This window comes from Candidatus Seribacter sulfatis (genome assembly GCF_964187635.1).
Lineage (GTDB): Bacteria > Verrucomicrobiota > Verrucomicrobiia > Opitutales > Seribacteraceae > Seribacter > Seribacter sulfatis.
Window position 1 is genome coordinate 1 of the sequence record NZ_CAXLMO010000001.1, and the last position, 57,671, is coordinate 57,671.

Consider the following 57,671-nt stretch of genomic DNA (forward strand, 5'->3'; position numbering starts at 1 on the left):
ATTCTGTTTTATTATCTCAGCCGTTTGAGAGGTGGTTCGTGTAGTAAAGCATTGAATAGTGGGAAGCGGTTGGGATTGTTCCACGTGGAACCATCTTCCTTTTTGTTCCACATGGAACATTTCTTCTTGGTTGCGAGTATCATAAAAGGCAAACTTAGTAGGCTCTTTGTCACCATACTGTGTTTCTGTTTTTTCAAAATTAATGGAGCGGCCAAGCAGGCGTGGAGGAGTGCCGGTCTTAAATCGATTGAGTTCTATTCCGTATTCTGTGAAGTCTGCAGATAATCCCTTTGCTACATGATCGCCGAGTCTTCCGCCCTCCGCTTTTTCTTTACCAACATGCATTAGTGCACGCAAGAATGTGCCGGTTGTAACAACGATTGATTTTCCGTAGAAGTTTATGCCCAGGGTTGTTTTGACGCCAACACATTTATCTTTCTTAATAATTAAGCCATCTACTATACTTTGAAATGTTGTAATGTTCTCATTTAATTCGAGAACATGTTTCATTCTAAGCTGGTACGCTTTTTTATCACACTGTGCTCGAGGTGCTTGAACAGCCGGTCCCTTTGAGGAGTTAAGTAATTTGAATTGAATTGCTGATAGATCAGTGTTCAGAGCCATTTCTCCGCCTAAGGCGTCAATTTCTCTAACAATTTGTCCTTTAGCTTGGCCCCCAATTGCTGGATTACAACTCATTTGAGCAACAGTATCGAGGTTGCCCGTCAAAATAAGAACTTCAGCCCCACACCTAGATGCTGCCAAAGCTGCCTCGCAACCAGCATGCCCTGCACCGCAAACAATTACATCATAGGGATTTAGCTCATCTGTTTTTAATCCCGTATTCATTTTCCAATACAGAAATTTTGAAACAACTGGTCTAGCATATCTTCATTATCTGTGCGTCCGATAATACTGTTAATACACTCGATTGATAATTTTAATTCCTGTAATATGATTTCTTCATTAATGGAAGATGAAATGAGAGATACTACTTCATCTAAATGGGCTAGTGCATCTACAAGATGATTAGACTGTCTTTTATTAACCAAAATATCACTTGATGGGTTTATTTTAAACTGATCCGATAACACTTTCTCTATTTCGGATATAATATTTTCTGAACAACCATCTTCTATCATTGAAGTCGTGATTACTTTTGAGTTTCGAGGATAATCGCTGGAGGATATCTCGCGTTTTAGGTCATTTTTATTTTCTACAACTATTATCGCTTTCGATTTAATTTCTTTCCGGATGCTATTATAAAATTCGGTAGGGTAGGGGAGTGAAGAATCAAATACTAACAGAACAATAGCCGAATCATCTATAAGACGAATAGAATTTTGTATCCCCAGTTGTTCAACCTCAGAGGTTGTTTTACGGATCCCTGCAGTGTCAAATAATTCAACTTTATAGCCTCCTATATTTAATTCCTTTGATAGATAATCTCTTGTTGTCCCTGAGTCTTTACTTACCAGTGCACGATTTTCGTGAACAAGATTATTAAACAATGTACTTTTACCTACATTGGGAGGACCAATCAGTGAAATTTTAATACCCTGGGACAATGTTGACTTTATATTCGTCGAGTTAATTAGTTGAGTAATTGCAGATTTAAGTGGCTTTACAATTGTCAATATTTCACCAACATTTTTTTCTTTAATTTCATCTTCAGGAAAATCTATACTTGCTTCGAATTGTGCCTGTAAATTAATTATCCCAGACTGAATAACATGAAGACGTTTACTTAAGCTTCCTCTCAATTGATGATTGGCAATTTCAATCTCAATTTCACTAGAGGCTGAAATTAACTCCGCAACTGCTTCAGCTTGGGAAAGGTCTATTTTCCCATTTAAGAATGCCCTTTTTGTGTATTCTCCAGGTTCAGCAAGTCTGCATTTTCTTTTAATCAGGTCATCTAAAATCTGATTAGCAATCAATGGGTTTCCATGAAAAGTAAGTTCTAGTGTTTGTTCTCCAGTGTATGATTTACCATTTTCAAAGAATGTGAGTAAAACTTGATCAACGGGTTTTCCTTTTATTGACAAATAGTTTCTTACAGTTGCTGTCCTTGGGGTAGGAGTTGTAATGTTAAATATATCCTCGCAAAGAGTTTTACATAACTTACCGCTTACTCTAATCACCCCCAATGCAGACTCTCCTGCGATGGTAGCAAGAGATACAATCGTATCACCTTCTCTCACAGTTATTTATGGAATTAGTCAGAGTCCTCGTCGTTGTTCTGTGCTAGGACAGAACCGACGGTGACTTCAACTTTTTCTAAGATCGCGGCTGTGATTTCAGCCATCAATTTTTCATCTTCTGCAAGAGTTTGTTTTGCAGCTTCACGACCTTGCCCTATCAAGTCACCTTTGTAGGAAATCCAGGCTCCTTTTTTCGTCAAAATTTCATGTTCAATCCCAAGATCTAATACGGAACCTGTTCGGGAAATACCCTCGCTGTACATGATATCAAATTCACATGCTGTAAAGGGTGGAGCAATTTTGTTTTTAACAATTTTTACCCGCGTCCTGTTGCCTACTACTGTTCCATTAGATTCCTTAATCTGCCCAATTCTTCGAATGTCCATTCTGATAGAACAGAAGAATTTTAATGCTCTTCCACCTGGTGTAGTTTCCGGACTGCCAAACATTACGCCTATTTTTTCCCGAATTTGATTCGTAAAAATACAAACACAGTTGGTTTTAGAAATTGCTGCGGTGAGCCGTCTCATTGCTTGACTCATCATACGAGCCTGTAGACCGACTGTAGCATCCCCCATTTGCCCATCTAGTTCCTGTCTTGACACTAATGCTGCTACTGAGTCTAAGACAACAACATCAATTGCCCCTGACCGAATGAGTGTTTCAGTAATATTGAGTGCGTCTTCACCACTTTCTGGTTGTGAAACCATAAGGTTATCGAGGTCCACACCGACTATTTTAGCGTATCTAGGGTCTAATGCATGTTCTACATCAACAAATACAGCATTTCCTCCATTTCTTTGCGCTTCTGCGATCACACTTAAACAAAAGGTTGTTTTACCGGATGATTCAGGACCATATATTTCCACAATCCTACCTCTGGGTAAGCCGCCAGCACCTAACGATAGATCAACAGCCAATGATCCAGTTGAGATAACCGACACATTCATTTTAGTTGCGTCCCCAAGTCTCATTAGGGCACCTTCTCCAAATTTTTTATTAATTCCCTGAAATGCTAAATCAAGGTCTGGGTTTTTGTCTTTTCGTTTATCGGTAGTGTTTTTAGCCATTTTAAATATATGTATATAATCACAATGATTTTTCAAGAGATAGAATCAAGCAGTTTAAGTAAATTTGTTTATATTTCTTATAGTTTAGTTACTATGCACGCATTTCTTATCAATAATTATGATCGAGTCTGTTCCTATATTTTACTTTTTCTTTAAGAATGGAAAAGAGGGTAGGGCACGGTTATTCCAGAATATGGTCCCACACTACAAAAACCAAAGCATGTAAATGAAATATTCCCACATAATTTGGGATTGGAATGGAACAATAATCGACGATGCCCGTCTTTGCGTAGATTTAGTTAATGAACTTTTAGATGAATTTAATTTAGAGCGAGTTACAATTGCGTATTACTTAAATAACTTCAGTTTTCCTGTTAAATCTTACTACGCAAGCCTCGGTTTACCTATTGACTCAAAGAACTATAAGGCTCTGTCGGAAAAGTTTATAATTAATTATCGGAAAAGTTTTGCGAATTGCAAGTTACAGAAGGGTGCAAGGAATTGCTTTCAATACTTCCAAAGAAATTCAATAAAACAAAGTGTTCTTTCAGCTGGAAATCAAAAAGATCTGAATGACTTTATATCTTTTCATAATGTTTCTCTATTCTTTGATTTCGCAAGCGGTGTGGATGATGTGTTTGCTCAAGGGAAAGCGGAACTTGCGAAACATCATTTTAATAAAATTGGTTTACCGGCATCTGAAGTTTTACTCGTTGGGGATACTTTACATGATGCCGAGGTAGCAGGTGAATTAGGTCTAAATTGTATATTATTTAGCGGAGGACATAATTCAAAAGAATTACTTTTGAAACCTTCATATCCTGTAATAGAATCTTTGGAGGAATTAAGTAATTGGGTTCAAGATTGACCCCAATTTTACTTAGTATATCAATTCTACATTCATGAATCGTGTATTTATCAAGACATACGGCTGCCAAATGAATGAAAGGGATTCTGAAGCTGTGGCGTTCAAGTTGAAAGCTAGAGGATATGAAATCGTTTCAGACGAGGCAATTGCTGACGTTGTTTTGCTTAATACATGCAGTGTTAGGGATCAGGCAGAACAAAAAGCAATCGGAAAAGCAGGCCACCTTGCTCATCGTAAGAAAAAAAATCAAAAATTTATTTTTGGAGTTATGGGATGTATGGCACAAAATAGGGGAGAGGAGTTGTTTGATATACTTCCTGACCTCGATTTGGTTGTGGGTACGCAAAAATTTCATCGTATCCCGGAATATTTAGACAAAATTACTGGAAGCACTGAACCAAAGACTACAAATATTATTGATTTAGAAGACGAGGAGTTTTCGCAGGAAGAAATTCGAGATCATTTAAATACTTCTCAAAATAAAGTGACCGCGTTTGTATCAATCATGCAAGGTTGCAATATGAACTGTACTTTCTGCATTGTTCCAAAAACAAGAGGTAAAGAGAGATATAGGAGCATCGCAAGTATTACGAAAGAGGTACAGGAACTAGTTGACCGAGGTGTTCGGGAAGTTACATTACTTGGTCAAATTGTGAATGCATATGGTCGAGGTTCTTTACCTCGTATCGATAATAAATCTCCTTTTGTTCAATTACTTGAAAAATTAAATGAAATTGAAGGCTTGTATCGTATTCGTTTCACTTCACCACATCCAACCAGTTTTGGGGATGATTTAATCGAATGTTTTGCTCGTTTATCAAAATTATGTGAGCATGCTCATTTACCTATGCAAAGTGGTTCAGATAGAATTTTAAAACTGATGAATCGTCCCTATACTAGGAAAAAATTTTTAGCCATTACAAAAAAATTACGAAATGCACATTCTAAAATGAGAATTAGTACAGATGTGATTTTGGGTTTTCCGGGTGAAAGTGACGAAGATTATGCTTTAACCAAGTCGGCTTTTATAGAAGCAACTTTTGAAATGGCTTATATTTTTAAGTACAGCGAAAGATCAGGAACTCCTGCAGTAGAATTATCCGATTCTGTCCCAAAGGATGTAAAAGAAATGCGCAACCAAGATTTACTTACACAGCTTGAAAAACAATCGTATGTTTCCAACTCTAGTAGTGTAGGAAAACGATATGAAGTTCTTGTAGAGGGAAAAGCCAAAAGAGGAAAAGATATGCTAATCGGTAGAACAAGGTGTAACCGAAGAGTTGTATTTGAGGGGAATCAGGTATTGGCAGGTGAGTTATTAGATATTGAAATTAAGGATGTGAGTGCGACTACTCTAATCGGGGAAAATAACCAATGAATTTATATTATTATACTTTAACAACAGCATCCTTACTAGGTGTTATGGGTTTATTTATTTTCAGTAAACCAAAAATTGCATTGGGGAATATTAGTGGTTTAATCAGGTCTAAAAAAGCAGCGATCCTTTTTCTCGTTATTGGACTAGTCTGGTTTTTGTATGAACATGTCCAAAATTTGGGGGATGCAGATTTTGGTGAATACAAATATATTATAGGGTTTATAGCCGCAGGTGTTGCGATTTCCTCGTATTTCTTTATCAGTGACTTTCTGTCTGTGCGAGCATTCTGTATTCTTGCCTTATTGTATTCTAGAGAAGTACTTGACTCTGCGTTTTTACAAGAACCCCAATCGAGGCTCTTTTTAGTTTCTGCAATCTACTGTATTATAATTCTTTCACTCTATTTTGGTGCATGGCCCTACCGAGCAAGAGATCTAATTAAATGGTTCGATTTCAGTTTAAAAAGAACAACAATATTAGGTGCGATTTTAGTGATTTATGCCGTACTATTATTTGTAGTTTCGTTTAGTTATTGATCTATTTCATTAATGAATAGTATTGCCTTAGTAATTTCAGGACCTGCGGGTGTAGGAAAGACAACTTTGTGCGATAGATTACTATCAGACTTTGAGACTCAATTAACCCGGGTTATTACTGTAACAACAAGACATCCAAGAGAAGGAGAAGCAGACGGTAAAGATTATCTTTTTATTACAAAATTGGAATTCGAAGATCTAATTGAAGTGGATGCTTTTATTGAATATGCTCAAATCCATGATAATTACTATGGTAGTTTAAAGAAAACATTTCTTGAACTTTTTCAAAAAGATCAGGATGTTTTATTGAATATCGATGTACAAGGAACCACATCTCTAAAAAACCTAGAAAGTAGTTATCCATTTCTCAAAAATCGGGTAATTAGTGTTTTTGTGATGCCTAAATCGTTAAACGAATTAAGAGATAGATTAAAAACGAGAAATTTGGATACGACTGAGGAAATTGAAAAACGATTAACGACTGCAGCTAACGAGATTAAGTCTAACGGAATTTTTGATTACACTATAGAATCAAGTACTAAGGACGAAGACTATAAAAGGTTGGTCGAGATTTATAAATTACACTCACAAAATCCGTAAGTTCTTCTGGTATTAAACCTGAACCTCAGGACGATTTGGGTGGAGCCAATCGAGGTGAAAGAATTTACCCCGTTCTTCATCTGTTCTTTCATAAGTATGTGCACCAAAATAATCCCGTTGTGCTTGAAGTAGGTTTTGAGGAAGTCGTTCTGACCTGTAACTATCGTAATAGGAAAGAGCGGATGAAAAAGTAGGCACAGGGATTCCAGATTCAACAGCAAGGCTAATCACTTTCCTCCAGTTGGGTTGATAAATACTTAAGCATTCCTTGAAGTAATTATCTAAAAGGAGGTTAGCTAAAGTCGGTTCTTTTTCATATGCCTCAGTAATCTTCTGTAAAAATGCGGCTCTAATTATACATCCCCCTCTCCATATTTTAGCTATCTCACCAAAGTTGAGATCCCAGTTGTATTCTTTCTGAGCTTCTCGCATAAGTTGAAAACCTTGGGCGTAGGAGCAAATTTTCGAGCAGTAAAGAGCGTCTCTAATCGCGGATACGATAACTTGTTTATTATCAGATTTAATTTTAACGATTGGTCCAGTTAAGATCTTAGATGCAGCGGTCCTTTCATCCTTAATTGCACTAAGGCATCGTGCGAAAACTGCTTCTGAAACAGTTGGTGCAGGTACTCCCATATCTAGAGCATTAACTGATGTCCATTTCCCTGTTCCTTTTTGTCCTGCTGTATCCATGACAATATCAACGAATGGATTATCCGTGCGGGGATCTTTTTGTTTGAGAATATCGCCAGTTATTTCAATGAGGAATGAATCGAGTTCTCCCTTGTTCCATTCGTTAAAAATATCACCAATTTCACAGGGAGTTAAATCCACAATCGAAGACATTAAATGGTACGCTTCGCAAATCATTTGCATATCACCATACTCGATACCGTTATGAACCATTTTAACATAGTGACCCGCTCCATCATTCCCAATGTAGGCGGAGCAAGGTACACCACCTTGGATTGGCTTTCCAGGAAGTGCGCCTTCTAAAGGTTTTCCGTTATCAGGATTTACTTTTGCGGATATTGAGTCCCAAATTGGCTTTATTAAATTCCATGCCTCTTGGGATCCTCCAGGCATCAAGGATGGTCCAAACCGTGCTCCCTCTTCGCCCCCGCTCACTCCCGATCCAACAAAGAAAATATTCTTTTCCTTAAGCATTTTTTCTCGTTCGATAGTGTCTGTCCATTTCGCATTTCCACCATCAATAATAACATCACCCTTTTGAAGGAGTGGGACAAGAGATTCAATAACAGAATCAGTCGGACGACCTGCTTGAACCATGATGATAATCTTCTTGGGACTTTGGAGAGAATTTACAAAAGACTCAATATTTTCGTAACCGGATAAATTGGGAAGATTCTTTCCATTTTTATCTAAAAAACTTTCTGTTTTAGAAAAAGTCCTGTTATACACAGAAATTTTATAGTCATGGTCCGCGATGTTAAGAGCCAAATTTTGCCCCATCACTGCGAGTCCAATAAGTCCAATATTTGAAGTTGAATCTGTCATTTATATTTCAATAAACTTCTATCCCGTAGATCGCGAGAAAAAACAAAAATTAACGGACCGAAAAATCTATCTTTTTGGGTCTAATTTTATATTGGCGATGCGACCGGGAATTTATCTTTAAATGGAAGTGATTCTTCTTCTACAGCATCTGGATTTGAAAAAATTCGCGTGGGATTTGTGTAAAGTGGATTTATGTTAAATTTTCTCATTAAAAAGAGCATATCTTGTGAGCTCGTTTGAATGGTTTTAACTGCCATTGAGCTATTAGCTTTTACAGCAGCTTCGTCGTTTGTTTTCTTGATAGCAGATTTGATCGCCATTGATGATTTGATTTCAACTATATCAGCAATCGCACTGTCATAACCTAATGCAAGCGAGGCACCCACCGTTGCGCCTTCCGTAGTTCCTTGGTAAATCGCCTGTTTAATAATGAGCCCATCTTCTCCTGATTCTATTCCACCTGTAATTGCGCCATAAGTGGAACCGTAGCTTACGGCTTCTGCGGCAGCAATTGTTTCGAAGTCATATGTCCTTTTATCTGGCATGGAATCGTTCTTAAGACCAACAACTTGAAATAATGCACCATGAGCGGCACCATGTGCTAATGCTCTTGCAATTTCGATCTCAAATTCCTCTGTAACCCCCTTTGGCTTATCAATTAAGGATAAGTTCTTGGCTGTTATTCCACCCGTTGTTGCTCCTTGTGCTGATTGGCTAATAATGGGTTGTAATAATGTGGGATAATAAACTGCTAAACCAGTATTTCCAATTAATGAACCTAGGGCAGATCCACTAGCAATATCAAGAATTTCTCTTCGTGAAGTTTTATCATTAGTATCTTCAACAGTGGGGTCGTTTTCAATATACTGGCTTGCGGCATTAATTGCACCATATGCACTTCCTTTGGAGGTAGCCTTCGCTAAATTGTTTCGATTGTAAAGTTCCCAACCATCTTCAAATTCCCACGATTTATCTAATACGCTTGCCATCTGTGCTCCCATTGCAGATCCAAATGATGCTGATTCTGCTAGCCGATGTAACAAGTGACCATTTTGTTGAGCAATAGATGAAATTATTATTTGAGACGAAATTGCTTGAGAAATTGATTCCGCCGCAATTTCTGCAAGCATCAGTTCCCTGTACTCTTCAGTGGAAGCACTGTTGTAAACTGCACTAAGTGTAAGACCAGTGGAAAGAGCTTTCGTTACCTCGTATGTAAATAAGCTATTATCGCCTTCCAATGAAGAAAGGTATTCAACCGCTCCAGATATCGTAGACTCTCCCAGGACTTGTGAATAAACTTGGATGTTTTCTGCAGACAGTGGGGTGGAATCATTGGCAAAAAAACCATCCGCAAGTCCTTTGGCTGTAAATTCCAGCAATCGAGTTTTTTCAGTATCAAACTTCATGAATGATGCGGTTCCATCGAATGACATTTCCTGACTTGCTACTTCCCTGGAGGGATCTACGGGAGTAATGCTAGGTAGTAAGCCATTTGACTTAATTGTGGAATCATTAATTATCTGTAACACGGTTGAAGTAGTTGCTCTTGATGCCAGTTTTTTTAATTCGTTCTTATCTGCCGTTATGCTAGCTTCGGAAATCGACTCCATGAGGGTAATCGATAATTCTTTTGCCCAAGTTGGAATGTTTCCTCCCCAGGAATCAACTTTAACTGGAATTAAATTTTTGAAGACAATTCCAGGTAAATTGGGGATTACTTCCAATAAGTCGCTGCCTGTTGATTCGCTTGAATTAAGAAACGCAATTACACTAGATTTAATTCCTGCTAGTAAATCTTGGTCAGATAAATTGAAATTTTCTTTATTATTTGAAAGATAGTTTATTGAGTATTCTACCGCTTCCAACAGATTCTCGTTAGGAAAACTAGAAAAAGTACTGGTTAATGAACTAGTCAGTGGATCGATTTCGGGAAGTGATGATCTGTTTAAATCAATGATTCCCTGAATAGAAGTACCGGCATTCACACTCAAACGTCTTTGATTTGTATTTCGAATGTTGTCGGTAGAACTGGGGAATTCCTGCAGATTAATTAAGATTGCAGATTCCACTAGTGCTTTGTCGATAGTTGCCCCTGTGCAAATGTTTCCACAGTAAAACAATGAAAAGAATAACAGATTTATGGAGCAGTAGGATCTTCTATACATAAATGAGAGGGAGAATTTAAAATACTGCTAAATATTGTGAAGTTCAACCCTAATGCAATTTAAATTTCTTTTGGGATAAGTAAGAATATTTTGCCGCTAATCCGATTACAGTAGAAAAGATCAATAAGCAAGCAGGTGTTTGAGAAGGAAAATCAACTATTGAATAAGTTAAAAAAACAACAGCACTAATTATCAAAGTTTTTGAAATTATCGATGGAGATTTTGAAAAAATAAAAAATAATTTTAATAAATAAGGTAAAGATATTAAAAACCCTACTAATCCAAACTCCGATATTTTTTCTAACCAATCATTGTGACCATATTTTATTAAAGGGGTGAACCGATGATGGGCATTGGAAAGAACGATCGATCGCATAGCACGAACTTCACTAGATTGGTAAATTGGATTAACAGCACTGTAAGAGTTGAATCCAAAGCCAAAAATTGGTTTTTGTGAAATTTGATTACATAGATCTTTCCATAGTAAAATTCTTAATGGTGATTCTCCGTGCTTTAAGCCATTCACTTGTGTTTTTAAATTAGTAATCATCTCAGTTTGTGAAGCCCGATGTAACTTATTTACAAATAGAAAAAGTAGACAAATGATCACTGTACTACTGGTGGTGTATAAAAACCAAGTCTTGAGCCTTTTAATTTTCCGAGATCTGAGAACAAATAAAATTACAATAAAAATGGAAAGCACTAATAATAATGAACCCGATCGCGACCCAGAAAGTGGAATTGAAACAATGGTAAAGCATAAGCTTAAAAATAACAGTATAGTTTGAATGTTTCGCAGACATTCACTTCCGTATTTTCTCCAATTATGGATCAATAAAGCAAATGTTATATAAACACTAACAAGAGCAAATGCACACCAATGATTTTTGTAGGTAAAGGTAGAAAAATAATATCTTGGCTCTGGGGCATCCCAAATACCGAGAATTTCTAAAATAGTATCGGAAGGAATATAGTTAATCTTTTGCCAAATTCCAACCATGGCAAGTAATCCAGTATTGAGAGAAAACATTAGTAATATTCTTCTAATAATTATTCTTTTATTACATAAGTAAAAAAATAGTAAGCCCATGGAAAGTTGGCAAACCTTATGTATAAAATGAAGATAGGTGCTTTTGTCACTAATTGCTAAAGTAGGTAGAAATAAGTGGGGAGATAGTGTAATTAAATTCTCGTACTTAATAATTAACTTTGCCGAGGAAGTAATGCTATTCGGAAACTTATCAAAGTAGCGATTTTTAAAATCAAAAAACACAGTATGTGATAGGGAAGGATTCGTTTTTGAAAGAACCATTATATTTTTGAAAGATTCCGACACCATGACAATTTTTTCGATATCGGTCTCTTGTGCTAGTGAGTTTTCGATTTCTAATTTTGCCCAGTCTTTATTTTCAAGAACTTGATAGGTCGGATTATGGTAAGAAATTAAAAATTGGATTATTATTAATGCTATTGGGACAAAACTTACTAGTGAATGACTCAGTGATTTATTTCGTACTAATAAAAAAATAAAAGAAAGTGTTACCGTGGCATCTACAGCAAACAATATCCAATCACCTGCAAGCCCCGCTTTTGCCCAGGAGGCTAAAAGTAAAATACAAGTAAGGAGATGTAATAGGGATTTATTCAAACCGAAATATAATTTTTATGGAGTCGGAATTTAAGCACGAATATATTGACAAAGGTTTAATAATTTATTGTCATGAAATTGTACTCGTACTCCGTTTTGCGCAATTCAAAATACTTCAAGATCACTATCCAGTTAGTAATATTATTTACTACGACATGTGATAATTTATTTGCCTTGATTGAAGGTGACTTTGGGAAAATTGACGGTACCGCCACGCTGAGCGGAGAGTATGATTCTAGGGTCTTTGGGATTTCATCTGATTCCTTTCAAGGTGCAAAGACTTCAAGCAGTCCTTTAATTTCATCGAATGAACTCAAAAGTGAAGATGATTTTATAATTCGCTTTTCTCCTGCTTTGCATTTCACAAAAAAGCTTAAATGGTTTTCATTTACAGGAACTGCTGGAATTGAGTTTGCACAATTTATTAAAAATGATGATAAAAGTTATACTCAGCCTATTACCACTTTCTCCATTGATTTCGATGACACACTTTCCAAGAAAAAACGTGTTTCCAACAATGCCAAAATTCGCTTCGATGCGACGTTCGATATTGGTCAAAGTGTAGGAGCTAGCATACTCGAGCAAGATTTGGTTTCTTACACCTACTTTGTTGCTGGTCTTAACCTTAGGTACAATTACAGTCCTAAATTTGGAGTCGGAGCCAGTACCTCTTACAATCTCAAGCATTACCAAACAGGATCCACTCAAACCCGTGTTTACCAAGACATAGCCACGTTACCATTATCACTCAGGGCTTTTTATATCTATTCCGAGAAATTGGATTTTTACACAGATTATACATTTTCAAGAACAAAAGATGACCAAGCGAATTCTCTTACTTTGACAGATAGCCAATCTCATGCAATTTCATTTGGTGCTCAGGGTGATTACTCCTCGAAGTTATCTGGTAACGCCAATGTAGGATATTCGGTACAAAATTACGATAACAGCAGTGTTTCCAAACAAGACAACTTAGTTACCGGGGTTGGACTAGATTGGAAGTACAATTCCAAAACTTCATTTAATTTTAACTTAAATCGGGCCTTTTCGCCATCTGCTCAAGGTTTTTCTACATTTAGTACAATGGTTCGATTGAGTGCCACTCACCGATTGACCGAAGATGTTAGTTCGACAGCTTATTTTTCAGTTGGTAAGGTAGAGTATACTTATCCACCCTCTGGTCAGACTGCTCGAGATTCTTCTTCTCTTAATAATTACGGTGTCGGTATCAATTTGAATAAACAAATCTCAGATAGAATCTCAGCAGGAACTGGTTACGACTATACCTTTGTGGACAGGGCATCCGAAAGTTATGGCAGACATTTATTGCGGGCAGACATAACTGGAAGATTCTAATAGCATGAAGCCGCTTTTTCTTCAAACAATTTGGTTTGTGTCGTTATTAAATATTATCTTCCTGGATCCGATTTCTGCACAACTTAAATTTAATAATGACCCCTCGATTTTAAAAGATCCTACTGGGTACAAAATTAGAGCTGGTGATAAAATTCGAATTTCAGTTCGAGGAGAATCCGAAACAAATGTTGAGGCATTGATTGATCGTGATGGAAAAGTAAGAGCTGCCTACTTAAGCGAAGTTAAAGTTTCTGGTTCAAGTACAAAACAAGTTGAGGTGTTAATTACAAATGAGTACAAAAGAAATTTAATTTACAAAAATCCTATTGTTAGCGTCTATGTGCTTAAATATTCTGACCGGGTAGTTTTTTTATCTGGGTCAGTTAATAGAAAGGGTCCCTATGTCTTACCCCCTGAGGTTGAAGCGATGAATGTGGTGGAAGTTATTGCACGGGCAGGTGGATTTACAGATATTGCTCGAAAAGATAAAATTTTTATTACTAGAACCTTTTATAACGAACGGGGTGAAGTGAAAGATACCAAAACTTATGAGGTTAATGTGGAAGCATTAAGCACTGGGTCATTAGACCGAGATTCTTCGAAAAGATTTTGGATCTATCCAGGCGACCGTATTGAAGTACCTGAAAGGTTGTTTTAATGGACGACGAATTTGATAATTTAGATTCCAACACTCCCAGTCGCAAGGTTAGTAAAACAAAAGGTATCGGCGAATTTCTATTAGTTATTCGTGATAGATGGTTGCTCGCAGTGGCACTAGCTTTGCCATTCTCACTTGGATATGTTTATGTTAAGTTCCAAGACACTGAATTTTTCCAATCTTCTGCCTCTTTTAGGTTAATTCCTCCCCCTGCTGTTCTTAATTTACAAAAAGTGGATCGAGATACTCAAGTGCAGGGACTCGTCGCGAAGCATACTGAGGGACTCAATAGTCAAGAACTTCGTGCGAGTGTCATACAGAAAATCTCCGATGATCCTGAATCCAAATCAATCATGCTTGCTCCCTATTTACGGGACGGTATGCCAGTGGGAATATCAGCGACTGTTTCTTATTCGATTTCAGTTACTCCACCATCAGACGGTCGCCCTCGTTTTATAATATCCTCAACCTCTAGAAGCCCGAAGGGCGCAATGTTAATTGCTGACATCGTACAGTCTGAATATGAAAAAATCCATAAGAGCCGGAAGAGCCAGCAGGTTGAATCAGTACGAAACTTGTTAGAGAATCTACTCAAACAAAGTATGTTAAAAGAGCAAAGTCTTGGTGATGAAATGGCTACCTATAAGAAAGAAAAGAACCTGCCTTTTATTGAGGATGAGAAAAAAAACAGTTCTGTAAGGAAAGGCCAATATTCTTCTGAGATAACCAATTCGAAGCTTGGGCAAATAAAAATTGATTCATTACTTAGGCAAGTTCTTCAAATTCAGGCTAGGATTGGAACTCGTGCAAATTCAAGCAAATCTTCGGATATTGATAACGATATCGCGGTAATTAAAGATTTCTTTGAAATTGATGCAATTGAGAGCTTTGGTAATGTACCAGCACTCCGAAAAACTTTGTATGATTTAGAAAAAACTCGCCAAAGATATGAAGAGGGCAACCCTGGTTACTTAGAGAGGCACCCTAAAATGTTGGAAAATGCGAGAAGTGTACAAGAAGTCAAAAACTCTCTCATTGCTGAGGTAACTGCATCCATTGAAGATCTTAAGGACAAGAGAATACAATTAATTGCCCAAGAAAGGGAATTTCAGCAGGCAATGGGAAAAGTGCAACAACAATCAATGCAACTTAGTGAAATCGAGGAATGGCTTGTAAATAAAGGGAGAGAGTTAGCTGTAGTTCGAACAAGTACAGATCAAATTCAGAGAAGACTCAATGAAGTGCGAATTGAACAGGCACTTCCGTCAGAACAGGAAGAACCCCTCCACAAAGAACAATTTGCATACCTACCAGGCGCTCCATTTACTCCTAATAAAGCAAATATAAGAAACACCGGACTTTATATCTTTTTTGGACTATTTGTACTGATCCCTGTATGCCTAGAATTCGTTGATAATCGGGTCAAGTCCCCATTTGATGTTGAGGTTTTTATCGGGAAAGACCTTATTGCAGGAATTCCAAAAATATCCGATGTAGAGGAGATTCAGCGACCGTTGATTGTAGGAAATGACTTAGATGATGGATTAACGGAATCATTTCGCAGTATGTATAGTAAAATACAGATGAATTCAGTTACTGATTATCCCAAAAGTATTCTAATCACTTCTGCAATTCCTAGTGAGGGAAAGAGCCTGATTTCTGCAAATCTTGCATACAGTTGTGCAAATCACGGTAGAAAAACGATTTTAATAGATTTTGATTTAAGGCGACCCGGTTTGCATAAGTTTTGTGATCTAGAAAATAAACAAGGTTTAGTTACCCTCATAAACGAAGCATCATCAAGTCCAGACACAATAGATTCCTCTATTAAGAGTACAGCACACGAGATTCATCCTAATTTATATATATTGCCCTCGGGAGGAAAAACTCGAGCTGCAACAGAAATGTTAGAGCAGAAGGAATTTGATATTGTACTTGCCGCGTTAAGGAGAGAATTTGATGTGATTATTGTTGATAGCCCTCCTATTGGATTATTTCCTGATTCCTTGGCAATTGCCCGCAAAGTAGATGAGGTTCTTTTTGTAACTCGGTATGGAAAGGTTTCAAGAAAAGTAGCAAAGAATCTAGTGGAAAACCTAGAGGAGACTGGAGTGAATGTACTGGGAGTAGTTTTAAATGATTTACCCCAGAAGAAGACTCCGGGTTATTATTATTCTGGTTATTATGGGTACGGATATTTCCGTTACAAGTACTACAATAAATACTATGGTAAAGACTCAGGCGAAGAAGTTTCATTTAAGAACCAAGGTTAACATCACTTCTTCTTAGTTTTATATACATTACAACCTAGATTATTTATTAAAATTGTTAATGAAATAATGGTAAACCAAAAACAATTCGAGTATAAAACGGTTTCAATATCTCCGGTTGGGATTAGAATCAAGGGAGACGATATAAGTGAAAAGCTAGCTGATTTACTGAATAATAGGAGTAATGAATTAGCGAAAGAGAGATGGCGCCTGTTATCAATTTTACCTTCTTTAAAAAGTGAAGGTGCTGTGGCTAAACTTCTCGTTACTTTTGAAAGAACGGTAGAGTAAGAATTTTCGAATTATAAATACTCAATATTCACCACATTAATATCGTTTGTTGTTACCACAAAGAAGTCTCTATTTTTTTTACAAAATTTAAATTCGAGAGAACTTGCACCCCATTTCGATTCTACGATATCTTCCCATTTGTATAGTCTTCTTTCCCAATTTTGCCCTAATTCTTTATTTTGTGCTAGAACTAGGTATTTAAAACCAACCAAGTTATTGAACTGACTATTGGGTAATCCAGTTTTTACTTGTAATAAAAGATTACTTTCAAGCGAATTAAGCCTGTCTTTGGCGCTCGATTCAAGTTCTTCCTGATAATGTACCTGCTTAAGCTTTATATGCTCAGCTTGGCGACTGAATTGTTGATCAGGGTCCCATTGTTCTTTGCATGAACTGACTGACAGGGTTATAGATAGTAAAATAATATAGTTTGGATTCATCGATAAGTTTATTAAATGGCACTGAAGTTGCTTATTGTATTTGTTGAAACTACCCCATTTATCATTCGCGCATCTGATTGAGCGTCAAGCCTCGACTCTTTCTGCGTCCTTAGTTTTACCGGAACCTAATTCAGATAATTTCTGCATGCGACTATCTAGGTTCCCCAATGAAGGCACAGAAACTATTTTAGATATTCACACAGTAGGCACACGAGTTTTTGTTACAGTTACGAGATTTTTAAATTCACTTCGAGAGCGAATCACAACTTTTACAGATGAAAATTGTCAAGATTCTCACTTACTTGCTGTTGATATTTCTATTTCTGAAATCAGCGAGACAGACCCAATCATCAGAGAAATTCTATCCAATCAAATATTCGATTTAAAAAGTGATTTAAATCAGGAAATCAAAGACAATCATTTCTTCTTATTCTTTACTGATTCACAAAATTGTGTATCTGCAGCAATTTCGAATCCGTTTCAAAAATTAAATGAACAATGGGTTCGACTGATTAACCGTTCATACGGCACTGAATTAAAAGCTCCGCGTCGAGATATGCAAAAGCTTCATTTCTCATTATGAGTCCGATAGGTTCAAGTAATCAAAACAAGAAAATTTCTCTGCCTAAGTTGCTACCTAACATTTTCACCACTATTGGACTATGTTCCGGTTTGACGGGAATTCGTTTTGCACTGGATGGTAATTGGCAGAATGCAGTCTTTTGTATACTCGTTGCTGCATGCTTTGATATGATTGATGGCTTATCTGCAAGACTACTGAAAGCATTTTCCCCTTTTGGTGCAGAACTTGATAGTCTTGCGGATACAATTAGCTTTGGTGTATCTCCGGCAATTATAACTTTTCTTTGGATTCGCGAACCTATTATATCAACAGATCAAGAATTTTTATTGGAATGGTATTGGATTCCATTTTTGTTTTATTCTGCATGCAATGCCTTCAGACTTGCTCGATTCAATGTCATGCATATGGGACAAACGGCCGAAAAAGAAAGTAAAAGCTACTTTTTAGGCGTACCTGCACCTGCCGCAGCGGGACTCGTTTTAATGCCACTTGGCCTCGATTTTATTTTTGCTCGCTTTGATGTTAGTTTTACAACCTCTTCTTATCCAGTACTGATAATTTGTTGGGTCTTTTTAATTTCTTCTTTAATGATATCAAGGCTTCCTACTTTTTCATTTAGGAATGTGAGATTCAATGTTGCTTCCAATAAAGCACTCTTAGTACTTCTTGCGGTGTGCTTAGGAGTTTCTATCTTTATGAAAGAGACATGGATTTTCTTATTCTCTGTCGGAGTGCTTTATTTTCTAAGTATTCCCATCGCTAGTATTGCTTCGAGAAAAGATAATATTTGAATTCAAGCGATCTTTTCAATCATTCTAATTGCTTCCGAATGATTGTTTTCCAAATCAAGCACGATTTTAAAGTGCATTTTTGCTTTTGAAGTATTTTTTAAGTTACATTCAATTTTACCCAATTCGAAGTGAGATTCGCAGTGTTCCCAGTTATTATGACATGCTTTGGTAAACATCCTTTGAGCATCCTCGATTCGATTTTCTTTGATGAAATGTAAGCCTAGCTCAAAATAAGATTCGAAATAATCAGGGTTTAATTTTATCGCAGCCGTAAGTATTTCTTCTTCCTTTTGGTGTATTTTTAATAATTTATTAATTTGGTAATTTCTAATAATAAGTTTTGATCGTAATTTTTTTTTCTTAAACGCATTTTTCAAATGTTTTCTAGCAAGAAAGAAGTTAGAGGCTTCGCAGTAAAGATTAGATATAGTGTATTCATGTTGTTCTTCTAGAACGACAATTTCAGACGCAGTTTTAAGGTGTTTTACTGCTCTTTTGTATTCTTTTCTCTGGGAGCAAATTTCTGCAATGTGCAGCAGGCAATTACTTTTTTTGACATCTAGGCTTAAAGCTTCAAGAAAGTATTTTTCTGCTTCGGCTGGTTTTTTGTAATGCAGATTTATTATCGCAAGTTGATAGGCAGATTTACCTTTCGTTTCCTTATATCTATGAGCTTTTCTAAAGTTCGTAGAAGCTATTTTGATTTGTTTTCTAGAATGGTTCAATTTTCCAAGGTAATACCAAGGCACTCCGGAACTAGATTTGATTTTTGTTGCAGAATCAAAAAGCTTTTCAGCTTTTTGCAGATTTGTTTTAGAAATCGAATCTCCCTCGTGGTCATTTCCCGTAGTTTGCTCCATATAAATCCTTGCTAGGTCGATTATAGGTTTTATGTCATTGGGTAATAACTCAATGGATATTTCGAGCAAAAGTATTTTTCTTCTTATTTCAGTTTCATCATTCAATAATTGTGAAAGTGAATAGTGAGATTCTCCATCCAAAGGGCAAAGATCAACAAGCTTTTCAAGGTAGGGAATCGCTTGATTTTCTTTTCTAGATTGAACTAATGTTTTATGTGCTAATTTATAAAATCTGACCTCATTAGAATCGCATTGGATTGCTTTATCAATAAAGACAATCGCTTCCTCGTAATTTTGGGTTTCAAAATATAGCTTCGCCTGTAAAAAATAAAAAGATGAAACATTGCTAGTATTAGAAAGTGCATTAGTAATGATCATCTGTGCCTCACTAAAGCTTTTCTTTTTTACTAGAATTTCACAAAGTTTTACAATGGATGGTAAATGTTGCGGATCATTTTTAATTGCAACTTTTAAATGATAAATTGCTTTTTTTTCAATACTGTCCAAGTCAAGTTTTTCTTTTATTTGCTTTGTTGGTTTTCTCGTTCCCTCGGATACTTTTTTTACTCTTTGGTTGAGGATCTTTTTCTAATGCGTTTCTTGCATCCTTATTCATTAATAATATTGCTAAACTATAATGTGCTTTGGGGAACTTAGGGTCTAGTTTAATTGCCTGTTCAAAATTATATAATGCAGTGGTATATTCCTTTTTTTCATAGAGGAGGATACCTAAACGGTAAAAAGCTTTCGCAAATTTAGGATCAATTCTAATCGCATGCTTAAAGTGTTTTTCGGCCTCATCTAATTTTGGTTCTTTCAGTAGTGTACCATCATTTGATAGTCGCTCTCCAGTTGTCAGTAGTTTTGCAAACCAATAATGTGAGTCTGCCATATCAGACTTTATTTCAATTGCTGTTTCGTAATTCCTGACAGCTTGGTCATGCTCAGATGGACTCTTCAGAATTCTTGCCAAATTGAAATAAGCATCCACATAATTCTGATCTACATCTGTGGCTTTTTGAAAGTGTATTTTTGCTTCATTGATATCACCGTTTTTTTCTGAGTGGTGTGCTAATTCATAAAAGGCAACTGCATACTCGGGATTGATTTCTAGAGCCTTAAAGAAGTGTTTCTTTGCGAGGGTAGGGTCATCATCTTCTCTCAATAGCATTGCTAGATGGAAATGTGCCTCTGAATGAAGAGGATCAAATAAGACCGCTTTTTTGAGATTTTCTTCCGCTTTTTTCAATTCACCAGACTCGCTCAGTATAACTCCGAGTCGAAAATGTGACAGTGCATTTTCTTGGTGAAATTTGAGCGATAAATTATAATGAGATTTCGCTTTTTCAATATCTTTGGCTTCCTCATAAACATAGGCAATTAGATAATGTGCTTTTGAATATTCGGGATTGATGTTGAGAGTTTTTGTTAAATGCTCTTTTGCTTTTATGAAGTCTTTTTCAGTACAAAGAATTTTTGCCAAATTGTAATGCGCTTTCGCATGATCCTTATTAAGTTTAATAACAGCATTAAAGTGTATTTTTGCTTCTGAAAGATTTGTTCTGTCTATGATTGTCCCTTCTTTATTAGTTGCAACGCCTCCGGATAGTAATTTCCCCATGGAGTAGTGTGCTTCTACATATTTTTCATCAATATCCAATGCTGTTTCGTAGTTTTTTCTAGCATCTTCATAATCGTCTGCATTGGTCAATAAAGTGGCTTTGTGGTAATAAGCCGGTGCATAGTTTTGATTAATTTCGGTAACCTTATCAAAGTTGTTTTTAGCTTCTTCAATGTCTTTAATCTGAATTAATAATAATGCATAATTAAAATATGCATAAGCATAGTTCGGGTTAATTTCCAGTGAGTTTAGAAAGTGATTACGGGCATTTTCATGATCTCCATCCGCAGTCAGGGCAATTGCTAATTCGCATTGGGCTTCTGCAAAATCGTTATTAATGCTAACTGACTTCTTTAAGTTCTTTACAGATTCTTTAATCTCACCTTGTTCCTTGAGGAGCATACCCAGTTCGTAGTATGCTTCGGCGAACTCTGGATTTAGTGCAATTGCTTTTTCTAAGTGGATTTTGGCATTCATAGCTGTGGGTTCCAATACTATTTACTGGTCATTACCCATACTCCGTCCCAATCCCCCTTAGGTGGATTTTTTTTCATATGATCGCATCGGTCCAAATATAATTGGGCTGCCTTATCTTGCGGATTAATTTTTTGAACATTCTTAAATAATTTAATTGCTTGATCCCATTTCCCTTCGTTCCATGATCGGTATCCGTCATTAAAAATACCGAGTGCGTCGACCAAGTTTGGGTAGGAGTTTTCATTATGAAAATCAAGCACCTCATAGATTCCAACTGGTTCTGTTTTACCTTTTACAATAACATAGTCTACCGGGCGGGTCCGATATGTTGCCTTCACTGCTTTATGGGTATATTCGCTAATTAAGATATGTGCACCATATTGCTTACAGGCACTTTCAATTCTGGCAGCGAGGTTCACCCCATCTCCAATAACAGTGTAGTCCATTCTTTTAGGCGACCCAATATTACCCGAAACTATGGAGTCGGTGTTTATCCCCATCCCATGATCTATGGGCATTTTGCCCTCTGATGCCCGCTTATCATTAAAGACATTTAAATCTGTCATCATTCGAATAGCAGCTCGAACTGCTCGATCTGGGTCATCATCGTGGGCAACAGGCGTCCCAAAGATACACATCATCGCATCTCCAATGAATTTATCCAACATCCCTCCCTCGTCTGTGATGCAGTCCACCATGATTGTGAAGTAATCATTGAGTAGCTTTACCGTACCCTGTGCTCCGAGTTCCTCTGTAATTGTAGTAAAACTTCTCACATCAGAAAATAGTACTGTTCCAACGCTTTGTTTACCCCCCATTATATCATCTCCATCCCCAGCTGCCATAAGCTGATCAGCTAATTCTGGATCCATATACCTCGACATAGTAGACTTCATTCTTTTTTCGGAACTAATGTCTTCGATCATTAACATTGTGCCTAAGTTCTCATTTTTTTGTCCGAGTAGTGGCATTAAGGAAATATTTACCGATAGTTTTTCTCCTTCGATAGATAATTCTGCATCCAAAAACTCTTCCTGTTCTTCCACTAATTCTAATTTTTTAAGCAACCAATCATTAGGACCCTCAAAAAATTCCTTTACTGGTTTTTCTAATATTTCTGATAAAATGGGGACTTTCAGAATTCGTAAACCGGCACTGTTACAAGTTTTGATTACTCCATGTTCATCTAAAGTTAACACCGCATCGTGCATACTTGAAAGGATACTCTCCGAGTAATTTTTTTGATTTTGGACATCATCGAAAAGCTTTGCATTCTCAATTCCCATCGATATCTGCGAAGTAAAAGCACCTAGTCGTTTTTCATCTTCAGAATTAAATGCCCCTCCTCTTTTATTGAGAACCTGGCTGACTCCAATCGTTTTACCCTCTTTATTGAGGACGGGCATGCAGAGGATAGACCGTGTGAAAAAGCCTGTCTGTTTGTCAAAACTTGGATTAAAGCGTAAGTCCGCGTATGCGTGGGGAATATTAACTGGCTTTGCGGATGTAAAAACAGTACCAGCAATACCTAAATGATTGGGGAATTTAATAACAGACTTTTCATCAAGACCTTCTCCCACTTCAGTATATAATTCATTTGTTTTCTCATCGTTAATAAACAAAGTTGCTCTTTCGCAATCGAGCATCGTTGAAATAGTGGTGATGATTTTTTGGAGTAGGGGGGTGAGCTCCAATTCAGAGGAAACCTGAGATACTACATCTAGAAATTCCAATTCCTGCTTTCGAGCTGCTTCGATTTGCTCAACTATAATGTTTCCTTGAATTGCAATTGCAGCCTGTTCGGTCATCGCCTCAAGCAGGTCGAGGTCATCCTGTTCAAATTCTCCGTCAATTTTATTTAAAATCTGGGAAACACCAATTTCTTCCCCTGAAACAGTTCGGAGTGGAGCACAAAGAATACTTTTGGTTCGAAACCCTGTTCTTACATCAACCGCTTTGTTAAATCGGTCATCTTTATAAGCATCATGTATGATTGCACCTTTATTTTGTGTAAAAACCCATCCAGCGACGCCTTTTGTATTGAGAATTCTGATCTCTCTGCGAAAACTGCCTTGCGCAATTCTTGAATACAGTTCCCCAGTGGCAGCATCATTTAAAAAAATTGTACCTCTCTCTGCACCAATCGTCGAAGTGGTTATTTTGACAAGCGTTTCGAGAGCTTCGTCCAAGCTTTTTGTTTTGGCCAGGTCAGTGGTGACCTGCAGAAGCATGTCAGAAAATCTGGCTGTCCTTTTTGACTTTGGATGTGATTTTTTCTCTGTATTTTGATCTTTATCTTGCATTGGTATCCTCTAATTCAGCCCGTAGTTCAATGATTGTTGCCTGCAGATCTTTAAACTCCATTGTTTTGATTTGGTTTTTTTTCTGCAAACTTTGTTCATGTAAATTCTTTTTTAAATCAATCTCATCTCTCAATGCATTTACCATGCTTTTAAAATGATTGATTTCTCGTTGTTGTGTCGAGACAGCTTTTTGTATGGCATCTTCTTTACTTATTTCTAATTTTTCTATTTCGTATCTTAGTGAAGTTACATTTTCTCTCAATTGTTTAATTTCACTTGCTGCTAATGCGATACTTCTTTGCTTTTTATCTTCTTTCCTTTGCCTGAATTCGTCCATTTGGGTTCGTAAAGATAAGATAGATAACTTTAGAATCTCATTTTCTTTGTAAGTAGAAAAAACTGCTTTCTGTAAAGATTCTTCTTTTTCTATGCCCTTGAGATCTAATTCTTCTCTTAGTTGCGAAATATTAAGTTTCAAAAGTTTAATTTCACTTTCCCTGGAAGCAACTGCCTGCTGTATTGCATCCTGTTTGTCGAAAGTCAGTTTATCAATTTTGTCTCTGCCTAGTGAAACGCTTTCTCTTAGCGTCTTTAATTCAATGGAAAATGTAGCTTCTACTTTTTGAACAATTTCGATTTCGTTGTGTTGTGCGTTTTCAAGTTCAAACCTTAAGTTTTTAATTGTATTTCTAAGGGAACTGATTTCAGTTTCGGATCTTGACAGGTTTCTCTGAATTTTATCCTCCGTGCGAGATTTTGATAATTCTAGTTGGTCGCGTAAGTTTTGTAAGGAATTCTTTAATTGGTTAATCTCGTTAAGAGAACTTGAGTAGGCATTCTGTACATTTTCTTCTTCTTTAATTTGTGCCCTATCTAGTTCATCACGCAAAGAAGAACTTAATTCCTTGAGGGAGCGAATGTCGTTTTCTTTTGTAGCAATGGCTCGTTGTACTTCTGCTGCTGTATCTAACTGTGCTTTCTCCAGTTGATTTCTTAGAGTGACTAAAGAACCCTTTAATTGATTAATTTCTTTGTTAGACAGTGAGACTGCTTCTTGGACTGATTGTTCCTTTTCAATAGTGCTCTTTTCTAGTTCCTCTCTTAGTTCTGAAACGGTGCTTTGAAGTGTCCTTGTTAAAATATTTGCCTCCGCAGTAGCTTTCTGAACTTTATCCTCCTCCCTTGCTTTAGAATTTTCTAAATTATTACGAACCATTGATAAAGAATTTTTTAATTGTTGAATTTCGCTCTGTGCAGTGGAAACAGCAAGTTGCACAGATTCGTCTTTTTCAATTATTACTCTTTCTAGTTCTACTCTAATTTCCGAAATCGTTCTTTTTAATGAGCTTATCTCTTTTTGGGCAGTGGCACTTGCTTTTTGAATTCGATCCTCTTCTCTTGCTTTTGAAAGCTCTAGGTTGTCACGGGATAAAGAAAGAGATGCCTTTAGCTGTCGAATTTCATCCTGTCCAAGTGCTACCGCTTTTTGAACATTGATTGCTTCTTTAGAAAGTGTATTTTCCAGTTCTACCCGTAGGTGTTGGATTGTTGATTTGAGTGAATTGATTTCTCTGGAATTGGAACTGTTTATTTTTTGAACTTTTTCATCTTGTTCGTTTTGGTGTCTTTCCAATTTTTCTCTGGCTAACAAGAGTGTTGCTTTTAGTGAAGCGACTTCAGAAATATTAGTTGAATTAATTTTTTGTATTGCATCAAGTTTACGGTTTTCTGCTCCCTCCACCTCCATGCGCAAGGCCTTAATTGTTTTCTTCAGGTCATTGATCTCATTGAGTGAAGAAGAGCGAGTTTTTTGGAGCTTTTCTTCATTATCTGATTGGATGGACTCGATTTTTTCTCGCAGTGACTGTGACGATTTTTGCAATTGTTGAATTTCTTGCTGAGCGCTCCGTTTGGCTTTTTGTTCAATATCACTTTTTTCTGCCTCTGATTGGTCTAATGCATGACGAATTTCCAAAAGGCTTTTCTTTAGTCCTAAGTTTAATTGATTTTCCTGACCAATTGCTTTTTGTATAGTTTCTTCTGATTTTGAACGGGTAATTTCAAGTTCTAACCTTAAGTTTTTAATTACTTCTTTTAGCTGGTTTTCATTTTGAATGTTGGATGATCGAATCGATTGTTTTTCATCCTCTGCTACGCCAGCAATTTTTTCATTTTCATCTCTTTGCTTTTCGATAATCTGCTTTAAATCTTTGATTTCTTTTGAAAACTCTAAAGTATTGGATTGTAATACGGAAAGTTGTTCATCAGATGCCCTTTCTAACTCAGTTCTAAGATTTAAAATCGTTTGTTTAAGAAAACGATTTTCCTGAGTGAGTAATCCAGCCTCTTCTTGAGATAATTGAGACATAATGGACTTTTAGCACATAGATTAGAGGACAAATTTGCAAACAATAAGATTTAAGAAATTAATTTTGCTTGCAAAGATATCATCAAAGATTTTGCTTAATTTTTCTAATCTTATCCATTACCCTGATAAATGAAACATTTATACATTGCCAATTCGGTGCTATTAATTTTGACCGTTGCATCATGTTCGGAACATGACGATGGCCAAGCACATCCCTCTGATACAACTACACCTGAGGCGGGCGAAATCAAGGATTTCGAGGAGGGGGTTAGTATAGACCGTTCAAGACTCGATGAATTAGATTTCGAAAGTCTGTTGAGTCAGGATAGTAATGTAGTCGCAATCGATGTTGCAGGTGCTTCTGATTTCACTACTGATAAGGATCATTCAGAAGTGAAAAGCGAGCCCATTCCAATAGGTGCTAAAATGACCAAAGAATTAGAGGCAGAAACTGCTTTGAAAAACTTGGAGGTACATTCAATCCAGCGACAAAAATCAATCGAAGATTTAAGAAAGATTAATAACAACAAGGACCAAACTATAGCTGCTCTTTCGCAGTTAAACGATGAGTTAATTTCTGAAATTAAAAGGATTAAAGGGGATCTCTATCGGGATAGTAATACCGATGATCTCAGTAAAGGTCCTAGCACTCAATTAGATTCGTTAAAGTCAGAGGTAAAGAAACTTAAAAATAATTTAGCATTAAAATCAGAAGAATTAAAAAGTTTAAGATACCGAAATGACTCTCTTGAGGGAAGAATTAGCGACTTAGAATTATCACCCACCACTAATAAATCTGAATTACTTCCCACATTTTCTTCAATTAATTCCTACCCCTCGAGAAATATTAATCCGATTAGTCAAAAAAGAACCGGTCAATGTAAGTTGCGATTTGAGGCAGTTGTCACCGCATTAAATGGGAAAAGTAAAGAAGCTTTCTATACGGAATTTTTTATCTTACCGATCAGTTTAGAAAATATTATGAGGAAAGGGGGGATTGAATTAGCAAACTACTCCGGTATCGATACTTACGCTGAGCTTTGGGCACGTTCCAGAAAAAATGCATTCCTATTTCCTGATGTACATAAAAAAATCAGGTCATTATTGCTAAATTTTGAAGATAGAGGAGAGGGTAAAAGAGTACGTACTGATGTGGATGGATCGGCTATGCTAGATGGTCTGCCAGCAGGAAAATATTTTGTGATTGGCACTGCATCCTTAGGAAAGGTAGGAGTGACTTGGAGTGTCCCAGTCAGCTTGAATACTGGCAATAATAAGATCTCTCTTACTTTGGCAAATTGTTCTTGGAGTCTATAAACTGAATTATTTTTTAGGTTTGCCAAAAAGTGAACAAACCTATCTTTTAAAGTTTATTAAGTTTTCTAATTCTTAAAATACCACCTCATATTATGGCACCAGAACAATCATCTGACCAAAGTAAGTTGCAGTTAAGCATGCAACAAAAAATAAGTATTCTTTTATCTTTCGCGAAAGATAAAGTCATTGAACAGATTCAGTGCGTTTGGTTCATCATTATGTATCTGGTAGTCTTTCAAATACTGGTACTGGGTTTACCAATTGTGTACTCACTAATGATTGCCGTCGGTATTCTCATTGTGATTGTCGGATTAGCCTTTTTTATGGAGGGCTTAAGACTTGGCTTAATGCCATTAGGCGAGACACTAGGTTCTACTTTACCGAGGAAGAAAATACTCGGTATTCCTTGCTTGCCTGCTAGTTTGGCTTTCGGTTTTGTTTTGGGAGCTTTTGCAACTTTTGCCGAACCAGCGATTGGAGTACTTCGAGCAGCAGGATCTGGGGTTGACCCAACTGCTGCACCATTACTTTGGACAATACTTAACACAGGAGCAGCCATGCTCGTTAATTGTGTGGGTGTTGGTGTGGGTATTGCAGTATTACTTGGTGTTTTGAGGTTTTACAAAGGGTGGTCATTGAAGCCCTTTATTTATGTAGGGGTTGTTGTTTTATCGTGCATTACTCTCTACATGCAGTTTTCCGATGATAGGTTAAGGCATGTACTTGGACTTGCTTGGGATTGTGGAGCAGTTACAACAGGCCCTGTTACAGTACCCCTTGTTTTGGCTCTTGGGATTGGTGTTTGCCGTATCGTTTCAACTGGAGGCTCAAGCAACACTGGTTTTGGCGTCGTTACACTCGCTTCCCTTTTCCCAATTTTGGCAGTGATGTGTTACGCTTTGTTTCTTTTCAACGGAGACAATTACTACATGGCTAAGCACTCAAAGGCTGATTGGCATATCAATGCCGGCGAGTACGGTAAAAACTACCCAAAGGACCTTCAGCAATATGGGGATATTGTTGCTGCTGAAAGATTAGCCGCTTCAGGTGCCATTGATGAGACCGAATTATTTTGGTCTCTTTCAAGTGCGGAGAGGGAATCAGTTGATAAATATCTTCAAGAATTTCATAAATTACCAGAAGGCTATGCTTTAAAGACAAGAATAACGGAGGGTAAAATTGTACCCAACTCAATTGGGGGGGATAATGATGATTCCCGCGAGAATGTTGAGGTTCAGGGAGCCAAGACTTATGTGGTAAGAGAAGGATTTAAGGCACCGGACGGCGTTTGGGATGAGGATGCTGATATTGCGACTGCATTTACTAATAAATTTGATTTCTTCCCAAATACTTTTAAGCCCGAAGAAGATAAAAACGGAAACGGGATATTAGATGCAGGTGAAGATTTTTACAGTGTCAAGGAGAGTGGAGTGATAGATTACACTAAGAAAAACGGCGAGCTTGATGGCCCTGATCAAGATAGGGGAGCATTGGAAGGAGCTGTATGGGCAATTGTTCCATTGTGTTCGATTCTTTTACTTGTATTAATGGGTGGACTAAGGCAAAAACCTAAACATTTAGATGAGTTATTTATCGGTATCGCATGTGCTGTTATTGGTATGTGTTTATTCAATCTTGGTATCGCACTTGGATTAACACCCCTTGGAGAACAGTTGGGTGGAAATGTTGTATCTAGTTTTACCTCTATACAACCATGGCAAAGCGAAGGTTTTGTAGAACCTCTCTTCAAAACGTCGACTGCCGGAAAATGCTTAGCGATCCTTTTCGGTTTTATTCTAGGGTATGGTGCAACACTTGCAGAACCAGCACTTAATGCATTAGGTTCAACCGTAGAAAAAATAACCGTGGGAGCGTTTAAGAAGAATCTGCTGATGCAAGCAGTTGCAACAGGGGTTGCTCTTGGTATTGCCACTGGTGTTGCTAAGATTGCTTTTAATTTAGAACTTTGGTATTTATTAATACCGCCTTACGCATTTCTCCTCGTCCTTACATATTTCTCAAGTGAAGATTTTGTAAATTTTGGTTGGGATAGTGCAGGGGTAACTACAGGACCAATTACAGTTCCGCTTGTACTCGCAATGGGATTAGGCATCGGTGCTAAAACAGGTGCAATTGACGGATTTGGTGTTCTTTCATTAGCATCTGTTGGACCAATCATAACAGTTCTAACTGTAGGACTATTAGTGAAGAAAAAGCCGAGCGCATCTGAGAGTATTGAAAATTCAATGGAGACTGCATAATATGAGCGAACTTACAATTAGCAATAGTGTGTCTTTATTGACACTAATCTTACCAAAAGAATCCGTAGGGCATGTTGCCAAGGCAATCTCGGAAGCAGGTGCAAAAGGGATTGTTCAAATTAGTGCAAGAGGTTCCGTTTTAAACGAAGGCGGTTTTTTGCAGAAAATGTTCCCTCCCCCTGCACCTGAGCAGCAGTTGCTACAAGCTTTGGTTCCAAACTCAAAGATTGAGGAAATCTCAGACAAAGCAATTGAAGTTGGTAATCTTGATAAAGTAGGGGGTGGTGCAGTATTTACAATCTCATGTAATGATGCTCATTTTTCAAAGAATTTCCCTACGAATATAGGAGATTCTGAAAGTAACGACACCAATACTTCCTCCGGTAACTTGGAGGCAATTTGTTGTATTTGTGAAATAGGTGTTGCAGATGATATTGCAAAGGCGGCACTACAAAACGGTGCTCCTGGTCCTACTGTTACCTTTGGTGAAGGAGGAGGAGTTAGAGATAAAATTCCTATTTTACGAATTACAAAAGGTCCAGAAAAGGAATTCGTATGGTGCGTAGTCGACAAATCTGATTCAGACGCAATTTTTGCCGATATGGCTAGAGCAGGGCGAATTACAGAACCTGGTAGAGGCTTTATGTATTCGATTCCTGTTAGTTCTGGACTGATCAATGTCTCCAGTACGGTTTCATCTTCTGCACATGGAGCAAACATGGAACAAATTATCGCAGCACTCGATGACCTTAAGGGTGATAAAGATTGGAGGCAGTCGATTGATGCTCAAAAGGGTAAAACTCTTAAAACCACTTATTTAGAAAATTTAGTTGGTATTTATTGTATAATTCCGAGAGATAATTACTCAGAAGTGTATGATGCAGTTCTCGCTTCTGGTGCTCCTGGTGTGAGCACGAATTTTGGCGTGATGGTAGATTCTGATAGTGACCAACAACAAAATGAAGAATGGGCACTAGTTTATACTTCAGTTGGCCCAAATAGTGTTGATGGATTAAGAACTACTGTGGAAGAAAAGATTGAATCACTTGGCATCGACAGGTTCGCATTTTATACTTTACCAATACCGAGAGCTTTGACCTACCTGGGTGGTTGATTAATTTGCATTCAACATCTGTATCCTAATCAAGCTCCAATCGTTCATTTTTTTAATAACGGTTTTGGAGTCAACACCCAGTTTTTTCAGTGTTGCTTTAAAGTACTGATCCAACTCTGAGCATTCTTTACTGAGTATTCCGGATAATATCAGCACCCCATCGTTATTAACTAATGTAATCAAGGTTTCTGCATTTTTTTGTAGAATATCAGCTTGAATATTTGCGACTACAAAGTTGTATCTTTTATTTCCTGTTACTGTATCTAAATCGGCCGTTTTAAAATTAACCTTGTTGTTATCATTCATTTCCGCGTTTTCTTGTGAGACTTTAATTGCAAGCGGATCATTATCAATAGCAAGAATTTCTTCAAAACCTAGAATACTGGCTGTTAATGCAAGTATACCGGACCCGCATCCGATATCCAAAAAATTATGTTTCAAATGATTTGGAATTTTCTCGTTTAATTCTACAATCTCTTCCAGGCACAATTTTGTAGTCTCATGATTCCCTGTACCAAAGGCCATACCTGGATCAAGGAATAACCTAAAGTTATCCTTCGGTATAATATAACTTTTTTTACACCAAATCGGGACCCAATGGAATGTACCAATAGACCATGGATGAAAATGTTTTTTATAGGAGTTGACCCAGTCTTCTTGATCGAGTTCAGAAATCAATAATTCAGGTATCTCTATTATTTCTAATGTATAAAATAATTCTTTTAAGGATTCTTCCGCATCCAAGGAAGTATCGAAATAACCTTCTAGAAATGAAGTGCTCTTCGAATGGCGGAAATGCAAAACCCAATTGTGTGGCGTAATTTCGTATAGTGCATCCTCTAATTGTTCTACTAAATTTTCCTCAATTGGTAAATGAACTTTGATCATTCTATAAAAGGAATCACCCCAATAGCTAGATCACGTATAACCCATGGCAGTAACATATGCTCCGCTGCGTTTACCTTTTGCTTCACAAGTTCGAGTACATCTCCATTCATTATTCGTACCGGTGCCTGTGCGATTATTTCACCGCCATCAATTTCTTCGTTTACCCAGTGGACTGTACACCCGGTAATTTTAACCTTCTTATTAAATGCCCTCTCGATAGAATTTAATCCTGGAAAACTTGGTAATAAACTTGGGTGGAGGTTAATGATTTTATTTTTGAATTCTGATAAAAATTTCGGTTTTAAAATCCTCATAAATCCTGCGAGCACAATTAAATCAGGATTTAATTCTTGGATTGAATGGATCCATTTATCTTCCTCTGTCACGCTAATTATAGTTTTTTGATTTCCAGGATCCAGGTAATTGGAGGAAAAATTAAAACTTTTTGCATGTTCTAAAATCATTGCTTCTCTTACGTCAGAGAAGACACCTACAATCTCAGCTTCTCCTAACTGTTGCTCTATTGCAGCTTTCATAATTGCAACTGCATTTGTACCCTCACCTGATCCTAAAATAACAATTCTCATTTAAATCGATTAATCAAAATTTGAAACTATATTATTTATTAGAGACGATGTACTTCTTCCAGGCAAGAAAGATACGAATTCAATTTTTGATTTCACTTCCTTTAAAGCTTCGTGCTCGGCGGTATTAATTTTCGATTCATCATAATCTCCTGCCTTTGCATAGATATCCGGTTTAAGAAGAAGAATCTCATCAACCAGTCTTGTAGAATCAAAAATAGTTACACCCGCAACACATTGAAGACTAGTTAGTAAATAGGCACGATCAATTTCGTTTACAATTGGCCGTTTTGGTCCCTTCAGGTTTTTTATGCTAGAGTCAGAATTAATCGCTACCCATAGGTAATCTCCTAGCTTACTTGCTTCTATTAATGAAAAAACATGACCACTATGTAAGAGGTCAAAGCATCCGTTTGTTAACACAAAAGTTTTCTTTTCTTTCTTTGCCTTATTCCTAAAGCTCACGGCATCTTGTAATGATACCGCCGAATTTTTAATCAGGTTTTTATCCAAAATACAAATTAATCAAATAATCTTTTCGCTTTTTCTAAAAATCCCTCATCTGCTTGAAGATCTTCTTCGCCGGACGCTTTCGCAAAATCAACCAATTTTTCTCTCTGTAATTTAGTTAACTTTTGCGGTACATGAATGATTATTCTAGCATAAAGATCTCCTTTTCGTGAAGGTGATCTTAGATTTGGCATTCCTTTATCTTTAATTCTAAAAGTTTTATTTGCCTGCGTTCCGCCAGGGATTTTAAGAGATACCTTCCCTTCGAGTGTAGGAACTTGGGCAACACCACCCAATGTAGCTAGAGTAAAAGGTATTAATAGATCATGAAATAGATCGTCGTCATCTCGGTCAAATTTTGGATGTTCTTTGATCCTTACATCAACATAAAGGTCACCGGCAGGTCCTCCCATCGAGCCTGCATCTCCTCTTCCTCTCGAGCAAAGTCGATTTCCGTCACTTACTCCGGGTGGTATATTTACCTTCACTTTATCTGGAGATTTTATTCTTCCATCTCCTCTGCATGCCTGGCAGGGGTTTTCAATGGTGACTCCACTTCCGCGACAGGCTGGGCATGTTCTTCTAATGCTTATGAATCCTTGATTGGATGCAACCTGCCCAATCCCTCCACAAGTTGAACACATAGATTTCCCTGATCCGCTCGTGGCTCCTGATCCTGTGCATTCCTTACATGTCGCATGGTGTTGATACTTAATTTCTTTTTCGACACCTTTTGCGGCCTGTTCGAGCGAGATATCAACGCTTACCCTTAAATCTGAACCCCTCGTGCCTTCATTGGCACTAGCGGAGTTGCCACCTCCAAAAAAATCTTCAAATATACTACCAAAACCGCTGTTACCACCACCCGATCCACCTCCAAATGCATCTCGAAAAAGGTCAAATGGATCTACCCCTTGTCCACCACTAGGACCCCCCCGGAATGCATCATGCCCATACTGATCGTACTTTCTTCTTTTATCTGGATCTTTTAAAATTTCGAAAGCAGCAGAAATTTCCTTAAATTTTTCTTCTGACTCTGAGTCCCCGGGGTTTTTATCTGGATGAAACTTAATTGCTAGTTTTCGATATGCTTTTTTAATATCGGCTTCCGTTGAGTTTCGTTCTACGCCGAGAACTTGGTAGTAGTCTTTATCTGACATAAATAAAATTTTAGTTTTCTTCTTTTATTTTTTTTGAAAGAACGACGCTTGCCGGTCTTAAGAGTTTTTCACCTAATTTATATCCGTTTCGAATGGTTTTTATCACAATACCATCTTCCATATCTTCTGATTCTTCATAACTTATTGCTTCATGAAATTTAGCATCAAAGGCCTGGTCCGTTGGCTCTATAATACTCAGCCCGTATTCGCTGAGAATACTTTCTAATTGGTTCGTTGCCATAGCAAAGCCTTCGACATAGCTTTTGGCCTCGTCATGTTTTGATGCTTCAGAAAGACCCATTTTAAAAGAGTCAATTATGGGCAACAAGTCGCCTATAAGTTGAGTGCGTGTTCTTTGTACAGCATCCTCTCGCTCTCTAATTGCTCTTTTTTTAATATTTTCTAAGTCAGCATGAACTCGAAGGTATTTGTTTTGAAGGTCATCCTGTTTGCCGTAAGCTTCTGTCAGTTTAGTTTCTAACCTATCCTGTGATTCTTCATCAGCTTTAGCTGCCGTGCTCTCGTCTGAATGACCGGAGTTATCATCACTGACTTTGTCACTAGTACCATTATCATCTATGTTGTTTTCTTGAGGGTCTTCCATAATTCAAAGTATAATATTAAACCAATCAAAAAATCTTGATTGGGACTTGGGGTCAATTGGAAACAAGCCCGCCTAAGTTATATTCATTTACAAATTGGTCCGTTACTAAGAAAACTGAATCGCTTAAGAGGGTTACATTGCATTCCGATGAAAAAGGGGATAGGACTTGCTCCCCTTTTTTTATTAAATCGGTACCGATCTGAATAGAACCTGAGATTAGGTGAATAATGGAGCAATCTATGTCTGCAACTTTAAGATTTATCATTGTTCCTTTTTCTAAACTGTATTTTTTAATCCTGAAAAATTTGCAGTCGGCCAAGGTTAGAATTCCTTCAGAATTCTGAGTATTGAGTAGAGTAGGATTTATATCATTAAAATTTATACTCTTTAAAGATTCTTCGATATGAAGTGTTCGAGATCTGTTATTCTGGTCAATTCTTCCCCAATCATAGACCCTGTATGTGGTATCTGAGTTTTGTTGAATTTCAAGTATTAAGTTCCCTCCGTCAATTGCATGAATTCGACCACTTTCGACGAGAACGGAGTCGCCTTCTTTAGATTCTATTCTGTGGCATAGGTTTTCCGCATCTTTATTTGCAAGTGCTTTTTTGAAATATTCCTTGTTTGTAGTTTCTTTAAACCCGATAAACAAACCAGCATCTCCCGTAGCATTTGCCACATACCAATTTTCAGTTTTTGGTTCACCATGAAGTGCAGATGCAATACTCTCGGGTGGATGAACTTGTAAGCTGAGTCTTTCATGGCAATCAAGCCATTTTACTAAAATCGGGAACCTTGCCTCTTTTTGCCAAATAGGCCCCATAATTGTATCGCAGTTGTTTGCGATAATCTCCCTTAGTGGCATCCCTTCGTACAAATCGTTTAATGCGATTGATTGTGCTTCATTGCGATCTACAATATCCCATGACTCACCCACTTTATCGGAGTCTAGTTTTATTTCTCTTTTAAAGAAAGTACTAAGCGAGGTTCCCCCCCACGGTCTTTCTTTATAAATAGGTTCAAACTTGATAATAGTCATAGAATTGTATTTTATAAGAATATGTGGTGGATTAAAAATTATGCTAGAATGTTAGCATTGTAGGGAGTTGAATGACTAAAGCAATTATTGAAAAACAAGTTGGCATTAAGAAGGCAACTCCTGAAAAGCAAGCAACCTTAGGTTTTGTTTTTGGTATTATTTCTATTTTGAGTTTTGTTTCACTTTGTGATTACGACCCAGGTAGCTTTCATTCATCACCCCCTACGCAAAACTCACCGTTATTGGGACAAGTTGGATTATCCTTAGCAAGTAATATTCTCGGTATTTTTGGCATTTCTGCATGGTTGTTGCCTTGGCTTTTTGGAACTTTATCCTTTCTTTCGTTTAGAAAAACTCAAAATAAAGAGAAACTGAGCAAATTTGTAACAATTGCATTATCAATTCTTTCAATTTGTATTTTAGCCAATATTCGTGATGTTCAAATTCGCGAAGACGGTAAGAGTAGTCTTTTTAATCCTAACATTTATGTTCATGGCGCTGGAGGTTCTGTTGGTGCCTTCATATATTCAGGTCAACCGATAAGCTCTCAACCGGAGGAGCAGGTTGGCGGATTTTTAAGACTATGGCTGGGTAGTTTAGGGGCAACGATGTTGGCACTTTGTATTCTGTTTTTTTGCCTTTCCATTCACTTCTCTTTCTCACCACTCCAGTTTTTTCTGACTCGTATAAAAATAGGGAAAGAATTTTTGAAACAAAATGGAGCGGAAAGCAGCAAGGAAACTCAAACCAAAGAGCCTAAAGAGAAAAATGTTCCAGATGAGATCGAGGTGTCCAATAAAGAGGACAAAAAGAAAAAATGGAAACTCCCTTGGAGTTCAGATGATGGGGACGAAGATTTGTTATTTGGTGATGTTTCTAAAGAGAATTCCAGTGAAAAATCTCCGGTAAAAGTTAAAGCTGTCAATACTGATTCGGTAAGGAGTGGGCCTGACGAAAAGAAAAGTAACAAAATCGAACCAACTATTTCTCAAGAACCTGAAGCAAAGAAACCCATCGATATACCTATTGAAAAAATTGAACCGATTGTTGATACTACTGGGCAAGATTCGAATTCAGAAACGAATGAAGGTATGGAAGGTTTCAAGGTAGTTAGAGCTGCCAAAACTGAAAAAGCAGGCGATCTATTTCCCGAGAGAAAAGGCGATTATCATTTTCCCCCCATGGAGTTACTAATGGAACCTCCGGAAGAAGAAGCGATTGGAGATGATGATCACATTCTGAAAGCAAAAAGACTTCAAGACACTTTAAGGGAATTCAAAATTGAGGTTGAAATGGGCGAAGTACATACTGGCCCGGTTATAACAAGATACGATTTACATCCTGCCGCTGGTGTACGCGTTGAAAAAATTGCTAATTTGGACAAGAATTTAGCGATGGCATTAAAAGCTGAAAGCGTGCGCATCCTTGCACCCGTGCCCGGGAAGGGTTGCGTTGGCATTGAGGTTCCTAATGCAACACCGATGCCTGTATGTATGAAGGAAATACTGCAGTCAAAAGCTTGGCATGAGGCAGGTGCAGAGATACCCATTGTTTTAGGAAAAGAAGCGAGCGGAAGACCGCTAGTTGCTGATCTTACTAAAATGCCGCATTTGCTTGTCGCTGGCTCAACTGGTTCAGGAAAAACCGTATGTATAAATGCAATAATTGCTTCCTTATGTTACCATTCCAGCCCAGAAGATGTCCGCTTCATCATGGTTGACCCGAAGATAGTCGAAATGAAGGTTTATAATGATTTACCTCATATGTTGATACCTGTTGTAACGGAGCCAAAAAAAGTTCCAGGTGCATTAAAGTGGCTTTTAATCGAAATGGAGAGGCGGTACCAAATCTTTTCCAAAATCGGCGTTCGGAATATTGCTGGATTCAACGCGAAAATACTCAAAGATAAGGCAGAAAAAGAGAAAGCTCAATTATTGGACGCACTAATGACTCCAGAGGAACGTGCGGCACTTAGTTCAATTGAAGTGCCCAGGGATGATGATGCCCTCGAGATACCAGAAAACAAGCTTCCATACATTGTTTGTATAATTGATGAATTGGCAGATTTGATGATGGTTGCTCAGGCTGATGTAGAGACTGGTATTGCCCGCCTTGCACAACTTGCGCGAGCTGCCGGAATCCACCTAATAATAGCTACGCAAAGACCCTCGGTTAATGTCATAACGGGTGTGATCAAGGCAAATTTGCCTAGTCGTATATCCTTTCGAGTTGCTTCTTATCGGGACAGTATGACTATTTTGGACGGCAAGGGTGCAGAGGCTCTGATCGGTAAGGGTGATATGTTATTCATTCCTCCAGGTAGTTCAACCTTTGCGAGAGCGCAGGGTGCTTTTGTGAGTGATGATGAAATTAATGGAATAGTTGATTTTCTTAAAATTAACGGACCTCCACAGATTATAGAAGAAGTCAGGGACCAAATCGATTCAGCCGGAGAAGAGGACGTTCTTGGAGGGAGCGACGATTCTGATGATGATCCAATGACCAAAAAAGCAATTGAGATCATTCGTTCAACGAAGAGAGCATCCACTTCTAATTTACAACGGAAATTAAGTATTGGTTATAATCGAGCGGCACGTATTATGGATGATCTTGAAGACCGGGGATTGGTCGGCCCGGATGTGGCAGGTCAAGGAAGAGAAATTTTAATGGATTTATGAAATCTCAGCTTGCTAATTTGTTAGAAGAAAGAAAAACTAGACTTCTTAAAATTTAATATGGCAATAGGGCAAAAATTAGAAGAGGCAAGAAACCGCAAGGGTATTTCACTCCGAGAGGCATCGGAGAGTACTAAAATTCGGGGTGATTACTTAAGTGCAATGGAAGCAAGTTCTTTCGATATAGACCTCCCCGAAGTGTACTTGCGTGGATTCGTAAAGTTATACGCTCGGTTTCTAGATTTAGATCAAGAATCTATTTTAGCAGATTTGGACTTAGAATTAGGCAAAGTATCTGGCAAAACTGCCAGAAAGTCTCTCGGTTCGATCGCTAATACTGAAGTTTCTGAAAATTCAGATTTTGCTAAATCTACTTCAACTGGAAGTTCTTCACCAAGTAAATACGATTCTAATTTGTCAAAACCAATATTTTTCGCGATTGGTTTGGTAGCAATAGTTCTTTTAATTGTGGGTATACTATATCTTACTTTTTCCGGAGAATCAGAAATATCACCCAAGGGGGCTAATGAAAATTCTACTATTCAGGAAGTGACTGTGAACCCGTTGTCTGTTCCTCTTTTGAAAGAGGGCGAAAATCCATCGGATATCTTTACACTTAAATTAGCCGCTATCGGACCAATTGAATTATTAATTATTGATGACCAAGGGGAGGGCACATTGAGGGATTTTAAAAACTTGGATACTGGTTGGGAGTACCAAATGAAAATTGCGAAATCTTTTCGATGTCATTGTTCAAATCTAGAAAATTTAAGATTTGCAATCGATGACGGAAAAGAAAAACAAATCGATTCAAGTGGTGCCGGCAACTTTAGCTGGAGTCCATGATTGAATTTAAAGGTCGGTTTGCCTTTAGAATATATGGTTTGTTACTGTAGTTAAAAAATTACAGAATTAATGGTAACATAATTCGTATTTAATTAAGAGAAGACCATCAAAGAGGACTATTTGTTTGATTAGAGTAGGTCTGGACTAATCATCCATGAATGCTTTCTTTGCAAACCAAAACCATGTATTCCCTTTTGTAATTGCTGAGAATTCAATCTTCGCAAGTGAGTCGTCATTTTTAGTAAGCCGAACGGCAACATCTTTTACGTTTTGATTGTCTATAATGTTGCTGATTGCTTCTCTTGCTATATCGAGATCTTGAGGGCATATGAAGTTTAAGAAAGGCTTTCCCTTCAAAATATCTACAGAATATCCCAGGAAATCTGACCATGCGGAATCATTTCCGTGAAAGATGATTTCTCCGTCTATAATTTCCATTGTTCCTGAAAAGTCAGAATCGGAAGATAGACCATCAAGGGTAAATGTTTTTGTCTCTACTGGTACAGAGCCTTTTTGGGACAGTTTGAAATTTTGGTAGTGCTTTGGTGTTATATCGATTCTTTTCTTAAACGCTCGATGGAAGTAATGAACACTTTCAAATCCACATGCTACGGATACCTGCTTGACGCTTACCTTAGTGGTGGAGAGCATTTTCTTGGCTTGTGAGATTCTAGTTTTGATTAAATCTTCTGTTGGGCTGGTTTTGAACTCCTGCTTGTATAATGATGCAAACCGACTGCTACTGAGGCTAAGTTTTTCAGCCATTTTTTTGATCGTCCATGGAAGATGAAAAGTTTCGTGTACTTCCGATCGCAAGTCCCGTAGTTTTTGGGAGTGGTCTGGCATAGATAATACAAAATCTTGCTTCGAGAAACGAATAATTTTAGTGAGTAATTCGTCAAGCGTGCATGCTACTACTCGATCCCACATCATATCTAGTGCACGACATTCCTTCGATATTTTTTCTAAAAGTGCATCGATAAAATAGGACTGAAGTGGGGAATGAATTTCGTTTGTTTCAAACCCGACTTGATTTACTAAACGTGAGGCATCGGATCCTTTAAATGCAAGCGAATCATAATTCCATTGTTCGCCTTTACTTTTAATGTAATGAGGGAAACCCGGTGCAATTAAAATACAATCACCTGCGGTTACATCGTGAAGTCCAATTTTAGTTTTAACTAGAACAGGATTTTTGAAAAAGTATAAGGTATACTCTCTTTTTCCCTTTGCTAGATCTATTATATCAGTACTCTTTTGTTTTACGGCGATATCACAGGCAGTAATTCTAATTTTCATAATTTAGTTAAAATGTAAGTTAAAACTTAAACTTATATGCAGGGAGCATAATAAGTCAACTTTCTTAAATTGCCATCATGTGGCAGAGCTTAATCGGAGTAAAATTCTCTTTTAGGATAATTTTTTATTAGTTCCGCCTCTCGTCATAGGTGCTGAAATTAATTATATTCACAAATATACTATTGATTATGGGTTGTTGGGAGGTAGATGGATATAGGTAATTTCACTGTATACTAAGATGAAAGTAATCTTGGAAGCCGTACAAATAAACAATTATCTTTGAAGAATATTATTGAAATTAAGTGCACCTCTCCGGATGAGAAATCAGCACAACTTCCAAGGCTTACAGATACATAATATTTAGTGAGTCAAATGCAAGAGGTGCAAGTTTAGTTCTTGCGACATCTTCGGTTGCGCTAAATGGGGGAAGTATCTTCAGGAAAGATTAATTATCCGCATTGGGATCGACGCATTTGGGGCCTTTCAATGCGTCAATTTGGCCAACGATTTGAGGATGATTTTCCGCTTCTTCGTTGAGGCTAACCCACTCTTGTAATTCATCAGGAACATCCATGTCAGGGAAAATTGCCTCTACAGGGCATTCGTCCATGCATGCGTTGCAATCAATGCAAGTTTCTGGGTTTATGTAAAGTCGATCGGGTAGTTCATGGAATGCGTCAACTGGGCAAACAGAGACACAACTCGTAAATTTACAGTCAACACATTTTTCGGTTACAACATAAGTCATGTTTACAAATTAGTTTTAGTTTTGTTAAATTAAAAAAAGCGAACAGGTGAGCCTTCTTGTGCTTCTTTTGCTTGCCTTGCATGCTCTTCGTCGGAGCATGGGGAGTTAGTTGGTACATTTGCCTCGTTTGAAGTTGAATTAACAAGTTTGTTACTAAGAAGATAGTTTTCCACTTCTTCACCGCTCACATCGGCAAGCATTATACCGTCAACTTCTACGCAGGGAGAAAGTGGTTGAGAAGACTTTTCTACCATTTCCGCGTATATTGCTTGGTTGTTGATAATATCGAGATCTTCGTATTCTAATGAATATTTATCCATTATCGCACGAACTCCCATGCTCCAACCGCACTGAGGTTTTAGGTATGCTTTTATTTTCATACTAATTTTAATAAATAAAAAATTTCAAAATAGCAAATACAAGGTGAACTTTACTAAAACGAGGTATATATTTTGGAAATTTTCGGAATACCTTAACATTTTAAGTTTAGATGCCCCTTTGGTAGTTCTCGTATGGCAGGACTTTTTTGCTGATATTTTAGAAGTTGAACTAACTTATTCAAATAGGTTAGTTTTTTTACTTTCTGTTTGGCTAGCCTACAGTGCTGACCGAATATTAGAATGCGTAGGCGCAAAGTCGGGAAGGAAATTATTTAAAAGACATTTGTTTTTTTATCAAAACTACAAACAATTTGGTTTTGTTTGGGGTGTCGTTTTATCTGTTTCTGTTCTATTGACTTGTTTGAATTTTGAACGAACAGAAGTCTTTTACTGTTTGGGTCTTTTATCTATCGTTTTGGTAAATCAAGTCTGGAGTTTTTATGAACCACGGTTTTTTTTTAAATTAATTTCCAAATCTCTTCGAACTTCAATTATTTTAACCATCGGATGTGTATTTTTACCCGTTATTTTGTGCGAGGGATTAAAAGTAAATAATTATCTATTGATTTTTTTGATCACTCACCTGTTTTGGATTAATTGTGCGTTAAGCAAGTCATGGGAGTATGAAACCCTTGATTTAAAAAAACCTTCTCTCATTCCCTTTTTGAAGAATCAAAACTTTTATAGTGAAATTTGTGTACTTACACTATTACTATCGTCAGTAAATCTATGCCTCTATTTTTTCAACATCCATATAGAGATTATCTCTTTGAGTTTAATTCTTACAGTTTATTTTTTTATTATATTTTTAATAAAATCGAAAATGTGTAAGATACAAAAAATAATTTTATTGGATCAATTTTATTGGATTATTCCCTTATGTTATAGTTTTGTGTAAATATTATGAGTTTTGATCACATTGCGCCTATTTATAACATCGGAGAAAATATTTTCTTTGGAAATCAATTAAATTTAGCGAGGACGGTTTTCACCGATGAGTTGATGAATTCCCATTCGGTACTTTTATTGGGGGAGGGGAGAGGGAAATTTCTCCAGGAATTGCTTGCGATTAATCATAACTGTTCTGTAACAATCGTTGATTCATCTTCAAGGATGATTCGCTACCAAAAATCAAAAGTTTCGAAGGCTAACTTCGATCGCGTTAATTTCCACTGTGTTTCAATTGAAACTTTTTCAACCAATCAAAAATTTGATCTGATATGTTCATTTTTCTTTTGGGATTGTTTTACAGTCCAACAGATCAATAAGTTAGTACCATCTTGTAGTACACTTTTATTAACAAAAGGCTTATGGATTACCAGTGATTTTATTGATTTAATGAATCATAAAAACTATGTTAATTATTTTAAAATCCGATTATTATATTTATTCTTTCATTTAACTACCGGAATTCGTGCATGGCGTGTAGAACCATTCAGAAATTTTGCCCAAGAAAATGGTCTTCGTTTATTGAAAACTGATGAAACTAAGAAAAATTTCATCTGTACAGAACTTTATCAAAAGATAATCTAATTGTGATTTTCGGTCTAAAATTCTTGACCACTACTAGCCTAACTACAAAATAGATCGTTCTGTTGCTTGATGAGCTGGTTATATAGAATATACTAACAGTTCACACTAAACTTTTTTAAATATGACATTACCCCAAAAACAAGGATTGTACGATCCCGCAAACGAACATGAGAATTGCGGAATAGGCTTGATTGTAGACATGAAGGGCAGGCGCTCTCACGAAATTGTCCAAGGAGCGCTAGAAATTTGCGTAAATTTAGATCATCGAGGCGGATGCGGATGTGACCCCATTACTGGAGATGGTGCCGGTATATTTATCCAATTGCCTGACAAGTTTCTTAGGAAATCATGTTTTGCAGAAATGTCATTAACTCTACCTCCTGAGGGAGATTACGGTGCCGCATTTATTTACCTGTCTAAAGATGAGGATTTATATTCAAATGAAAAAACTGTAACCGCAGATGTTCTTGCTGAACTGGAAATGGAATTGCTTGGTTGGAGAACTGTTCCCGTAAGAAGCGAAATTTTAGGAAAAGCTTCTGCAGAATGTGAACCCAGAATGGAACAACTTTTCGTTAAACGCCCTCAAGGAACTGAACCGGGGTTACCTTTTGAAAGAAAACTTTATCTAGCCCGTAGGATTATCAGTCATCGCTTGAGGTTCAGCTCCAAGGATCCTGATGTTAGTTTTCATGTAAGTTCGTTTTCCTCAAAAACAATGACTTACAAGGGAATGTTGACTACTCAACAACTAACGGATTACTTCCCGGACTTACTTGATCCTTCAATGGAGTCTGCCCTAGCACTGACTCATTCGAGATTTTCAACTAATACATTTCCAAGTTGGCACAGGGCACAACCATTTCGTTATTTATGTCATAACGGAGAAATTAATACTGTACGAGGGAACGAAAATTGGTTGTATGCCCGTCAAATGCAACTTGCAAGCAATGTATTTGGGGATGATGTCAAAAAATTGCTTCCTATCATAAGGGAGGACGGTTCAGATTCACAAAAGTTTGATAATTGTTTGGAGTTTCTAATACTCTCTGGTCGAAGTTTATCTCATGCAATGATGATGATGATTCCAGAACCGTGGGAAAAACATCAGGACATGCCTCAATTCAAGCGTGACTTTTATGAATTTCACGCATGCGTTATGGAGCCATGGGATGGGCCAGCTTCTATTGCTTTTTCAGATGGTACTCAAATTGGTGCCGTTTTAGACAGGAACGGGTTGAGACCTTCGCGATATTACGTAACGAAGGATGATAAAGTAATTTTAGCTTCCGAGGTGGGGGTTCTTTCTTCCATCGATCCGTTGAATGTTGTCAAAAAAGGCCGACTTGAACCTGGTAGAATGTTTTTAATCGATATGGACCAGGGTAGGATAATTGACGATACGGAACTCAAAAAATCGATTGCCCAGGAACAACCGTATGGGATGTGGCTGAAGGAATCGATGATAAACTCAAATTCTTTGCCTTTGCCTCAACACAAAACGGAGGATGATTTTTCCTCAATTGTTGTCACACAAAAAGCATTTGGTTACACCTTTGAAGACCTTAGGTTCTTGATTGGGCCAAGTGCTCAATCTGGTAAGCAACCGCTTGGTTCGATGGGTAATGATTCACCGTTGGCAGTTCTCTCAGACAAATCCCAATCTCTCTATAATTATTTCAAGCAGTTGTTTGCTCAGGTAACTAATCCACCGATCGATCCCATTCGTGAGGAACTAGTAACTGCTTCAATAAGCTTTGTAGGCTCAGAAGGTAATTTAACAAAACCCGGTCCGAAAAGTTGTAAGTTGATCAAATACGATTCACCATTGATAGACGATATTCAGACAACTCAACTTAAGGGTAAGTTACCCTCGGGTTTTATGTCATCAACTTTACCTATTCTATTTAAGCCCGATAGCTCAAAGCTTCATGGGGAAGACCTAGAAATTGCCCTAGAGGCATTATTTCGGAAGGCTGATGAAGCGATTATCGAAGGTGTTAATGTTCTTATTTTATCTGATCGTGAATTGTCCTCTGAGCGGGCTGCAATGCCTGCACTATTGGCATGTTCAGGGTTGCATCATCACCTTACAAGGAATGGGACAAGGACAAAAGTCTCCCTCGTTCTTGAATCGGGTGAGCCTCGTGAAGTGCAACACTTCGCCTTACTCATTGGGTATGGAGTGGATCTGATAAATCCATATTTAGCACTTCAAACTGTTCGTCACATGATAGTCACTGGAGATCTTAAGGGTGATCCTGTGATTGCCTGTAAGCATTTCTTGAAGGCTAATCTCAATGGAGTCATTAAGACAATGTCCAAAATGGGTATCTCCACCGTAGCGTCTTATCGAGGTGCTCAAATTTTTGAGTCAATTGGATTAAATCAATTACTCATAGATAAATATTTTACTAAAACCGCCACGAGAGTGGAGGGAATAGGAATTGATGCAATTGCTTCTGAATCTCGTCACCGACACAGCTTTGCTTTTGCGCCTAGACCCGATGAGCGTGCTTTACCCTTGGACCCTGGTGGCGTTTACCAGTGGAGATCTACTGGAGAAAAGCATTTATTTAATCCAAATACTATTCATAAATTACAAAAAGCTACACGGCTTGGAGATTATGAAGTCTTTAGGGAATATTCGAATGCTGTAAATGACCAGTCTAGGGATCTCTACACATTGAGGGGACTGATGGAGTTCAAGGTTGATGATCAAACTGAAATCCCGCTAGAAGAGGTCGAACCTGCTTCGGAAATAGTTAAAAGATTCAAGACAGGCGCAATGTCTTATGGTTCAATTTCCAAAGAAGCACATGAAAGTTTGGCCATTGCGATGAACCGAATTGGTGGTAAGTCCAATACAGGGGAGGGAGGAGAGGATCTCGATCGATTTACACCAGACCCTGATGGAACTTCCCGTAGGTCGGCAATTAAACAAGTGGCAAGTGGCAGATTTGGTGTAACTAGTTATTATTTGGTCAATTCAGATGAAATCCAAATTAAAATTGTTCAAGGTGCTAAACCTGGCGAGGGTGGAGAACTGCCTGGTCATAAAGTCTTACCGCCTATCGCAAAGACCAGGGGAACCACACCAGGAGTGGGATTAATTTCTCCGCCACCCCATCACGATATCTATTCAATTGAAGATTTAGCTGAATTGATTCATGATCTTAAAAACTCCAACATTCATGCTCGAGTAAATGTAAAACTCGTCTCTGAAGTGGGAGTGGGTACGATTGCGGCAGGAGTAGCAAAAGCAAAAGCGGATGTAATTCTTGTTTCAGGATATGATGGTGGGACTGGTGCCTCGCCTCGGTCTTCAATCCAGCATGCGGGAGCACCATGGGAATTAGGGGTTGCAGAAACAAATCAGACTCTTCTTCTCAATGATTTGCGAAGTCGAATTGTTTTAGAAACCGATGGTCAGCTTAAAACGGGACGAGATGTTGCCATTGCTTGCTTATTAGGTGCGGAGGAATTCGGTTTTGCGACTGCTCCTTTAGTCACGCTGGGATGTTTGATGATGAGAGTCTGTCATAAAAATACCTGCCCCGTTGGTATCGCTACTCAAGATCCTCGTCTCCGCAAGAAATTTGCAGGAGGGGCGGATGCGGTAGTAAACTTCATGCAGTTCATCGCCGAGGAAATGCGCGAAACGATGGCCAAGCTTGGGTTCCGCTCGATTAATGAAATGGTTGGCCGGGTGGACAGGTTAGAACTACGCAACGCGGTGGATCATTGGAAAGCAAAGGGCCTTGATTATTCAAAAATTTTATACCGTCCTGATGTGGGTCCTGAAGTGGGGACATACTGTCAAATGAAGCAGGACCATTTGCTCGATAATTCCCTTGATCTTAGAGAGATCCTGAATGCTTCTAAACCAGCACTTGAGAATAGTGAAGCAGTTGAAATTGATTTACCTATAGTCAATACCGATCGTGTGGTGGGTACTATAACAGGTGCTGAAGTTTCCAGAAAATTTGGTCCAGTTGGATTACCGGATGATACTATTACAATAAAATTAAATGGCTCTGCTGGGCAAAGCTTGGGTGCTTTTTGCCCCAACGGCATGACTTTTAAAGTCGAGGGTGACACGAATGATTACTGTGGAAAAGGCTTATCCGGGGCTAAGATAATTGTAAGACCACCCGAGAATTCATCTTTTGTTGCTCATGAAAATATAATTACGGGTAACGTATGTTTTTATGGAGCCACAGGGGGTGAGGCATATATCGCCGGAGTGGCAGGAGAAAGGTTTTGCGTGAGAAACTCAGGTGTCAAAGCAGTTGTTGAAGGGCTTGGTGACCATGGATGTGAGTACATGACAGGAGGACTCGTTTTATGCCTTGGTAAGACAGGGAGAAACTTTGCAGCCGGAATGTCTGGCGGGGTAGCTTATGTTCTTGATGAGGATGGCCAATTTTCGAATAAAAGATTGAACCATGAAATGGTAAAAGTGTACCCATTGGTAGAATGTGATGATTCGGAAATCCTCGAGGTCAAAGAATTGATTGCAAAGCATGTTGATTATACGGGTTCGCAAAGAGGGCAAGATATTCTTGAAGATTGGGAAACATTTTCAAACAAGTTTATCAAAATTTTACCCGAGGATTATGAACGTGTTTTACTGGCATTAAAAAAAGCAGAAGAACGAGGATTAAAAGGAGACGATGCAGCTCAGGCAGCATTCGAAGAAAATGTGGCCGCCGGTCATTAATATAAACTTCATTAAGGAGATTTAAAAAAAGTTATGGGTAAGCCTACAGGATTTTTAGAACATGAAAGACGACCAATACCAAATCGTGTTCCAACCGAGCGTGTAAAAGATTGGAATGAAATACATGAACCTTTCGAAGAAGAGAAGGTTCGTGTTCAGGGGGCGAGGTGTATGGATTGTGGAACACCTTATTGCCATACTGGAATGACAATAAGCAATATGGCAAGTGGATGCCCGGTTAACAACTTGATCCCGGAATGGAATGATCTTGTTTATAACAATAAATGGGAGGATGCTTTAGAGAGGCTTCACAAAACAAATAATTTTCCGGAATTTACCGGTCGGGTATGCCCTGCCCCTTGTGAGGGGTCTTGTGTACTGGGTGTTATTGAACCACCAGTGGCAATTAAAAGTATTGAATGTTCCATTATTGATAAAGGATTTGCTGAAGGGTGGGTAAAGCCAAACCCTCCCAAGTCCCGTTCGGGTAAAAAGGTTGCAGTTGTGGGATCAGGACCAGCCGGTTTGTCGGCGGCAGATCAATTAAACAAAGCTGGGCATTTAGTAACGGTTTTCGAGCGGGCAGACCGAATTGGCGGTCTACTTGTTTATGGAATTCCTAATATGAAATTAGATAAGGAAATTGTACAAAGGCGAGTCGATTTATTGAGTGAGGAAGGAATTGAATTTGTAGTATCCACTGAGATCGGTAAAGATATACCCGCCAAACAATTACTGGAAGATTATGATTCGGTCTTGCTTTGTTGTGGTGCTACGAAACCCAGGGATCTCCCTGTTGAAGGACGGGAACTTAATGGGGTTCATTTTGCGATGGAGTTCTTAACCAAAAATACTCAAGGACTGTTGGAACTAAAAGACATTACCTCATTTGAGACAGCGGCGAAGGGAAAAGATGCAGTTGTAATAGGTGGTGGAGATACTGGTACTGATTGCGTCGGAACTTCATTGCGACATGGTTGTGCAAGTATTACGCAGCTTGAAATTATGCCGCGACCTCCGGAAGAACGTGCTTCTGATAACCCATGGCCTGAATGGCCTAAAGTTTATAAGATGGATTACGGCCAAGAAGAAGCGAAAGAGATTTTTGGCGATGACCCTCGAAATTATTTAACAGCAACAAAGAAATTTGTCGGAGATGAAAATGGTAATTTAAAAGCCGTTCTGATTCATGAAATTGAATGGAAACAAGACAATGGGCGCTTTACACCCGTGGAGGTTCCTGGTTCAGAGCGCGAAATTCCCGCACAAGTTGCATTTTTAGCTATGGGCTTTCTTGGACCCGAAGATATCATTGCGGAGGAATTAGGGCTAGAAAGAGATTCTCGATCCAATATTCACGCTGAATATGGAAAATTTAACACAAACATTGAAGGAGTCTTTTCTGCTGGTGACATGAGAAGAGGCCAGTCACTTATTGTTTGGGCAATTAATGAAGGTAGGGCTGCTGCAAGAGAATGTGATCGTTTCTTAATGGGCGAAACCTCGTTACCATAATTTTGATGCAGGTTGTTTGCCTAGATTTAGAAGGAGTACTAGTTCCCGAAATTTGGATAGCATTTGCGGAAGAAACGGGAGTCCATGAATTAAAGCGCACTACTAGAGATGAGCCCGATTACGAGGTGCTTATGCAATATCGTTTGGATATTCTGGATAAGAATGGTTTCACACTAACAGAAATACAAGAGGTTATTGGCACATTAAATCCTTTTCCGGGTGCATTCGAATTTGTAGAGACGATTAGAGAGGATTATGAATTAATTATTCTATCAGATACCTTTAAAGAGTTTGCGGGTCCGTTGATGAAAAAGTTAGGATATCCGACTTTATTCTGTCATGAGCTTGTCGTGGATGAGAATGATAAAATAAAAGCGATTCAATTGAGACTAGCTGACCATAAAAGAAAATCGGTACAGTATCTGCAAAAACTTAACTTTGAAGTCATCGCATCGGGAGATAGTTATAATGATATTGGAATGTTAAAGACTGCCGATTATTGTACTTTATTTAATCCGCCAAGTTCCTTAGTGAGCGAGTATCCTGATATGCCTATTGTATCTGACTACCAGCAATTACACTCATTTATACAAAAAACGGCCTCATGATCTCGCTTCTTGTAGGAACAAATCGGGAGGGGAGTTTGTCTTCTGTTTTGACTAACTGGTTGGGGCAGGTTTACCAGGAGCTTGGGGTAGAACATAAAGTTTTAGAATTGAGCGATCTTCCCCCAGAAACTTTTTCTCCTCAAGCCTATACAAATAAACCGAAAAAAGTAGAGGAATTTACAGATTTCATTCTCAATTCTTCTGGCTTAGTTGTGGTAACTCCAGAGTATAATGGAAGTATGAGCGGGGCTTTAAAATTGTTTATCGATATGTTGCCTTTTCCTGAAAGCTTTGAAAATAGGCCTATTTGTTATGTGGGTATCGCGTCCGGACAGTTTGGTGCACTTCGACCTGTCGAACACTTACAACAAGTGTTTGGTTATCGTAATGCCTACAATTTTCCAAAGCGCGTATTTGTACCGGCAGTCTATAACTCAGTCGATAAGGAAAAAGGGGTGGTCTGTGAAGATTTGGATAAAAGGTTACGTGATCAAGCAACTGGTTTTATCGAATATTGTAGTTCATTGGGAAAGAAGTTTTAATATTCTTCCCTACTTTGGTTTACGCTAGAATTGGGTTCAGTACCCGCCCGTGAACATCGGTAAGTCGTAAATCGCGACCACCATGTCGAAAGGTCAGGTTTTCATGATCTAAACCTAACAGGTGTAGCACCGTTCCCCAAAGGTCATAAAAGTCACATTTATCTTCGGTTACATGATACCCAAATTCATCCGTTGATCCATAAACGGTTCCACCTTTAATTCCTCCACCGGCCATCCAGATGGAGAATCCATACGGGTTGTGATCTCTTCCATCCGATCCTTGGGAGAATGGAGTACGTCCAAATTCACCTGCCCAAATAACCAAAGTCTCGTCTAGCAGACCACGGACTTTTAAATCTTGAAGTAACCCGGCTATCGGTTGGTCTACTTGGTGAGCCATGGCTGAATGTCCTTTTTCTAAAACACCATGCTGGTCCCATGGGTTAGCTGCTCCTCCCGCTCCAAGTTTTTCCGTTAAGCAGCTCAATTCAACGAATCGAACACCTCTTTCCACCAATCTTCGGGCCAGAAGGCACTGCTTGGCATAACTTGCTTTTTGAATATCTGAAGAATCTAAGCCATAAAGTTTTTTGGTGGCTTCTGTTTCCCCTTGGATCTCACACAACTCGGGAACGGCAGCCTGCATTTTATATGCAACTTCATGATTTTGAATGGCAGCCTCAACTTGTTGATTATTTCCTACCTGATGCAGAAATTGTTGATCGAAGGATTTATGAAAATCTAATCTTTTACGTTGTGAGAAAATTGATTCTCTTGGTGTTACATTTATTATTGGTTCATCTTTATCGACCTGGAGAATAGATCCTTGGTTATTTGCGGGAAGGTACCCACTTCCATATAATCCAACTCCTCCATGGGGTGGAACCGATCCACCACTATGTAGAACAACAAAGCCAGGCAAGTTCTGATTGAGGTTACCAAGCCCATAATTTACCCAAGCCCCTGCGGTGGGATGTCCCATGAAAGGAAAACCAGTATGGATAGCATAGTTTCCCTGTGCATGTTCGTTCACTTTGCTGGTCATCGAGCGAATCACGGCAATTTCATCGATCATTTCAGCGGTTCGTGGAAATATTGAGCTAACCGGAATTCCACTTTGTCCGTACCTTTTAAATTTGAAGGGAGAGGGGAAAACATTTCCGTTATTATTGAATTGGGTACGCTCGACCTTGCCCGGCATGGGTTGCCCTGCAAACTTGTTAAGGGTTGGTTTCGGATCAAATGTATCGATGTGAGAAACTCCACCGGACATGTAGCAGAAGATGACACTTTTAGCCTTGGGTGTGAAGTGGGGTTTTGCTGAAAGCTTGTTTTGCCCAAGCAGTCCTTGGAGGGCAAGCATGCCAAATCCGCTTGAGCAAGTGGTGAGCATTTTACGACGATTTAGTAGGCTATTCATAGGAAGTTTATTTTAAATAAATGAATTCTTTCATATTAAAAAGGGCGAGAGCTAGATCTTGAAGTTTTGGTTTATCTGCAATTACGTTAGCCTCAAGTTCTAGGAGTCTTTTTTCTAAAGAATTTCGTTGAGCAGTAAGTTTTGTGTACAGGTTCATTTCTTCAATAGATAATGACTTCTCTGCTTCCTTAAAACTTACATAGGAATCTGGATGAAAGATGGTATTGATTTCACTTTGAGTAAGGGCCCGGTCATAAACTGAAGCCCGACTGATACTACCGTGTAACATCCGTTGAGGACTAGCCGGGAGGTGTCTGACACCAAAAGTAAGTACAGATTTATTTTTCTGGTACTTGTAAAGACTTGTAGTGTATGGCTTCCCATACATTTTTCCATTGCGATAACCAGTGATTTTTCCATCAAGGGAATAAGTTATAGCAATATGAACTAATTCGTTATGGGCAATATTTTCGGGAGGTGCGGAAGGAAAAGGCTTTGTTCTGGAAAAACCATTACTACCTGACATCCATTTCCTTGTCTCTTTTTCGGCAAAGACAATCGAATCAAAAACACTACCATTCGTGCTTTGTATTGTGATCACTCCACCAGCTCGTTGGCTGAGACTATCTAGTTCTACCCAAGTAGAAAGTGTTTTTTCGGCAACTGCTATTGGTAGGGTATCGGTTACCGCGTGTCCTCCTTTGCGAAGAATTAATCTTCCATTTTTCACAGCAGCACCATTTTTGAGGTTGGCTTTTAGACCTAGTATTTGATCTTTCAGTCCGCTTTCAAAGTTCCATTGAAGAACTGGATCAAGAGAATGCTTCTTTTTCGGACCTGTAGAAGATTTTTTGCTTTCGATTAAATTCTCCCGAACAGGGTCAATGATTCCTGAAATCTCTTTGCTTAGATTTAATTTCTTCTCGTTCAATCTCAGTATTATATTTTTTTGATTCGCACTTTCCTGCTCCGAAACCGTTAAGTAATCAATTGATTGTTTGATCTCATTTTGAGTTGGGTTTCTTCCGAGGGAGTTTCGAAACATAACGGTTATCTTGTCTTTTAAATCGCCATTCCTATGTAAGTTTGCAAATTCCCTTGCAGCTCTGATTACCAGGGGGTCATTCATCAGCGTAAGTGACTGAGCAGGTACATTTGTAATATCACGCCTGCCTTTGGTTGAGGAGGGTACTGGTGCATCAAAAACAGATAGAAATGGGTCTAACGAATTCCGTTTCACTTGTCTGTAAACCGATCTTCTTACACTGTTAGAGGGTTCGGGGACACCTTCAGCAACCCTGTCTAATTTGATTCTGCCCGAAGCCAAAAGCATGGAGTCATGAATCGCTTCGGCTTCTAGCCTGCGGAGATTAGCATGAGAAAGTAGTAAGTTGTTTGGATCGCTCTGTTGTGCTTTAGCGGAAGGTTTTGAAGATGCCCGAAAAGCTTTGGTTGTAACAAGAAACTTGATCATACTTTTAATAGACCACCCATCTTCCCTAAATTTGGTGGCGAGGAAATCTAGGAGTTCCGGGTGTGTGGGTTTTTCTCCCAATCTTCCGAAGTTGTCAGGAGTTCTGACAATCCCGTGGCCAAATAAATGGTGCCAAATTCGATTTACGATCACCCGGGATGTAAAAGGGTTATCTTTCCGCAACAGATCTTTTGCGAATTCTAATCTGCCAATGGAATCCTTAGGGTAGGGGGTAGGATCAATCGCCTCTAAAAATCTTCTTGGTACTTTATGCGTCGGCTTCTTGTGGTTTCCTCTTTCGAATAATGCTTGTTCAAATGGTTCTCCGTCCAGTAATCCTGGAGCTAGGCGTGGTGCTTTGATCAGGGATTCAATTTTACGATATTCCGAAATGAAATTTTTACAGGTTGGTACTTCTTTTAGGGAATTGGGTAGTATGCCCTGCTTGATCAATGAATTAAGAATTCTAGCTTGAGCATCAGTTATGGAATTATCTTCCCAAGCTTTGATTGCATCCTTAATTACTCGTGCATAGAGAATTGCTAAATCTTGTGAGTTTGTTGCGGGTAAAGAAGTGGTAAATAAAGGAGAGAGAATTTCAGATACCTCATCTCTTGGTGCAGGTTCATCATGAGGAGCATAAAAAGCCTCTGTTACCCCAAACCAAGAGCGTTCAGCATTTCCTGCTTCTACTGGATGGTCACGGCTGGTGGTTACTTCGAGGTATCCGGTTTCTCCTGCCCAGTAGTCCGTTTTGAAACGGATCCATTTTTCTACCTTAGGCTCGGGTGAGGATTTTTGGTATACGGTTCCTCTTCTCGGATAATTCCATACTGAATATCGAACGGTAGTACCTTTGTCTCCGATAACTCGAATCCAAAGGTTGCCTTTTTCAAATTTAAATCGGGGAGAAGAAAGGGTTCCATTTTGTTTGGTACTAAATAAATGAGTGTAAACACCAGCTGGCATGATATTATGTATTATCTCTTCACCCTTAAAGTTGAGGGAGAATTGCCCTGCTTTTGTTGAATGTTCGTTCAGTCCGGATCCACTCTTTTTCCATTTTGCGTAAGTCTCCTGTATGCCAAGGTTCCAATAATTTTTGTTTGAATTCTGGAGACGCGAAACAATTCGGTTTCTGCTCTCTTCAACCTGCTTCTTTAATCGTTCCCACTCCTTTGAGAATTCCTGAGCTTTAAGAGTATGAAGTTTTTTCCATGGCATTAGAAAGTCGAGAGCTTGATCGGAAGGCGATATTTTCTGAGTACTATTTTTTAATTTGTTTTCGATATCGATTTCCATCCATGATTGTACGAATTCGTTCTTAATTTCCTGTTTTAGAGAGGTAAGTTTATCTTTATGCTCATGTAAAGTTGAAGGATCATCTATCACTTTCTGTGCAGGCCGACCGTTGGAGAGAATACCGAATAATGCATAATAATCGTCCTGGCTGATCGCATCGAACTTATGGTGATGACAGCGGGCACACGATACGGTCAGACCGAGAAAGGTTTTTGTTACGGTATCAATTTGGTCATCGGTAAAGCGCACATGCTCATCCAATGCATCCGTTGGAGCAAAGCCATGAAGTACAAAGCGAAGATGCGCTGTTCCGATAGTAGATTCATTAATCCCGAGAACTTTGTTAATCCTTGGCTTTTCGACTAGATCACCAGCTATATGCTCAAGGACAAGTTGATCAAAACTGATGTCTGCATTAAGTGCACGTATTAGGTAATTACGATAGCGGAATGCATTTGGAATCCTGGGATCCCCTTCACTGCCGTGGGAGTCTGCATAGCGAACCCAGTCCATCCAATGCCTAGCCCACCTTTCTCCAAATTGAGGACTATTCAGCATTATATCACTGAATTCATGAACCGCCTTATCCATGTTTTCCTTGGATAATTCTGTGAAGCGATTTTGTTCTTCAATGGATGGGGGCAGCCCAGTTAATGCGTAGGATAATCTTCTCAAAATCGATAAAGGTTCCTCGTTTTTGTTTAGCACTAGTCCTGCATCCTTTATCTTTTTAGTAAGAAATTGATCTACCGGGTGTTCTTTCTTCGCTGAGTAAGTATTTACCGTACGGACGGGTTGAAAGCTCCACCACAACTTTCTTTTTTCGCGAATTTTTTCCCATGAAGTTTCCTTGGCAAATTCCTCTGCAGTTGGCGGTTTTTCTCTAGGATCATAAGCACCATTAGAGATCCATTGTTCAAAATCCAAGATTATAGATTCTGAAAGCTTCGGTCCTCCCTTAGGCATTTTTAGGTTTTTTATTTCATGCCCCATTACTTTGAGTAACAAACTTTCCTTGGGGTCCTTTAAAGATATTGCTGACCCTCGATTACCTCCCTCGATAAGTCCATTTTTATAATCTAAAATCAATCCTGACTTTGATTTATTTATACTATTGTGACAATCGTAGCAATTTTCTGCCAGCACAGGTCGAATTCTTGATTCAAAAAATTCTGCCTGATTTATCGCTTTTAACGAAGTAAGTAAAAAGAAAGAAGAAAATATGAGGGTTAGATATCTTGTAACCATTACCTCTAGGATTCCATAAATGGAGCTATTGTCAAATTTGGAAATAATATTTTCGGGGGTTTTGTAAAAGGCCCTCACATTAAATAAGCAATTGACCATGGAGATCGCTTCGTAAAGTTTATTGAATTTATGAATCAACTTGTAGTAATTGCAACAAACGCATGTGGTTGGCCTAACCTTATCAAGTTAAACAACGGGCAAGTTCTTTGTACTTATTTTAATGCCCCTAGCCATGGACTGATGGAAGGTGACTTGGTTTGCTCTCTTAGTGATCGCAATAGGAAAAAATGGAAAAAATTATCGGTAGTTGCGAAAAAGCCGAAGGGTGGAAACCGGATGCATTTAGCAGTTGGTCAGGCACATAATGGAGATTTGCTCTGCTTTAACAGCGGCTTTTTTGTTAAAGATGAAAAATTTGTCGGGTTTTCAGGTCATTGGTTATCTAGATCAAAGGACCGGGGTAAGTCTTGGGAGGTCCAAAGTAATCCTGTTGTTCCAAAAGGAATTGAATCCACTATTCCCTTTGGTCGAGTCATACAATTAGAGAATAAGGAATTGGCATATTCATCTTATCGATCACATGGGCAAGGAAATCCAAGTGAAACATGGATGATTATTTCCGAAGATGATGGTGAAACATGGACACGGTCTTTAAAGTTCGGATCTAATGATTCTAATGAAGCTACATTATGTAAGCTAGAGGATGGACGAGTGCTCGCCGCAACGAGGACACATATTGATCACCATGTAAAACTTTGTGAACTTTCAAACCAGGGGAAAAGGTGGAAAGATAAAGGTCCTCTTACTTTACCAATGCAGCATCCAGCTGACTTAACGATCCTTTCTGAGAAATGCCTCTTGATGACCTATGGAATTCGTAATCGCGGGCTTATGGGAATCGGTGCGAGGATTAGCATTGATGGAGGTATCACTTGGAGACCGCCTTGGGTCATTCATCAGTTTGGATCTGAAGCTAAGGACATTGGTTATCCATCGACAGTTTTGTTAGATAAAAAAGGAAATTTGCTTACTGCATTTTATACTGACTACGAACCGAGTCTGCATAAAAAGCCAAATCGTTATCGAGTACTTGCCAAGAAATGGTCATTGAAGGATTGGCTTCATCCGAGTATTATTGAGTTAATATCGGATGGTAAGCAGCTAAATATTTAATTTAGGATTTTTTTCTGAACTCTTTGATATAGTCCTCCCGAACGGACATATCACTCTCATCTTCGTAAGACTTTTGTAAATTTTTGAGCCTTTGCTTGAGCTTATTTTGTAATTTCATGGTTTCTTTTTTTCCATAAAGATTAGAAAGTTCGTCAGGATCTTTGTTAAGATCGTACATTTCCCATTCATTTTTAAACTGATAGAAGTGCATGAGTTTGTGCCGCTTGGTACGAATACCATAATGGCGTGGAACCATGTGGACGCTTGGATATTCGTAATAATGATAGTAAATCTCGCTTCTCCATTTTTTAGGCTTTTCCCCTTTCATCAAGGGCACTAATGAAAGACCCTGCATATCTTTAGGTTGGGTGGCACCGGCGATTTCAAGAAATGTTTGCGCATAATCCAAGTTCTGCACCAATTCAGTTTCACGACTGCCCGGCTTGATTACACCTGGCCATTTGACAATGAGAGGCATTTTAAGGGATTCCTCATACATCCACCTTTTATCATACCACCCATGATCTCCAATATAGAATCCTTGATCGGATGAATAGATGACTATCGTATTTTGATCTAAACCTAGTCGGGTAAGTTCTTTTTGGAGTCGATCTACGCTTTCATCGACTCCCTTCACGCATCGAAGGTAGTTTTTCGCATATCTTTGAAATTTCCAACGGATGAGATCTTTACCCGAAAG

The 57,671-nt window shown here is 38.3% G+C and carries 44 protein-coding genes (1 of these 44 running past the window's edge); 21 read left to right on the plus strand and 23 right to left on the minus strand.

Annotation, left to right across the window (positions count from 1 at the left end; translation table 11 throughout):
* The 3 genes from ACKPQ5_RS00005 to recA form a co-directional block, all read right to left on the minus strand.
* On the minus strand, positions 1-849 hold an 849-nt coding region (locus tag ACKPQ5_RS00005), incomplete at its 3' end, for an FAD-dependent oxidoreductase (protein ID WP_407677028.1).
* Entirely contained in the window at positions 846-2,204 is a 1,359-nt protein-coding gene (mnmE, locus tag ACKPQ5_RS00010; RefSeq protein ID WP_407677029.1) for a tRNA uridine-5-carboxymethylaminomethyl(34) synthesis GTPase MnmE, read from the minus strand. The genes mnmE and ACKPQ5_RS00005, both read right to left, overlap by 4 nt.
* 14 nt (positions 2,205-2,218) lie before the next feature.
* Positions 2,219-3,274: a recombinase RecA gene (recA, locus tag ACKPQ5_RS00015; RefSeq protein ID WP_407677030.1), complete on the minus strand. Its 1,056-nt coding sequence runs from the start codon at positions 3,272-3,274 to the stop codon at positions 2,219-2,221.
* A gap of 226 nt (positions 3,275-3,500) precedes the next feature.
* Here recA and ACKPQ5_RS00020 point away from each other — a divergent pair, with 226 nt between their 5' ends.
* Genes ACKPQ5_RS00020 through gmk form a run of 4 tightly spaced genes read left to right on the plus strand, consistent with a single transcriptional unit; the run spans position 3,501 to position 6,656 of the window.
* On the plus strand, positions 3,501-4,142 hold the full coding sequence (locus tag ACKPQ5_RS00020) for an HAD family hydrolase (protein ID WP_407677031.1): 642 nt from the start codon (positions 3,501-3,503) through the stop codon (positions 4,140-4,142).
* Between the two features lie 34 nt (positions 4,143-4,176).
* A complete protein-coding gene (gene miaB, locus ACKPQ5_RS00025) occupies positions 4,177-5,520 on the plus strand; it encodes a tRNA (N6-isopentenyl adenosine(37)-C2)-methylthiotransferase MiaB (protein ID WP_407677032.1) in 1,344 nt (447 codons plus the stop codon).
* Positions 5,517-6,056: a hypothetical protein gene (locus tag ACKPQ5_RS00030; RefSeq protein WP_407677033.1), complete on the plus strand. Its 540-nt coding sequence runs from the start codon at positions 5,517-5,519 to the stop codon at positions 6,054-6,056. Before miaB ends, ACKPQ5_RS00030 begins: the two co-directional genes overlap by 4 nt.
* Positions 6,057-6,068: 12 nt before the next feature.
* Entirely contained in the window at positions 6,069-6,656 is a 588-nt protein-coding gene (gmk, locus tag ACKPQ5_RS00035) for a guanylate kinase (RefSeq protein WP_407677034.1), read from the plus strand.
* 12 nt (positions 6,657-6,668) lie between these two features.
* On the opposite strand, the gene gndA is transcribed toward gmk, so the two are convergent.
* The 3 genes from gndA to ACKPQ5_RS00050 form a co-directional block, all read right to left on the minus strand.
* Positions 6,669-8,174, minus strand: coding sequence for an NADP-dependent phosphogluconate dehydrogenase (gndA, locus tag ACKPQ5_RS00040; RefSeq protein WP_407677035.1), 1,506 nt, complete (start codon positions 8,172-8,174; stop codon positions 6,669-6,671).
* Positions 8,175-8,260: 86 nt separating this feature from the next.
* The gene (locus ACKPQ5_RS00045) at positions 8,261-10,246 is read right to left on the minus strand and encodes a hypothetical protein (RefSeq protein ID WP_407677036.1); all 1,986 of its coding nucleotides are present in this window, start codon (positions 10,244-10,246) and stop codon (positions 8,261-8,263) included.
* 145 nt (positions 10,247-10,391) lie between these two features.
* The gene (locus tag ACKPQ5_RS00050) at positions 10,392-11,990 is read right to left on the minus strand and encodes an O-antigen ligase family protein (protein ID WP_407677037.1); all 1,599 of its coding nucleotides are present in this window, start codon (positions 11,988-11,990) and stop codon (positions 10,392-10,394) included.
* A 72-nt stretch (positions 11,991-12,062) separates the two neighbouring features.
* Here ACKPQ5_RS00050 and ACKPQ5_RS00055 point away from each other — a divergent pair, with 72 nt between their 5' ends.
* From ACKPQ5_RS00055 to ACKPQ5_RS00070, 4 genes are all read left to right on the plus strand, one after another.
* Positions 12,063-13,346 carry an outer membrane beta-barrel protein gene (locus tag ACKPQ5_RS00055; protein ID WP_407677038.1) on the plus strand — a complete coding sequence of 428 codons (1,284 nt, stop codon included), beginning with the start codon at positions 12,063-12,065 and terminating at the stop codon, positions 13,344-13,346.
* A gap of 4 nt (positions 13,347-13,350) precedes the next feature.
* On the plus strand, positions 13,351-14,004 hold the full coding sequence (locus ACKPQ5_RS00060) for a polysaccharide biosynthesis/export family protein (protein WP_407677039.1): 654 nt from the start codon (positions 13,351-13,353) through the stop codon (positions 14,002-14,004).
* Positions 14,004-16,277 (plus strand): polysaccharide biosynthesis tyrosine autokinase, encoded by a 2,274-nt coding sequence (locus tag ACKPQ5_RS00065; RefSeq protein WP_407677040.1) that lies wholly within the window; start codon positions 14,004-14,006, stop codon positions 16,275-16,277. The genes ACKPQ5_RS00060 and ACKPQ5_RS00065 overlap by 1 nt, the downstream gene beginning before the upstream one ends.
* Positions 16,278-16,343: 66 nt before the next feature.
* Positions 16,344-16,565 (plus strand): DUF4177 domain-containing protein, encoded by a 222-nt coding sequence (locus tag ACKPQ5_RS00070; protein WP_407677041.1) that lies wholly within the window; start codon positions 16,344-16,346, stop codon positions 16,563-16,565.
* Between the two features lie 11 nt (positions 16,566-16,576).
* On the opposite strand, the gene ACKPQ5_RS00075 is transcribed toward ACKPQ5_RS00070, so the two are convergent.
* Positions 16,577-17,005: a hypothetical protein gene (locus tag ACKPQ5_RS00075; RefSeq protein WP_407677042.1), complete on the minus strand. Its 429-nt coding sequence runs from the start codon at positions 17,003-17,005 to the stop codon at positions 16,577-16,579.
* A 43-nt stretch (positions 17,006-17,048) separates the two neighbouring features.
* Between ACKPQ5_RS00075 and ACKPQ5_RS00080 the strand changes: the two genes are divergently transcribed.
* Together ACKPQ5_RS00080 and ACKPQ5_RS00085 are read left to right on the plus strand one after the other, a co-directional pair.
* Positions 17,049-17,588, plus strand: a complete 540-nt coding sequence (locus ACKPQ5_RS00080) for a hypothetical protein (RefSeq protein ID WP_407677043.1) — start codon at positions 17,049-17,051, stop codon at positions 17,586-17,588.
* Positions 17,585-18,379, plus strand: a complete 795-nt coding sequence (locus ACKPQ5_RS00085; protein ID WP_407677044.1) for a CDP-alcohol phosphatidyltransferase family protein — start codon at positions 17,585-17,587, stop codon at positions 18,377-18,379. The genes ACKPQ5_RS00080 and ACKPQ5_RS00085 overlap by 4 nt, the downstream gene beginning before the upstream one ends.
* 2 nt (positions 18,380-18,381) lie before the next feature.
* Here ACKPQ5_RS00085 and ACKPQ5_RS00090 read toward each other — a convergent pair whose 3' ends face one another.
* Genes ACKPQ5_RS00090 through ACKPQ5_RS00105 form a run of 4 tightly spaced genes read right to left on the minus strand, consistent with a single transcriptional unit; the run spans position 18,382 to position 26,008 of the window.
* A complete protein-coding gene (locus tag ACKPQ5_RS00090; RefSeq protein WP_407677045.1) occupies positions 18,382-19,746 on the minus strand; it encodes a tetratricopeptide repeat protein in 1,365 nt (454 codons plus the stop codon).
* Between the two features lies 1 nt (position 19,747).
* The gene (locus tag ACKPQ5_RS00095) at positions 19,748-21,337 is read right to left on the minus strand and encodes a tetratricopeptide repeat protein (protein ID WP_407677046.1); all 1,590 of its coding nucleotides are present in this window, start codon (positions 21,335-21,337) and stop codon (positions 19,748-19,750) included.
* A gap of 17 nt (positions 21,338-21,354) precedes the next feature.
* Entirely contained in the window at positions 21,355-23,640 is a 2,286-nt protein-coding gene (locus ACKPQ5_RS00100; RefSeq protein WP_407677047.1) for a GAF domain-containing protein, read from the minus strand.
* Positions 23,630-26,008: a hypothetical protein gene (locus ACKPQ5_RS00105; RefSeq protein WP_407677048.1), complete on the minus strand. Its 2,379-nt coding sequence runs from the start codon at positions 26,006-26,008 to the stop codon at positions 23,630-23,632. Before ACKPQ5_RS00105 ends, ACKPQ5_RS00100 begins: the two co-directional genes overlap by 11 nt.
* Positions 26,009-26,137: 129 nt before the next feature.
* Between ACKPQ5_RS00105 and ACKPQ5_RS00110 the strand changes: the two genes are divergently transcribed.
* The 3 genes from ACKPQ5_RS00110 (at position 26,138) to ACKPQ5_RS00120 (ending at position 30,700) form a co-directional block, all read left to right on the plus strand.
* Complete coding sequence (locus tag ACKPQ5_RS00110) at positions 26,138-27,325, plus strand: hypothetical protein (RefSeq protein ID WP_407677049.1); 1,188 nt, start codon at positions 26,138-26,140, stop codon at positions 27,323-27,325.
* Positions 27,326-27,417: 92 nt separating this feature from the next.
* On the plus strand, positions 27,418-29,586 hold the full coding sequence (locus tag ACKPQ5_RS00115) for a DUF1538 domain-containing protein (protein ID WP_407677050.1): 2,169 nt from the start codon (positions 27,418-27,420) through the stop codon (positions 29,584-29,586).
* Position 29,587: 1 nt separating this feature from the next.
* Positions 29,588-30,700 carry a hypothetical protein gene (locus ACKPQ5_RS00120; protein ID WP_407677051.1) on the plus strand — a complete coding sequence of 371 codons (1,113 nt, stop codon included), beginning with the start codon at positions 29,588-29,590 and terminating at the stop codon, positions 30,698-30,700.
* On the opposite strand, the gene ACKPQ5_RS00125 is transcribed toward ACKPQ5_RS00120, so the two are convergent.
* The 6 genes from ACKPQ5_RS00125 to ACKPQ5_RS00150 are packed head-to-tail and all read right to left on the minus strand — an operon-like array spanning position 30,701 to position 35,485.
* On the minus strand, positions 30,701-31,588 hold the full coding sequence (locus ACKPQ5_RS00125; protein ID WP_407677052.1) for a 50S ribosomal protein L11 methyltransferase: 888 nt from the start codon (positions 31,586-31,588) through the stop codon (positions 30,701-30,703).
* Complete coding sequence (gene purN / locus ACKPQ5_RS00130; protein WP_407677053.1) at positions 31,585-32,175, minus strand: phosphoribosylglycinamide formyltransferase; 591 nt, start codon at positions 32,173-32,175, stop codon at positions 31,585-31,587. Before purN ends, ACKPQ5_RS00125 begins: the two co-directional genes overlap by 4 nt.
* A gap of 9 nt (positions 32,176-32,184) precedes the next feature.
* Entirely contained in the window at positions 32,185-32,685 is a 501-nt protein-coding gene (locus tag ACKPQ5_RS00135; RefSeq protein ID WP_407677054.1) for an adenylyltransferase/cytidyltransferase family protein, read from the minus strand.
* Between the two features lie 8 nt (positions 32,686-32,693).
* Positions 32,694-33,842 (minus strand): molecular chaperone DnaJ, encoded by a 1,149-nt coding sequence (dnaJ, locus tag ACKPQ5_RS00140; protein WP_407677055.1) that lies wholly within the window; start codon positions 33,840-33,842, stop codon positions 32,694-32,696.
* Between the two features lie 10 nt (positions 33,843-33,852).
* Positions 33,853-34,446 (minus strand): nucleotide exchange factor GrpE, encoded by a 594-nt coding sequence (locus ACKPQ5_RS00145; protein ID WP_407677056.1) that lies wholly within the window; start codon positions 34,444-34,446, stop codon positions 33,853-33,855.
* Between the two features lie 52 nt (positions 34,447-34,498).
* Positions 34,499-35,485 carry a type I phosphomannose isomerase catalytic subunit gene (locus ACKPQ5_RS00150; protein ID WP_407677057.1) on the minus strand — a complete coding sequence of 329 codons (987 nt, stop codon included), beginning with the start codon at positions 35,483-35,485 and terminating at the stop codon, positions 34,499-34,501.
* Between the two features lie 71 nt (positions 35,486-35,556).
* Between ACKPQ5_RS00150 and ACKPQ5_RS00155 the strand changes: the two genes are divergently transcribed.
* Both ACKPQ5_RS00155 and ACKPQ5_RS00160 read left to right on the plus strand, forming a co-directional pair.
* A complete protein-coding gene (locus ACKPQ5_RS00155) occupies positions 35,557-38,163 on the plus strand; it encodes an FtsK/SpoIIIE family DNA translocase (RefSeq protein WP_407677058.1) in 2,607 nt (868 codons plus the stop codon).
* 57 nt (positions 38,164-38,220) lie between these two features.
* Positions 38,221-39,006 (plus strand): helix-turn-helix domain-containing protein, encoded by a 786-nt coding sequence (locus ACKPQ5_RS00160; protein ID WP_407677059.1) that lies wholly within the window; start codon positions 38,221-38,223, stop codon positions 39,004-39,006.
* A 144-nt stretch (positions 39,007-39,150) separates the two neighbouring features.
* Here ACKPQ5_RS00160 and ACKPQ5_RS00165 read toward each other — a convergent pair whose 3' ends face one another.
* The 3 genes from ACKPQ5_RS00165 to ACKPQ5_RS00175 all read right to left on the minus strand — a co-directional run bounded on the left by ACKPQ5_RS00165 (position 39,151) and on the right by ACKPQ5_RS00175 (position 41,433).
* Positions 39,151-40,305 carry a helix-turn-helix domain-containing protein gene (locus ACKPQ5_RS00165; RefSeq protein WP_407677060.1) on the minus strand — a complete coding sequence of 385 codons (1,155 nt, stop codon included), beginning with the start codon at positions 40,303-40,305 and terminating at the stop codon, positions 39,151-39,153.
* Between the two features lie 445 nt (positions 40,306-40,750).
* Positions 40,751-41,053 carry a DUF362 domain-containing protein gene (locus ACKPQ5_RS00170; RefSeq protein WP_407677061.1) on the minus strand — a complete coding sequence of 101 codons (303 nt, stop codon included), beginning with the start codon at positions 41,051-41,053 and terminating at the stop codon, positions 40,751-40,753.
* A 29-nt stretch (positions 41,054-41,082) separates the two neighbouring features.
* Positions 41,083-41,433, minus strand: a complete 351-nt coding sequence (locus ACKPQ5_RS00175; RefSeq protein ID WP_407677062.1) for a glutaredoxin family protein — start codon at positions 41,431-41,433, stop codon at positions 41,083-41,085.
* Positions 41,434-42,336: 903 nt separating this feature from the next.
* Between ACKPQ5_RS00175 and ACKPQ5_RS00180 the strand changes: the two genes are divergently transcribed.
* From ACKPQ5_RS00180 to ACKPQ5_RS00200, 5 genes are all read left to right on the plus strand, one after another.
* A complete protein-coding gene (locus ACKPQ5_RS00180; protein WP_407677063.1) occupies positions 42,337-42,966 on the plus strand; it encodes a class I SAM-dependent methyltransferase in 630 nt (209 codons plus the stop codon).
* A gap of 121 nt (positions 42,967-43,087) precedes the next feature.
* A complete protein-coding gene (gene gltB, locus ACKPQ5_RS00185) occupies positions 43,088-47,689 on the plus strand; it encodes a glutamate synthase large subunit (RefSeq protein ID WP_407677064.1) in 4,602 nt (1,533 codons plus the stop codon).
* Positions 47,690-47,722: 33 nt separating this feature from the next.
* Positions 47,723-49,204 carry a glutamate synthase subunit beta gene (locus tag ACKPQ5_RS00190; protein ID WP_407677065.1) on the plus strand — a complete coding sequence of 494 codons (1,482 nt, stop codon included), beginning with the start codon at positions 47,723-47,725 and terminating at the stop codon, positions 49,202-49,204.
* A 5-nt stretch (positions 49,205-49,209) separates the two neighbouring features.
* Entirely contained in the window at positions 49,210-49,812 is a 603-nt protein-coding gene (gene thrH / locus ACKPQ5_RS00195) for a bifunctional phosphoserine phosphatase/homoserine phosphotransferase ThrH (protein ID WP_407677066.1), read from the plus strand.
* Complete coding sequence (locus ACKPQ5_RS00200) at positions 49,809-50,354, plus strand: NADPH-dependent FMN reductase (RefSeq protein WP_407677067.1); 546 nt, start codon at positions 49,809-49,811, stop codon at positions 50,352-50,354. The genes thrH and ACKPQ5_RS00200 overlap by 4 nt, the downstream gene beginning before the upstream one ends.
* 19 nt (positions 50,355-50,373) lie before the next feature.
* On the opposite strand, the gene ACKPQ5_RS00205 is transcribed toward ACKPQ5_RS00200, so the two are convergent.
* Together ACKPQ5_RS00205 and ACKPQ5_RS00210 are read right to left on the minus strand one after the other, a co-directional pair.
* Positions 50,374-51,774 (minus strand): DUF1501 domain-containing protein, encoded by a 1,401-nt coding sequence (locus ACKPQ5_RS00205; protein WP_407677068.1) that lies wholly within the window; start codon positions 51,772-51,774, stop codon positions 50,374-50,376.
* 7 nt (positions 51,775-51,781) lie between these two features.
* Positions 51,782-55,798 carry a DUF1553 domain-containing protein gene (locus ACKPQ5_RS00210; RefSeq protein WP_407677069.1) on the minus strand — a complete coding sequence of 1,339 codons (4,017 nt, stop codon included), beginning with the start codon at positions 55,796-55,798 and terminating at the stop codon, positions 51,782-51,784.
* A gap of 129 nt (positions 55,799-55,927) precedes the next feature.
* Here ACKPQ5_RS00210 and ACKPQ5_RS00215 point away from each other — a divergent pair, with 129 nt between their 5' ends.
* The gene (locus ACKPQ5_RS00215; RefSeq protein WP_407677070.1) at positions 55,928-56,971 is read left to right on the plus strand and encodes a sialidase family protein; all 1,044 of its coding nucleotides are present in this window, start codon (positions 55,928-55,930) and stop codon (positions 56,969-56,971) included.
* A gap of 1 nt (position 56,972) precedes the next feature.
* On the opposite strand, the gene ACKPQ5_RS00220 is transcribed toward ACKPQ5_RS00215, so the two are convergent.
* Positions 56,973-57,671, minus strand: partial view of a sulfatase family protein gene (locus tag ACKPQ5_RS00220; protein ID WP_407677071.1) — the end only. It continues 900 nt past the right edge of the window; 699 of the gene's 1,599 nt are visible here — the last part of the coding sequence; its start codon lies off the right edge, out of view — the gene reads right to left on this strand; the stop codon is at positions 56,973-56,975.

Excerpts from the sequence above, each read along its gene's own strand:
- recA (WP_407677030.1), bottom strand. The coding sequence starts at position 3,274 with ATGGCTAAAAACACTACCGATAAACGAAAAGACAAAAACCCAGACCTT.
- ACKPQ5_RS00020 (WP_407677031.1), top strand. The coding sequence starts at position 3,501 with ATGAAATATTCCCACATAATTTGGGATTGGAATGGAACAATAATCGAC.
- miaB (WP_407677032.1), top strand. The coding sequence starts at position 4,177 with ATGAATCGTGTATTTATCAAGACATACGGCTGCCAAATGAATGAAAGG.
- ACKPQ5_RS00030 (WP_407677033.1), top strand. The coding sequence starts at position 5,517 with ATGAATTTATATTATTATACTTTAACAACAGCATCCTTACTAGGTGTT.
- gmk (WP_407677034.1), top strand. The coding sequence starts at position 6,069 with ATGAATAGTATTGCCTTAGTAATTTCAGGACCTGCGGGTGTAGGAAAG.
- gndA (WP_407677035.1), bottom strand. The coding sequence starts at position 8,174 with ATGACAGATTCAACTTCAAATATTGGACTTATTGGACTCGCAGTGATG.
- ACKPQ5_RS00055 (WP_407677038.1), top strand. The coding sequence starts at position 12,063 with ATGAAATTGTACTCGTACTCCGTTTTGCGCAATTCAAAATACTTCAAG.
- ACKPQ5_RS00060 (WP_407677039.1), top strand. The coding sequence starts at position 13,351 with ATGAAGCCGCTTTTTCTTCAAACAATTTGGTTTGTGTCGTTATTAAAT.
- ACKPQ5_RS00065 (WP_407677040.1), top strand. The coding sequence starts at position 14,004 with ATGGACGACGAATTTGATAATTTAGATTCCAACACTCCCAGTCGCAAG.
- ACKPQ5_RS00070 (WP_407677041.1), top strand. The coding sequence starts at position 16,344 with ATGGTAAACCAAAAACAATTCGAGTATAAAACGGTTTCAATATCTCCG.
- ACKPQ5_RS00075 (WP_407677042.1), bottom strand. The coding sequence starts at position 17,005 with ATGAATCCAAACTATATTATTTTACTATCTATAACCCTGTCAGTCAGT.
- ACKPQ5_RS00085 (WP_407677044.1), top strand. The coding sequence starts at position 17,585 with ATGAGTCCGATAGGTTCAAGTAATCAAAACAAGAAAATTTCTCTGCCT.
- ACKPQ5_RS00095 (WP_407677046.1), bottom strand. The coding sequence starts at position 21,337 with ATGAATGCCAAAATCCACTTAGAAAAAGCAATTGCACTAAATCCAGAG.
- ACKPQ5_RS00100 (WP_407677047.1), bottom strand. The coding sequence starts at position 23,640 with ATGCAAGATAAAGATCAAAATACAGAGAAAAAATCACATCCAAAGTCA.
- ACKPQ5_RS00105 (WP_407677048.1), bottom strand. The coding sequence starts at position 26,008 with ATGTCTCAATTATCTCAAGAAGAGGCTGGATTACTCACTCAGGAAAAT.
- ACKPQ5_RS00110 (WP_407677049.1), top strand. The coding sequence starts at position 26,138 with ATGAAACATTTATACATTGCCAATTCGGTGCTATTAATTTTGACCGTT.
- ACKPQ5_RS00115 (WP_407677050.1), top strand. The coding sequence starts at position 27,418 with ATGGCACCAGAACAATCATCTGACCAAAGTAAGTTGCAGTTAAGCATG.
- ACKPQ5_RS00120 (WP_407677051.1), top strand. The coding sequence starts at position 29,588 with ATGAGCGAACTTACAATTAGCAATAGTGTGTCTTTATTGACACTAATC.
- ACKPQ5_RS00125 (WP_407677052.1), bottom strand. The coding sequence starts at position 31,588 with ATGATCAAAGTTCATTTACCAATTGAGGAAAATTTAGTAGAACAATTA.
- purN (WP_407677053.1), bottom strand. The coding sequence starts at position 32,175 with ATGAGAATTGTTATTTTAGGATCAGGTGAGGGTACAAATGCAGTTGCA.
- dnaJ (WP_407677055.1), bottom strand. The coding sequence starts at position 33,842 with ATGTCAGATAAAGACTACTACCAAGTTCTCGGCGTAGAACGAAACTCA.
- ACKPQ5_RS00145 (WP_407677056.1), bottom strand. The coding sequence starts at position 34,446 with ATGGAAGACCCTCAAGAAAACAACATAGATGATAATGGTACTAGTGAC.
- ACKPQ5_RS00150 (WP_407677057.1), bottom strand. The coding sequence starts at position 35,485 with ATGACTATTATCAAGTTTGAACCTATTTATAAAGAAAGACCGTGGGGG.
- ACKPQ5_RS00155 (WP_407677058.1), top strand. The coding sequence starts at position 35,557 with ATGACTAAAGCAATTATTGAAAAACAAGTTGGCATTAAGAAGGCAACT.
- ACKPQ5_RS00160 (WP_407677059.1), top strand. The coding sequence starts at position 38,221 with ATGGCAATAGGGCAAAAATTAGAAGAGGCAAGAAACCGCAAGGGTATT.
- ACKPQ5_RS00165 (WP_407677060.1), bottom strand. The coding sequence starts at position 40,305 with ATGAAAATTAGAATTACTGCCTGTGATATCGCCGTAAAACAAAAGAGT.
- ACKPQ5_RS00170 (WP_407677061.1), bottom strand. The coding sequence starts at position 41,053 with ATGACTTATGTTGTAACCGAAAAATGTGTTGACTGTAAATTTACGAGT.
- ACKPQ5_RS00175 (WP_407677062.1), bottom strand. The coding sequence starts at position 41,433 with ATGAAAATAAAAGCATACCTAAAACCTCAGTGCGGTTGGAGCATGGGA.
- ACKPQ5_RS00180 (WP_407677063.1), top strand. The coding sequence starts at position 42,337 with ATGAGTTTTGATCACATTGCGCCTATTTATAACATCGGAGAAAATATT.
- gltB (WP_407677064.1), top strand. The coding sequence starts at position 43,088 with ATGACATTACCCCAAAAACAAGGATTGTACGATCCCGCAAACGAACAT.
- ACKPQ5_RS00190 (WP_407677065.1), top strand. The coding sequence starts at position 47,723 with ATGGGTAAGCCTACAGGATTTTTAGAACATGAAAGACGACCAATACCA.
- thrH (WP_407677066.1), top strand. The coding sequence starts at position 49,210 with ATGCAGGTTGTTTGCCTAGATTTAGAAGGAGTACTAGTTCCCGAAATT.
- ACKPQ5_RS00200 (WP_407677067.1), top strand. The coding sequence starts at position 49,809 with ATGATCTCGCTTCTTGTAGGAACAAATCGGGAGGGGAGTTTGTCTTCT.
- ACKPQ5_RS00205 (WP_407677068.1), bottom strand. The coding sequence starts at position 51,774 with ATGAATAGCCTACTAAATCGTCGTAAAATGCTCACCACTTGCTCAAGC.
- ACKPQ5_RS00210 (WP_407677069.1), bottom strand. The coding sequence starts at position 55,798 with ATGGTTACAAGATATCTAACCCTCATATTTTCTTCTTTCTTTTTACTT.
- ACKPQ5_RS00215 (WP_407677070.1), top strand. The coding sequence starts at position 55,928 with ATGAATCAACTTGTAGTAATTGCAACAAACGCATGTGGTTGGCCTAAC.